The following is a 43971-nucleotide window of genomic DNA, read 5'->3' as shown; positions in this document are numbered from 1 at the left end:
ACCGCGCGCCGCTGCGGCCGCCCGGCGGCGCGCGGCGCCGCCCCGTACCCGACGAGGTTCGGGTTCGCGCGCTCCGGCTCCGCGGCATCCTCGGCAACGGTGCCGCTGGCCGCGGCGACCGCGTGTGCAGCAGTCCCGCCAGACGCCGCCGTGGGCTCGTCGCCGGGCACCGTGATCACGATGAGCGGGCTGCCGACCGCGACGACGTCTCCCGCCGCGGCGTGCAGGGTCTGCACGGTGCCGGCGAAGGGCGACGGCAGCTCGACGACGGCTTTGGCCGTCTCGACCTCGGCGATCGGTTGATTGAGGGTGACCTCGTCGCCCTCGGCGACGAGCCACTGCACGATCTCTGCCTCGGGCAGCCCCTCACCGAGGTCGGGCAGACGGAACTCCGCGTTCACAGCGCCACCTCCGAGAGGCTGTTCGGGCGATCGAGCACCCGATCGACCGCGTCGAGGATGCGGTCGAGGTCGGGCACGTGGTGTTTCTCGAGCTTCGCCGGCGGGTAGGGGATGTCGTGCCCGGTCACCCGCACGGGCGCAGCTTCGAGGTGGTGGAAGCACTGCTCGGTGATGCTCGCGATGAGCTCTGCGCCCACGCCCGCTTCGCCGCCCGCCTCGTGGGTCACGATCATGCGGCCGGTCTTGCGCACCGACGCCGACAGGGTGCGGTAGTCGACGGGCGAGAGCGAGCGCAGATCGATGACCTCGATCGAGATCCCGTCGTCTTCGGCCGCCATCGCGGCATCCAGCGCCGTCGTCACCTGCGCGCCGTACGCGACGAGCGTGACGTCGGTGCCTTCTCGCGCGACACGGGCGAGCCCCATCGGGGCGGCGTCGGCGATGTCGGCGGCGAGATCGACCTCGCCCTTGGTGTGATAGAGCCGCTTCGGCTCGAAGAACACCACCGGGTCGTCGCACGCGATCGCCTGCTGCAGCATGGTGTACGCGTCGTGCGGGTTCGCGACCGCGACCACGCGCAGGCCCGCCGTGTGCACGAAATACGCCTCGGGCGATTCGGAATGGTGCTCGGCCGCGCCGACCCCGCCGGCCCACGGGATGCGGATCGTGATCGGCATGCGCACCTGGCCGCGGGTGCGGTAATGCAGCTTCGCCACTTGGCAGACGATCTGGTCGAACGCGGGATACACGAACCCGTCGAACTGGATCTCGACGACGGGCCGGAATCCGCGGTAGGCGAGGCCGACGGCCGTGCCGACGATGCCCGATTCGGCCAGGGGCGTGTCGATCACGCGCCCCGCGCCGAACTCGTCCTGCAGCCCGTCGGTGATGCGGAAGACGCCGCCGAGCCGGCCGATGTCCTCCCCCATGATCAGCACGCGGTCATCGCGCGCCATGGCACTGCGCAGCCCCGCGGTGAGGGCCTTGCCCATCGTCAGTGGGGTGAGTGCGCTCTGCCCGGCCATCTCACGCCTCCCCGTCGGCGAAGCCGTCGAGGTAGGCGGCGAACCGCTCGCGCTGCCGGGTCATGCCCACGTGCGGCTCGGCGTACACGTCGTCGAGCACCTCGATCGCGGGACGCGTCTGCGCCGTGAGCGCCGCGTCGCGCATCCCTGCGGCGAGGGTGGCGCCGGCCGCTGCGACCTCGGCGGCGAAGGCGTCGTCCCACGCGCCGCTCCGCCGCAGATGAGCCTCGAGCCGGGTCAGCGGGTCACGCCCACGCCACCGCTCGACCTCGGCGGCGTCGCGGTAGCGCGTCGGGTCGTCGGAGGTCGTGTGCGGTCCCATGCGGTACGTGACGGCCTCGATGAAGGCGGGGCCTTCGCCCGAGCGGGCCCGATCGAGCGCCCAGCGCATCGCCGCCGCGCACGCGATCGCATCATTGCCGTCGACGCGCAGGCTCGGGATGCCGAAGGCCGGCGCCCGCCCCGCGATCGGAAAGCGCGACTGCACGCTCACGGGCTCGGAGATCGCCCACTGGTTGTTCGAGCAGACGAACACGACGGGCGCCTCGAACGACGAGGCGAACACCATCGCCTCGTTGACGTCTCCCTGGCTCGTGGCGCCGTCGCCGAAGTAGGCCACCGACACCTGGTCGCCGCCGTCGCGCTGGATGCCCATCGCGTAGCCGACGGCGTGGAGCGTCTGCGCCCCGATGATGATCTGCGGGGTCGCGACGTGCAGAGCGTACGGGTCGAAGGTGCCGTGCACCTCGCCGCGCCAGCCGAGTACGAGGTCGGCCGGGCTCGCCCCCCGCGTGACGAGCACTCCCAGTTCGCGGTAGCTCGGAAAAAGGAAGTCGTCCGGGCGGCACGCGTGCGAGCTCGCGACCTGGATCGCCTCTTGCCCCTGCGCGGGCGCCCAGAGGCCGAGGTGGCCCTGCCGCTGCAGCGCGACGCCCTCGCCGTCGAGGCGCCGTGTGATCGCCATGTCTCGATAGAGAGCGCGGAGGGCGGCGGCCTCGAGCTCGTCGGCCCAGCGGTCGAGGCGCGGGTCTGAGACGCGGTCGCCGGTGGGGGTGAGTAGCTGCGCGACGGTGTCGAGGTCGGCCGCGTGCGTCGGATCGGTGGTCAGGGTGTGCATCATCGTCACTCCTTCGGGGACGCGGAGGTCTCGTGGACCCGGCGCTTCCGGACGCCGGCATCGTCGCCGGCTGGTCCGAGGCTACGGCGGCCCTGCACCTCGCTCAAGCATTGCGGTCAGTCTTGAGCATGTTGCGCAGGTGCGCCCCGACGCTCCTGGTATCCTTGTGCACTATGGGATCTCTGGACCGCGTTGACCTCGAGCTGTTGAAGGCCCTCGCCGACGATCATCGGGCGACCGTCGTCGCGCTCGCCGATCGTCTCGGCCTGTCGCGCAACACCGTGCAGGCGCGCATGGCCCGCCTCGAGCGTTCCGGTGTGTTCCAATCGTTCGAGCGGGCGATGTCGCCCGCGGCGCTCGGGCTGCCCATCGAGGCGATGGTGAGCGTCATCGTGCGCCAGGCCGACATCCCCCGCATCACGGCCGAGATCGCCGAGATCCCCGAAGTGATCCAGGCCCACGGCCTGAGCGGTCAGATCGATCTGATGGTGCGGGTCGCCGCCCGCGACACCCAGCACCTGTTCGACGTCGACGCGCGCATCCTCTCGATCGAGGGCGTCGAGCGCACCGAAACCTCCCTCGTCATGGGCGAGGTGATCGGTTACCGGATCCGTCCGATCCTCGAATCGGCGCGTCGGGAGCAGTGACGGCGTCCGCTTCCGCGGCATCCACCCGCACGAGCACGACCCCGGCGAGCAGCACGGCGCCGCCGACGAATTGGATCGGGGCGGGGGTCTCGCCGAGCAGCAGCCACGCGAAGCCGAGCGCGAACAGCACTTCGCTGAGCCCGATGAACGAGGCGAGCCGCGAGCCGATGCGGGGCACCGCCATCACGCCGAGCGCGTAGCCGAGCGTCGTCGCAACCCCACCGACCCAGAGGATCGGCAGGATGCCCGGCACGTCCACTCCTCGGAATGTCACCGTCACGGCGGGCGCTGCGAACGGGATCGCGCCCACCGCGGCGACCGCCGCCATGACGAGCGCTCCGACGAGCAGCCCGCCCGAGGCGAGCGCGAGGGGCGGCAGGTCGTCGCCGGTGCGCTCGCTCATCGTGAAGTAGACGCACACCGTGACGGCGGCGCCGAGCGCGAGGAGCGTGCCGAGCAGGTCGAACCGGGCGCCTGAGACGTCGACGACCAGCACGAGCCCGACGACCGCGACGGCAGACCCGATCAGCACGAGTCGCGACGGCGCGCGGCGGGTCCGCAGCCACACGAACCCGACGAGCAGCACGGGCGCCAGGTACTGGATGAGCAGCGCCACCGCGACCGGCATGCGCTGCATCGCCGAGAAGAACATCAGCTGGCAGCCGGCCACCGGGATCACCCCGAACGCGAGCAGCGAGCGCCAGTACCGGCGCAGGAACGACCGCTCGCGCGCGATCGCCCGCACGAGCGCCGGTGACAGGATGAGGCCCGCGAGTCCCATGCGCACGAGGAGCGCCGCCGACAGCGACCAGCCCGCTTCGAGGAGCGGTTTGACCAGCGGCCCGCTCGACGAGAAGGCGAGCGCCGAGACGACGGCGATGACGATGCCGCCGGCGCGGTGACGCGCCCGGCCGCGCACCGGGGCGAGCCCCGCGGGAACGGGGAGCGCGGGCGCCGTCGTGGCGATGAGTTCGATGGGGGCGGTGTGCGTCACCGGCGGTCCTCTGGCTGGGCTGTCATGAGTGAACCATGCGTACACTGGTGACGATACTGCCGCGAACAGTCAGGAGTCAACGTGGTCTTCATCCATGACACCGAGATGTCGCTGCGCGCCGCCGCGGCCCTCGTGAACACGCTGCCCGACACCGACACCGAAGGCGTCGACCGCCTCGTCTCGCAGCAGGACTTCGACGCCTACCTCGACGAGTACGCCTACACCGGCACCTTCCATCGCGACGACGACGAGCTCGCCGCGGTGCGCGCCAACCGGCCCCGGCTGCTCGAACTGTGGAGCGTCGATCGCGACGGCGCCGTGCCGCTCGTCAACGCGATGCTGCGCGACGGCCGGGCGCTCCCCCAGCTCGTCATCCACGACGGGTTCGACTGGCACATCCACGCGACCGAGCCCGACGCCCCGCTCTCGGTGCGCATGCTCGTCGAGGCCGCCATGGCCTTCGTCGACGTGATCCGCTCCGATCAGTGGGACCGGGTCCGCATCTGCGAAGCCGACGACTGCGCCTCGGTCTACGTCGACTTCTCGAAGAACGGCTCGAAACGCTACTGCGACACCGGCAACTGCGGCAATCGCATGAACGTCATCGCGTATCGGCGTCGGAAGGCCGAAGAAAGCGCGTGATCGCGGATGCCGCCTGCTGCGGCGTCTCGTAGTGGATGAGGTGCCCGACGCCGGGTATCTCGACGAGCTCGGCGTCGGGGAAGAGCGTCTGCAGGTGCCGTTCCGCCTCGATCGGTGTGATGTCGTCTTTCTCGGCGGCGATCAAGAGCGTCGGTTGGGCGATCTGCGGGGCGAAGCGGCGCACGTCGTTCGACACCGAGGTGACGAATCCCTCGTGCAGCACGTCGCGGTCGCCGAAGAGCGAGAAGTAGCGGTCGTGCTGGTCGTGGATGAAGGCGCGGAGCGTCTTGTCGCGGGTCTTCGCCATCGACGCGCTCATGACGCGGACGATCACGCGGTTGCGCAGGAGCGCGTCGCCGAGGGCTTTGGGCAGCCGGGCGCCGGCCCAGTAGTAGAAGACGGCGAGGCGGGTGAGGATGCCACGGGGGCCCTCGAGCGCCGGGGCGCCGATCGGGTTCACGAGGATCACGCGCGGAGTCTCGAGCCCGCCGGCGACCGCGGCGGCAACGACGATCGACCCGAAGGAGTGCCCGAGGATCGGCGCCTCCGGGGCGACGGCGGCGGCGAACGCGGTGAGCCAGTCGGCGTAGGCATCGAGCGTGTGCTCGGCGGCGGCGCCTTCGGCACCCTTACCGGCGGCGCGCAGCGGCGGCGTCTCGCCGAAGCCCGGCAGATCGGGTGAGATCACGCGCACCCCGTCGAGGTGCGCGACGACCGGTTCGAGGCCGTGGTGGTCGCCGCGGTAGCCGTGCACCATGAGCAGCGTGAGCGGCGCGGCGGCGTCGCCGTAGACCCAGTACGCCGCGGGGCCGGTGGGCAGTTCCAGCGTCTTCCGCTCCACGGGGATCGCGGCGAGTCGCGCGGCGTAGGGAGAGGCGACGGGCATCCCTCGAGTCTACGAGGGGCGTGGCGCACCGCCGCGACGGCCGCGATCCGCGTGGCGAGGGGCCGATGTCGGAGCGTGCGCCTACGTTCGGAGGCATGGACCACCCGCAGCCGCTCCCCCTCTGGGACGACGAAGAGGACGGCCTACGAGCCGACGGCGCCTCGGCGCCTGTTCCGGCCGCGACTCCGGCGTCGTGGGCCGAGGCCGTGGGCGTGTTCGATCTCGAGACGACGGGCGTCGACGTGACGACCGACCGTATCGTCACAGCGCACGTCGGGCTGCTCGGGCCTGACGGCGTCGCCCTCCGTTCGCAGTCGTGGCTCGCCGACCCGGGCGTCGAGATCCCCGAGGGGGCGACCGCCGTACACGGCATCACGACCGCCTACGCCCGCGCCCACGGCCGCCCGGTCGCGCACGTCGTCGCGGAGGTGGTCGAAGCCCTGCGCGAGCTGTTCGCCGCGGGCGTGCCGGTGGTCGCCTACAACGCGCCGTACGACTTCTCGCTGCTCAAGCACGAGGCGCTGCGCCATGGCATCCGGCCCATCGTCGACCCCGCGCCGGTCATCGACCCGCTCGTGCTCGACAAAGCCCACGATCGCTACCGCAAGGGCAAGCGCACGCTCGAGGCGGTCGCCGCGCACTACGCGGTGCCGCTGGTCGGTGCGCACGACGCCGCAGCGGATGCCATTGCTGCGGGCCGCCTCGCCCAGGCGCTCGCCCGGCGTTACGACCTCACGGCGCCCGTGCACGAGCTGCACACTCAGCAGATCGGTTGGGCCCGCACGCAAGCAGAGAGCTTGACGGAGTACTTCATCCGCGTCGGACGGCTCGACCCCACCGACGCCCTCGACGGCAGCTGGCCGATCCGCTGACCCCGGCGGCGCGCACGCCAGCGGGAACGACGAAAGCCCCGCCGGAGCGGGGCTTTCGCGGGGCTGCTTACTTGCTGCCGAAGTTCTTGAAGCGCTGGTTGAACTTCTCGACGCGACCGGCCGAGTCCATGATGCGCTGCTTGCCCGTGTAGAACGGGTGCGAGGCCGAGGAGATTTCGACGTCGATGACGGGGTAGGTGACGCCGTCGAGCTCGATCGTCTTGTCGCTCGTGACCGTCGAACGGGTCAGGAACGTGTCGCCGGAACCGAGGTCGCGGAAGACGACCGCGTTGTACTCGGGGTGGATGTCAGTCTTCATGGGATTCCTTACGTGGTGCCCTGGATTTTGCCAGGGCGAGGGAAGTCTGCGGTGCGGATGCACCAAGGGTCAATCTTACCAGCCCTTCGGCGGCGTCACGAACCGTTCGTCGCGCGCGCGGCGAACCGGCCGCCGTCGGAGCTCAGCGCGATCGGCATGCCGAACGTGTCGGAGAGGTTCTGCGCCGTGAGGGTCTCGTCGATCGGACCCGCAGCGACGACACCGCCGTCGCGCAACAGCAGCACATGGGTGAAGCCGAGCGGGATCTCTTCGACGTGGTGGGTGACCATGACCATCGCGGGGGTCGTCGGTGCCTGGGCGTAGCCGCCGAGCAGCCCCAGCAGCTCTTCGCGGGCGCCGAGGTCGAGGCTCGCCGTCGGCTCGTCGAGCAGCAGCAGCTCGGGGTCGGTCATCACGGCACGCGCGATCTGCACACGCTTCTGCTCGCCGTCCGACAGCGTGCCGAAGGTGCGCTCGGCGAGCTGGTCGAGCTTCCACTCCCCCAGTACGCGACGGGCGCGCCTCTCGTCGATCGTCTCGTACTCCTCGTTCCAGCGGCCGAGCACCGAGAACGCCGCCGTCAGCACGACGTCGAGCACGGTCTCTTCGGGCGGGACGCGCTTGGCCATGGCCGACGACGCGAAACCGATCCGCGGGCGCAGTTCGAAGACATCCGTCCGCCCCAACTGCTCGTCGAGAACGGTCACCGTGCCCGACGTGGGGTGCAGCAGCGTGGCCGCCAACTGCAGCACGGTCGTCTTGCCGGCACCGTTCGGGCCGAGCACGACCCAGCGTTGATCGTCGGTGACCGTCCAATCGACGTGATCGACGATGTTACGGGCGTTCCGACGCACGACGACGTCGGCGAACTCGAGGACCTGGGGCATGCTCCCAGCCTACCGGGAGGGCTGCGCCACCTCGCGGTAGAGCGACTCCGTGGCGTCGGCGATCGCCTGCCAGCTGAAGGCCGTCGCAGCCCGCTCGCGGCCCGCCGCGCCGTAGGCGCGCGCGCGCTCGGGGTCGGCGACGACCTCGGCGAGGGTCGCGGCGAGGTCGGCGACGAATCGATCGGGGTCGGTCGGGGTGCCGGTGCCGTCCTGCACCTGGTCGATCGGCACGAGCCGGCCGGTGACGCCGTCGACGACGACCTCGGGAATGCCGCCCGTCGCGGTGCCGACGACGGCGGCGCCGCACGCCATGGCCTCGAGGTTCACGATGCCGAGCGGCTCGTAGATCGACGGGCACACGAACGTCGTCGCCGAGGTGAGGATCGCACAGAGGTCGTCGCGCTGCAGGAACTCGTCGATCCAGACGACCCCGTCACGCGTGCGCTGCAGGTCGCGCACGAGTCCTTCGACCTCGGCCATGATCTGCGGTGTGTCGGGGGCACCGGCGCACAGCACGATCTGCACCTCGGGCGGCAGCAGGGCGGCCGCGCGAAGGAAGTACGGCAACCCCTTCTGCCGGGTGATGCGGCCGACGAAGACGACCGAGGGGCGGTTCGGGTCGATCGCGAACCTCTCGAGCAGCGCGTGATCGGTGCGCGGATGCCAGGCATCCACATCGATCCCGTTGTAGATCACCCGCACCTTCTCGGGATCGAGCGTGGGGTAGCTGCGCAGGATGTCGCGGCGCATGCCCTCGCTCACCGCGACGACGGCGGCGGCGTGCTCGTAGGCGGTCTGCTCGATGTAGCTCGAGACGGCGTAGCCGCCGCCCAGCTGCTCCGCCTTCCACGGGCGCAGGGGCTCGAGGGAGTGCGCCGTGACGACGTGCGGGATGCCGTGCAGGAGCGACGCGAGGTGCCCCGCGAAGTTCGCGTACCAGGTGTGCGAGTGCACGACGTCGGCGCCGGCGACATCGCCGACGATCTCGAGGTCGACGCCGAGCGTCTGGATCGCGGGGTTCGCCGAGCCCAGCTCGACCGGCACCGTGTACGAGCTCGTGTCGGCCTCGTCGCGGCCCTGACCGAAGGCGCGCACCTGCACCTCGATGCTCTTGCGCAGCGCCTTGACGAGCTCCGTCACGTGCACACCCGCTCCCCCGTAGATCTCGGGCGGATACTCCTTTGTGACGATGTCGACGCGCATGTGTCGAACGCTAGTACAACGCCGCGCGGGGGGCATAGTGTGGGGCCATGCCAGCAGCGCCGAAGGTCTTCGGAATCATCCTCGCCGGGGGCGAGGGCAAGCGCCTCATGCCTCTCACAGGGGACCGCGCGAAGCCCGCCGTCCCGTTCGGCGGTCAGTACCGCCTGATCGACTTCGCGATCTCGAATCTCATCAATTCGGGTCTTCGCCAGATCGTCGTCCTGACCCAGTACAAGTCGCATTCGCTCGACCGGCACATCTCGCAGACCTGGCGCATGTCGGCGCTGCTGAACTCGTACGTGGCATCGGTGCCCGCGCAGCAGCGACTCGGCAAGCGCTGGTTCTCGGGGTCGGCCGACGCGATCCTGCAGTCGCTCAACCTCGTGCAAGACGAGAAGCCCGACATCGTCATGGTGATCGGTGCCGACCACGTGTACCGCATGGACTTCGAGCAGATGCTCGCCGCACACATCGAATCGGGGTCGAAGGCGACCGTCGCCGGCATCCGTCAGCCGATCTCGCTCGCCAACCAGTTCGGCGTCATCGACGTCGACCCGGCCGACAGCGTCACGATCCGCGAGTTCCTCGAGAAGCCGCAAGACCCGACGGGCCTTCCCGACACCCCGCACGAGGTGCTCGCCTCGATGGGCAACTACATCTTCGACGCCGACGCGCTGATCGCCGCCGTCGAGGCCGACGGCGAGCTGCCGACCTCCGACCACGACATGGGCGGCGACATCATCCCGTACTTCGTGAATCGGGGCGAGGCGGCGGTCTACGACTTCAAGCGCAACGACGTGCCCGGTTCGACCGATCGCGACCGCGACTACTGGCGCGACGTGGGCACGATCGACTCGTTCTTCGACGCCCACATGGACCTGATCTCGACGCTGCCGGTGTTCAACCTGTACAACATGGACTGGCCGATCCACTCGCAGGCCGTGAACTCGCCCCCGGCGAAGTTCGTGCGCGACGGGGTGGGCCGCATGGGCAATGCGATCGACTCGATCGTCTCGCTCGGGTCGGTGCTCTCGGGCACCCACCTGGAGCGCTCGGTCGTCGGGCCGTGGACGCTCGCGGCGGGCGGATCGACGATCACCGACTCGGTGCTGTTCGACCACGTCGACGTCGGTGCGGGGGCGCGCGTGCATCGCGCGATCCTCGACAAGAACGTCGTGCTCGAACCGGGCGCCACAGTCGGGGTCGACCGCGGGCTCGACCTCTCGCGCGGGTTCACGGTGACCGACAGCGGCATCACCGTCGTCGGCAAGAACGCGCGCGTCGCCCGCTGAGCGGGGGTGCGAGCGACGGCCCGCACGGGTGGTCGCGGCGGCGTGGCCGCCCGGGCCGCTAGGTTGGACGCGTGCCTGACGCCCGTTTTCTCGTCGTGTTCGACGCCGATTCCACTCTGCTGCGCAACGAGGTCATCGAGCTCATCGCCGTCGAAGCGGGCCGCGGCCCCGAGGTCGCCGCGGCGACCGAGGCGGCGATGCGCGGCGAGGTCGACTTCGCCAAGAGCCTGCGCTCGCGCGTGCAGGCGCTCCGCGGGGTGCCGCTCGACGCGTTCGAACGCGTGCGCGCCCGCGTCGAACCCACACCGGGGGCGAGCGAGCTGATCGCGGCGATCCACGCGCGCGGAGGTCGCGCGGCGGTCGTCTCGGGTGGGTTCCACGAGGTGCTCGATGCGGTGGCTCCGCCGCTCGGAGTCGACGTATGGCGGGCCAACCGGCTCGCGAGCGCCGACGGGGCGCTCACGGGGCTCGTCGACGGAGAGATCGTGGATGCCGCGGCGAAGGCCGCGTCGCTGCGCGAATGGGCCTCTTCGTATGGCGTGCCGACGCGCCGCACGATCGCGATCGGCGACGGCGCGAACGATCTGCAGATGATGGCCGCCGCGGGGCTAGGGCTCGCCTTCAACGCGAAACCGGCGGTGCGCACGCAGGCCGATCTCGTGATCGGCGCGGTCGACCTGCGTGAGGTCATTCCGCTCCTGCCCTGAGCTTGCCGCACCTCCTCTCCTCCCCCTGGCAGGTGTCGGAGCCCGAGCGTAGCGTCGGCGGCATGGACATCATCCTCATCCCGGGCCTGTGGCTGGATGCCTCGTCGTGGGACGACGTGCTCCCGACGTTGCGCGCTGCCGGGCTGAACCCCCGACCGCTCACCCTGCCGGGGCTCGGGGCGCCGGCATCCGACAGCGCCGACATCGGCATGTCCGACTGGGTGCAGGCCGTCGTCGACGAGATCGACGCGGCAGACGGCCCGGTCGTGGTCGTCGGGCACAGCGGTGGGGGCAATGTGGCGTGGGCCGCGGCCGACGCCCGGCCCGACCGGGTCGCGCGCGTGGTGCTCGTCGACACCGCGGTGCCGCACGACGGCGGCGTGATCTCGGAGTTCGCCGTCGTCGACGGCGTCATCCCGTTCCCGGGGTGGGACTTCTTCGACGACGACGATGTCGCCGACCTCGACGCCTCGACCCGCGCGCGCACCGCTGCGCAGACGCTCAGCGTGCCGGGCCGGGTGCCGACGGACCCCGTGGCGCTGCGCTCAGAGCGCCGTCACGACGTGCCGGTGACTGTGCTCTCGGGGGCGTTCGACGAGGCGCCGTTCCGCGAGTTCCTCGCCCAGTGGGGGCCGTACGCCGAGGAGTTCGACGCGATCACCGACACCGAGATCGTGCGCCTCGGCACCGGTCACTGGCCGCAGTTCTCGCAGCCCGAGGTTCTCGCCGACGCGATCGTGACGGCCATCACCCGAGCGTGATGCGCCTGGGTGGGCATGAGTGCGGATCAGTGCCCCATGCCGAGGCCGCCGTCGACGGGAATGACGGCACCCGATACGTACGCGGCGTCGTCCGAGGCGAGCCACGCGACGACGCCCGCGACCTCGTCGGGCGTCGCGAAACGCCCCGCGGGAATGCTGCGCTTGTACTCGGCCTGCGTCTCTTCGGGAAGTTCCGCCGTCATGTCGGTCTCGATGAATCCTGGGGCCACGACATTCGCAGTGATACCGCGGCCGCCGAGTTCGCGCGTGAGCGACCGGGCGAAGCCGACGAGTGCGGCCTTCGACGACGAGTAGTTGATCTGACCCGCGGAGCCGTACAGGCCCACGACGCTCGAGATGAGGATGACGCGGCCCCAGCGCGCGCGGAGCATGCCCTTCGAGGCGCGCTTGACGACCCGGAACGTGCCGCCGAGGTTGGTGGCGACCACCGAGTCGAAGTCGTCTTCGGTCATGCGCAGGAGCAGGGTGTCTTTCGTGATGCCGGCGTTCGCGACGACGATCTCGACCGATCCCCACTCGCGCTCGACCTCGGTGAACGCGGCGTCGAGCGAGGCGGCGTCGGTCACATCGGCACGCACGGTCAGCGTGCCCTCCGGGCCCTCGCCCGAGCGGGCGGTCACCGCGGTGCGGTAGCCCTCGGCGACGAAACGCTCGGCGATCGCGCGGCCGATGCCGCGGTTTCCGCCGGTGACGAGGACGACTCTGCCAGTGGACATGGTGCTCCTGTTGGTCGGGGGCGACGATCGAACCAGCCTACTGGCGCTCCCGGTGCGGCTAGGCTGACCGCAGGCGAGAGGAGCCCATCGTGACCGACCCCACCGGCCCCCAGTCGGAGCAGCCCCCGCAGCAGGACGATCCTTCGGCGCAGCCGACGGCGCCCGTGAGTCCGCCGCCCGCGTACGAGGGGGCACCCTACGTCGCCCCCGCCGCGCCGCAGTACGAGACGGCGCCCTACCCGCCGTATCCGCCCGTCGCACCCGCGTCCGAGGCTCCGACCGCCCCGCCCGCCGCGGCGCCGCCCACGTACGCGCCGCCCGTGTACGGTGCGCCCGCCGAGTACGCAGCACCGGCCCCCTACGGCGCCCCGGCCGCGCCCGCATACGGCGCCCCCTCTACCGCCGGCTACGGTGCCGCCTACGCCGCCGCGCCGACGCCCGGTGTTCCCCCGGTCGCGCCGTACGCCTACGGCGCCTACCCGGCGCGCAAGACCAACGGCCTCGCCGTGGCCTCGTTGATCCTGTCGATCGTCGGGTTCCTCTGGCTCCTCCCCCTCATCGGCTCCCTCGCCGGTGCGATCATGGGCCACATCGCACTCGGCCAGATCAAGCGCACGGGTGAGTCGGGCCGCGGCATGGCGCTGGCCGGCGTCATCATCGGCTGGGCCGGAGTGGCGCTCGTCGTGCTCGGGGTTGTGCTGCTGTTCGTCATCATCGCCGCCTCGGCGGCCAGCTCGTCGCAGTATTCCTGAGCGTCGCCCGTCCGGTCCTCGTCGCCCGCACGACCGCCGTGCGGGCGACGGCGGCGTAGGCTTGAGGCACCGTGAAGCACACCTCCGCTCAGTCTGCGACGTCGCTCCCGCGCGCGCCGCGCGACGACGCCCACACCCGCATGGGCAAGTACTTCTCGATGATGGCGATCCGCGTGGTGTGCTTCGTGCTGATGGTCGCGATCCAGCCGTACGGCTGGTATACGTGGCTCTTCGCGATCGGGGCGATCGTGCTGCCGTACTTCGCCGTCGTGATCGCGAATGTCGCCGCCGCGCCCGCCGGCCGGGCCGTGCCGCCCGAGCGGGCCATCGAGGCCGCTCCGCGTGCCCCGCACGCGGCTCCCGCACCCGACGAGACGACGGGCGTCATCCGCATCCACGAGGCACCGCGCCGCCCGGAGGGCGCCGCATGAGCGCCGAGACGACCGCGGCCCAGGCGCCCGGTGCGCCGGTGGTGTGCTCACGCGCAGGATGCCGGGCCGAGGCGCGCTGGCAGGTCGTGTGGCGCAACCCCCGCATCCACGAGGCATCCCGCCGAAAGATCTGGACGGCATGCGACGCGCACGTCGCGTACCTTCGCGACTACCTCGCCGCGCGCGACTTCCCCGTCGAGGTCGTGGCGCTATCGGATGCCGCGGCGGAGGCGCGCCCGTGAACCGCACCGCGCTCCGCTGGAGTGGCTACATCGCGATCGCGATCGCCTTCGCGATCGCGTGCGCCTACCTGTCGAACTGGCAGTTCACCCGCAACGAGTCGCGCGCGCAGCAGTTGGCGCTGATCGCGGCGAACTACGACGCGGAGCCGGCCGCGCTCGGCGAGCTGATCGGCACCGACGGGTCGTTCGACCCGGGTGACCAGTGGCGGCCGGTCGAGATCACCGGCGAATACCTCACCTCCGACACCCTCCTCGCCCGCAACCGGGCGCACGGCGGCACGGCGGCGTTCGAAGTGCTGGTGCCTTTCCGCGCGTCGACCGGCGAGCTGTTCGTCATCGATCGCGGCTGGGTGTCGCCGGCCGACTCGGGGTCGGGTCCCGAGGCCGTGCCCGATCCGCCGAGCGGCACGGTCACCGTGGTCGCGCGCCTCATGCCGGGCGAACCGCTCCGGAACGCCACCCAGTCGGCTCCCGCCGGCCAGGTGCCGACGATCAACCTGCCCCTCGTCGCCGAGACCACCGGTCACGACGATCTCATCACCGGCGCCTACGGGCTGATGGTGTCGGAAGACCCCGCGCCCGCCACGGCACCGACGGTGCTCGAACCGCCCTCGCAAGACCCCGGGCCGTACCTGTCGTACGCGATCCAGTGGATCCTCTTCGCCGTGATGGGCTTCGTCTTCATCTGGTACATGATCCGTACCGAGTTGCGCCACCGGCGGGAAGACGCCGCAGACGCCGCCGAGGCGGAGCGTGCGGCGGCGATCGCTGTCGGGGCGGGTGCGGAGGGCGACGCCGACGGGGCCGCCGCTCCCCCGGCATCCACAACGCCGACGTCTACGCCGAGGCGTCGCCGTCGCGGCGAACCGCGGCGCCGCGACCGCGACATGGAAGACGAAGACGCCCTGCTCGACGCGTGAGTGGGCGCCGTCTGGCCTCAGCGCGTCAGACGGGGTCGACCCACCGAGCGCGTCAGGCCGACTCGCCTGACCGCGTCACGCCAGTTCGCCTGACCGCGTCACGCCAACTCAATGAGGTCGACGTAGTCGCGGCCCCAGATGTCTTCGACGCCGTCGGGCAAGATGAGCACGCGCTCGGGGTTCAGCGCCTGCACGGCGCCCGAGTCGTGCGAGACGAGCACGACAGCGCCCTCGTAGTGCGCGAGCGCGCCGAGGATCTCTTCGCGCGACGCGGGGTCGAGGTTGTTCGTGGGCTCGTCGAGCAGCAGCATGTTGGCGCTCGAAACCACGAGGGTCGCGAGTGAGAGTCTGGTCTTCTCGCCGCCCGAGAGCACGCCGGCCGGCTTCAGCACATCGTCGCCCGTGAACAGGAACGAGCCGAGCACCTTGCGCGCCTCGGTCGCGGTGATGTCGGGCGCGGCTGACATCATGTTCTCGAGCACCGAGCGGTTCACGTCGAGGTTCTCGTGCTCCTGCGCGTAGTAGCCGATCTTGAGGCCGTGCCCGGGTTCGAGCACGCCCGTGTCGGGCTTGTCGACGCCGGCGAGAATGCGCAGCAGCGTCGTCTTCCCGGCGCCGTTCAGCCCCAGCACGACGACCTTCGAGCCGCGGTCGATCGCGAGGTCGACGTCGGTGAAGATCTCGAGCGACCCGTACGACTTCGACAGGTTCTTCGCCATGAGCGGCGTCTTGCCGCACGGCGCGGGTTTGGGGAAGCGCAGCTTGGCGACGCGGTCTTCCTGCCGCACGTCTTCGAGGCCCGACAGCATCTTCTCGGCGCGCGCGACCATCTGGTGCGCGGCGGCGGCCTTGGATGCCTTGGCGCCGAACCGCGCGGCCTGCAGCTGTAGGGCGGTGGCCTTCTTCTCGATATTGGCGCGCTCCTTCTTGCGGCGCTCCTCATCGGCCACGCGCTGGCGCAGGTAGTTCTTCCAGTTCATGTTGTAGATGTCGATGACCTGGCGCATCGCGTCGAGGTAGAAGACGCGGTTGACCGTCTCGCCGACGAGTTCGACGTCGTGGCTGATGACGATGAGCCCGCCCTTGTAGTTCTTCAAGAACTCGCGCAGCCACACGACACTGTCGGCGTCGAGGTGGTTGGTGGGCTCGTCGAGGATCATCGTCTGCGCGTCGGAGAACAGGATGCGTGCGAGCTCGATGCGGCGGCGCTGACCGCCCGAGAGCGTCTTCAGCGGCTGGTCGAGAATGCGGTCGGGCAACGAGAGGTTGTGGGCGATCGATGCCGCCTCCGCCTCGGCGGCGTAGCCACCGAGAGCCTCGAATCGCTCGGTCAGGTTGCCGTAGCGGCGCATCGCCTTCGCGGCGACCTTCTCGTCGGCATCGCCCATCTGCAGCGACGCCTCGTGCATCTGCAGGGCGAGGGTGCCCAGCCCGCGGGCGTCAAGGATGCGCGTGCGCGCGAGCATCTCGGGGTCGCCCGAACGCGGGTCCTGCGGCAGGTAGCCGAGCTCGCCCGAACTGTCGACCCGGCCGTCGGCGGGCATGAGGTCGCCCGCGAGCACCTTGGTGAGCGTGGTCTTACCGGCGCCGTTACGGCCGACGAGGCCGATCTTGTCGCCGTCCGAGACGCGGAACGACACCTCCGACATGAGCGTGCGGGCGCCCACGCGGATCTCGAGGTCGTGCACGGCGAGCACAGCAGACGTCCGTTCTTCGGTGGGTGAGGGTGTCGGCCGCACCTCCCCCGGGGCGACTGCGACATGTCGCAGGCATCCGGCGGGCGCGGGCCAGCCTCCCAGTCTACCCGGGCGCAGGCGTCGTCAGCGCGCGGCCGGCGCCACGGCACGGCGGATCACTGCCCGGCCACTGCCCGCTCACTGTCCGGTGCGCGCCATGCGCAGTTCGCGCACTCCCGACTCGACACGGCCGGCGCCGTCGAAGTCGAAGCGGTGCTTGCGATAGAACGCCTGGGCACGCGGGTTCGGGTCGGCGACCCAGAGCGAAGCGGTGCCGTCGGGGCGCACGACCGCATCGAGCAGCGCTGCGCCGAGGCCCGTGCCGTGGTGGGCCTGCAGCACGTACAGCACGGTGAGGTTGACCTCGACCGAGGCATCCTCTTCATAGGGGTCGGCGGCGCGGCTCATCGCGATCCCGACGATCTCGCCGTCGACCTCGGCGACCGCCGCCTGCACGTCGGCATAGCGGGGGTCGCCGCCGAGCGCCGAGGCCCAGAACCGCTCGCGACGGGGCAAGAGGGACGCATCGTCGAGGATGTCGTCGTCGACGAGCCCGCGATAAGTCTCGCGCCAGCCTTCGACGTGCACGCGTGCCGCTGCGGCGGCATCGTCGGATCGGGCTGCGCGGACGGTCACTTCGGCCATGCACCGAGGGTAGCTCGTGGCTCCCGACTGCTGAAGAGGTCAGGCCGCACTATCCCGCCGCGCCAAACGATCGCCTAAACCTTGGTGGACACGGTCCAAGAACTCGCGCGGATCTCCCCCTATGCTGAACCCCACGGGCCGATCTCTCGTAGGCCGACCACCCACGACACCAGGAGTCTCATGTCTCTCGCAGCCCCCGTTCGCCGCCCGGTGCTCGCCGACCTCATCGCACGGCCGACGGGCCGCGCACGTGCCTTCGCGCTCGACGCCGCCCTCGTCGTCACGGGCGCCGCGTTCGTCGCCGCGCTCGCCCAGCTCGAGGTGCCCCTGTGGCCCGTGCCGGTCACCGGGCAGACACTCGGCGTGGTGGTCGTCGGTGCCGCCCTCGGCGCACGGCGCGGCGCCGCGGCGCTCACCACGTATCTTCTCGCCGGGCTCGCGGGCCTTCCCGTGTTCGCGGGCTTCACCGGCTCGATCGCCGCGGTGGCGAAGCCGTCGTTCGGCTTCATCATCGGGTTCATCGTCGCGGCGTTCGTGGCGGGCTGGTTCGCCGAGCGCGCGTGGGACCGCCGCCCCGTACTCGCCTTCGCCGGCTTCGTGCTCGCGAGCGCGATCCCGTTCGTCTTCGGCATCCCCTACATGGCCTTCATCCTCAACGTCGTCGGCGGCGGCACGTTCGGAGTGAGCGAGATCCTCGCCTTCGGCCTGTGGCCCTTCGTCGTGGGCGGCCTGGTGAAGGCCGCGATCGCGGCGCTGCTCATCCCCGCCGCCTGGGCTGCCGTTCGCGCCGTCGACCGTACGAAGAAGAGATGATCGAAGGGACTATTCCACGCGAGAGCCCCGCACCGCCCCGGCGCCTGCGGGGCTCTTTCGTGTCGGAATGGTGACCTTCAGGTGGCCTGTCGCGGATTGGCATCCGGCAGCGATGCCGAACTAAAGTAAGGCTGTCCTTACTTCAATAACGGACGCCACCCCCACAGCAACGGAGGAATCCCCGTGCCCCGCATCCGCACCACCGCCGCCCTCGCGGCCGCCGCCGCGCTCCTGTTCACCGGCTGCGCCTCGTCCAGCTCTCCCGCCTCGACCGGTTCGGCGGCAGCCGACGACACGTTCCCGATCACGATCACGCACGCTCTGGGCGAGACGACGATCCCGAGCAAGCCCGAACGCGTCGCCGCCGTGGGGTGGAGCAACCAAGACGTCGCGCTCGCTCTCGGCGTCGTGCCAGTCGGCATGGATACCCAGCTCTGGAACTACACGGGCGATGCTCCCCTCGGCGTCTACGAGTGGACGCAGGATGCCATCGACAAGCTCGGCGGCGAGGCGCCCGCGATCTTCTCGACGGCCGACGGTACCGACTTCGAAGCGATCGCCGACACCAACCCCGACCTCATTCTGGCCGCGCAGTCGGGGCTCGATGCCGAGAGCTACGCGACGCTGAGCGAGATCGCGCCCGTCGTGGCGTATCCCAAGGTCGCGTGGTTCACCCCTTGGCGCGACACGATCACGCTCAACGCGAAGGCGCTCGGCCTGTCTGCCGAGGGCGACAAGCTCGTCTCCGACCTCGAGGCCGACATCGCGGATTCCACGGCGGGCGCCGACTTCTCGGGCAAGACCGCCGCGTTCTTCTCGATCAGCGCCGCAGACCTGTCGACGGTCAACATGTACACGGGCGGCGACGCGCGCACCGCGCTCCTCGGCGACCTCGGCTTCGATCTGCCCCAGGTCGCGATCGACGGCGCCGCCGGCGGATCGTTCTACGAAGAGTTCAGCGCCGAGAACGCCGACAAGCTGGCCGACGTCGACGTCATCGTGACCTACGGCGACGGCGACGTGCTGCCCGCCCTGCAGGCCGACCCGCTGTGGAGCACCCTTCCCGCCGTCAAGGCCGGCGCCGTGGTCGAGATCGGCAAGGGCGACGCGCTGAGCGCCGCCGTCAGCCCCACCGCGCTGTCGATCCCGTGGGTTCTGCCGCAGTACGTGCCGCTGCTCGAAAAGGCCGCAGCCAAGGTCCAGTGACCGCCACCCTGCCCGCCTCGCGCCGCGCGCCCGCCCCTTCGGTGGGCGCGCGTCGCCGCGTCGCCGTGGTGCTCGCCCTGATCGGCGCGGTCGTCGTCTCGGTCGTCGTCTCGGTGTCGTTCGGATCGCGGCCGGTGTCGCTCTCCGAGATCGTCGAGGGGATGACCCTGTGGGTGCGGGGCGAGACCCCCACCGACATCGGCGCGATCGCGGTGCAGAGCCGCGTGCCGCGCACGATCATGGCGCTCCTCGCGGGCGCGGCCCTCGCCCTGTCGGGAACGCTCATGCAGGCGATCACCCGCAATCCGCTCGCCGATCCCGGCATCCTCGGCGTGAACACCGGCGCTGCCCTCGCCGTCGTGATCGGCATGGCCTTCCTCGGCGTCTCGAGCGCGCTCGGCTCGCTCGCGCTGGCGCTCATCGGAGCGTTCCTCACCGCGTTCTTCGTCTACTTCGTCGGCTCGGTCGGGCCCGGGGGCACCACCCCCATCAAGCTCGCCCTCGCCGGCGCCGCCACGACCGCCGCGCTGAGCTCGCTCGTGTCGGCGATCCTCCTGCCGCGCCAGGGCGTGCTCGACGAGTTCCGGTTCTGGCAGGTCGGCAACGTCGGCCGCGCGAACGCCGAGACGATGTCCATCGTCATCCCGGTGCTCGTCATCGGAACCCTGATCGCGCTCCTGTGCGCGTCGGCGCTCAACGCCCTCGCGCTCGGCGACGACGTCGCCGTCGGGCTGGGTGTGCGCGTCGGGCGCATCCGCATCATCTCGGCCATCGCCGGGGTGTCGCTCTGCGCCGCCGTCACGGCCGCGGTCGGTCCGATCGGATTCGTCGGCCTGATGGTGCCGCACGTCATCCGCGCGCTCACGGGCTCCGACCAGCGCTGGCTGCTGCCGCTCTCGGCGCTCGGCGGTGCCGTCCTACTGACACTCGCCGACACGCTCGGCCGCGTGGTCGGCTACCCAGGCGAAGTCGAGGCCGGCATCATCACCGCCTTCATCGGCGCACCCGTGCTCATCGTCATCGCCCGCCGCACGAAGTTGAAGGCCCTCTGATGGTGATGCTGTCGATTCCGACGACCACGACGACCACCGCGCAGCAGGAGGCCGTCCGCGCGGGTCGCGCGGCGCGCCGCCGTCGCCGCCGCATCGCGCTCGTCGTCATGACGGCGGTCGTGCTCGCCCTGGTCTGCGCCATGCTCATGCTCGGCAACACGATCTACCCCGTGTCGGACGTGGTCGCCGTCCTCTTCGGGCAACACGTGCAGGGGGCATCCTTCACGGTCGGCACGTTGCGGTTGCCGCGCGCGCTCACCGGTGTTCTCGCCGGCATCGCCTTCGGCGTCGCGGGGTCGACCTTCCAGACAATGCTGCGGAACCCCCTCGCGAGTCCCGATGTGATCGGCATCACCTCGGGCGCGAGCGCCGCCGCCATCCTCTCGCTCGTGGTGCTGCATTGGAGCGGACCGACCACGATGGCGCTCGCGATCGTCGCGGGAATCGTGACCGCGGTCGTCATCTACCTCGCGGCGCGCGGCGGCGAATCGACCGGCGGCCGACTGATCCTGATCGGTATCGGCGTGGGGGCGATGCTCGATGCCGTCGTCGCGTATCTGCTCGTCCGCGCGAACGTCTACGACGTCTCCGTCGCCGCTCGCTGGATGACCGGAAGCCTCAACGGCTCGCGCATGGAGGACGTGCCCGCGCTCGCTCTCGCCGTGATCGTGCTCGTGCCGCTCGTGCTGGTGCTGAGCCGCGACCTCTCGGCGCTCGAGCTCGGCGACGCGTCGGCGACGGCGCTCGGTGTGCGCGTCGACCGCACGCGGGTGCTGCTCGTGATCGCGGCGGTCGCCCTCGCGTGCGTCGCGACGGCGACGACCGGACCGATCGCGTTCGTCGCGTTCCTCGCCGGGCCGATCGCCTCCCGCATCGTGGGGCCTGCCACCTCGCTCGTGCTGCCGGCGGCGCTGACCGGCGCGTGCCTCGTGCTCGCCGCGGACCTGCTCGGGCAGTTCGCGTTCGACACCAAGTTCCCCGTGGGCGTCATCACCGGCATCCTCGGGGCGCCCTATCTGCTGTATCTCCTCATCCGAACCAGTCGTCGCGGAGGATCGTCATGACCGCCCCCCACGTGCTCCGCACCGAAAGCCTCGTCGCGGGCTACGGCCGCACCCCGATCGTCGACGGTGTCTCCATCGACGTGCCGATGCATCGCGTGAGCGTGATCGTCGGCGCGAACGCGTGCGGCAAGTCGACGCTGCTGAAGGCGATGTCGCGCCTGATCCCCGCGATGAGCGGCGCCGTCATCCTCGACGGAAAGAGCCTCGACCAGCTGCCGACGAAAGACCTCGCCCGCACGCTCGGCCTTCTGCCGCAGCAGCCCGTTGCGCCCGAGGGCATCGCCGTCGCCGACCTCGTCGGGCGCGGGCGCCACCCGCACCAGCGGCTGTTCCGGTCGCGGACAAGCGACGACGACAGAGCCGTCACCGAGGCGCTCGCGGCGACCGGCGTGCTCGACCTCGCCGATCGCGCCGTCGATGAGCTGTCGGGCGGGCAGCGACAGCGCGTGTGGATCGCGATGGCCCTCGCGCAAGAGACCGACATCCTGCTGCTCGACGAGCCGACCACGTTCCTCGACGTGTCGCATCAGATCGAAGTGCTCGACCTGCTGACCGACCTCAACCTGCGCCGCGGCACCACGATCGTCATGGTGCTGCACGACATCAATCTCGCCGCCCGCTACGCCGACCACCTGTTCGCCCTGCGTGCCGGCCGGCTCGTCGCGTCGGGCGCGCCGCGCGACGTCGTCACGAGCGACCTCGTTCGCGAGGTGTTCGATCTGGATGCCACGGTGATCGACGATCCCGTCTCGGGCACCCCGCTCATCCTCCCCCGCGGACGCCACCGCGTACTCACGGCCGCCGAGCCGTCCGCCGCGGTGGCCGCGCACACTGTTCCCGCCTCGACCACAGGAGAGATCAGATGACCGACGAGATGACCGACGACCGGCCGCAGAGCCGCTTCTTCCGCGCCCGGGTGAGCGCCATCACCGACCTCACCCCCACGTTCCGGCGCTTCACCTTCGGCGGCGATGACCTCGCCGACTACGGTGACACAGGCTTCGACCAGCGGATCAAGATCGTCTTCCCCACCGCTCACGCCTCGATCGACGACATGCCGCTCGGCGAGGATTGGTGGGACGAGTGGCGGGCCCTGGATGATACGCAGCGCCCCACCTTCCGCACCTACACGACGCGCGCGGTGCGCCCCGGCGCGTGCGAGGTCGACATCGACATGGTCGCGCACGAGGTACAGGGGCCCGCGTCGGCGTGGATCGCCGACGCCCACATCGGCGACGAGCTGCTGATCTTCGCGCCGACCACGGCGCAGCGGGGCGTCAGCTACGGCATCGACTTCGTGCCGCCCGCGCAGACGGGCGACATCCTGCTCGCGGGTGACGAGACGGCGGCCCCCGCGATCGCCGCGATCCTCGAGCAGCTGCCGGCCACGGCGCGCGGCGTCGTCGTGCTCGAAACGCCGCACCCGGCCGACGTCGACTACTTGCCGGTGCATCCCGGGTTCCGCTACCGCGTCGCGGCACGGAGCGGCGAGGCGGATCGACACGAGCACCTCGTCGCCGCGGTCGCCGAGGCCGCGGCCGAACTGGCGCCGGAAGGACGCGGCGCCGAGGTCGAAGAGATCGACATCGACCACGACATGCTGTGGGAGGTGCCGCGCACCGCGAAGGGCGGCGCCGCGCTGAAGAGTGCGGCGCTCTACGCGTGGCTCGCCGGCGAGGCGGGCGCCATCAAGACGCTCCGCCGGCATCTCGTCACCGACCTCGGTGTCGACCGCCGTGCGGTCGCGTTCATGGGCTACTGGCGGCTCGGGCGCGCCGAGGTCTGAACGGGAGCGGTCCTCGGTCCGCGGCACGCGCGCCGGCTAGGCCGCGGCGCGTGCGCCTCGGCTGCTGACGGTCATCCGCAGGCCCGGTACGACGGCGAGCACGGCGAGGGCGGCGGCGATCGCGAAGACGGCGGGGAACGAGGCATCCGTCGCACGCAACGCCACGAACGTCAGCCCCATGACGGCGATCGCGGCCGACGCGCCGATCGAGTCCGAGATCGACAGCGCCGACGAGTTGAAGCCCTGGTTCTGCGGCGTCGAGTACGCGAGGGTCAGCACGGTCAGCCGCGGGTACATGAGGCCCATGCCGGCGCCCGCGAGCGACCACCCGGCGATGATCGTCCAGGCCGGCAGGTGCCACGCGGCGGTCGCCGCCGCGATGAGCGTCGCCGCGAGCAGCAGCGTGACACCGAACAGGGTGATGCGCGCGTTGCCGAGACGATCGCCGAAACGGCCCTGCACCTCGGCACCCGCCGCCCACAGCAGCGCCGCCGAAGTGAGCCCGAGGCCCGCGGCGGTCGCCGAGAACCCGTAGTCGTCGATGAGCAGGTACGGCACGTAGATCTCGGCGCCGAAGAGGGCTCCTGCGATCAGCGCGCGCATGAGCACGACGCTCGGCAGTCCGCGCCGCACGCGCAGCGTTCCGGCGGGCAGGAGCGGCCGGATCGCGAGGGCGATCGCGACGAGGGCGACCGCGACGACGACCCCCGTCCACGGGCCCGCCTCACCCGCGAGGCTGAGCGCGAGGGCGCCCGCGGCGACGACGGTCGCAAGCGCCAGACGGCGTGCGACGGGCGCGCGCGACGGGTCTTCGACCCGCAACGGCAGGTCGTGCAGGCTCAGGTACACGACGGTGAACGCCACCAGCGTCAGCACGGCGACCCCCAGGAACACCCAGCGCCAGTGCAGCTGCTCCGCGACGAACCCGGCGAGGAACGGTCCCACGATCGAGGGGATGACCCACGCCGCCGAGAACGCGGCGAACACGCGGCCGTGCAGGTGCGCCGGATACACGCGCGCGACGACGACGTAGAGCGCCACCGTCTGCCCACCGGTGCCGAGCCCCTGCAGCAACCGCCCGAGCACGAGCACCTCCATCGACGGCGCGAGACCCGCGATCACGAGGCCCGCCACGAACAGCGCCACAGAGGTCGCGAGCGGCAGCACCGGGTCACGCCGATCGCACCAGGCACCCACCGCGACCATGCCGATGACGCTCGTGGCGAGCGTGCCCGAGAACGCGACGGCGTAGAGCGCATCTCCGCCGAGATCGGCGCTCACGAGCGGCATGACGGTCGTCACCGCGAGCGCCTGCGTCGCGGCGAGGAAGATCATCGCGACGGCGCCGACGGTCACCCAGAAGTAGCGCGGATGCCAGATGCCGCCCCGGTCGTCCCCGGCGCCCGGCATCCGTTCGGGGTCGTGATCGTCCGCGCGCGGTGCGGTCTCGCTCACGGCTGGGGCGACGTCGCCGCCGCGGCCACCGCCCCGATCCGGGTGATCGCCTCGGTGAGCACGTCGGGACCGCAGCCGAAGTTCAGCCGCACGTGGCCCGCGCCCTGCGGACCGAACTCCGGCCCGTGGTGGAGAGCCACCTTCGCCGCGCGGCGCAGATACGGTGCCGGGTCGTCTCCCCAGCCGTAGGCCGAGACATCGATCCACGCGAGGTAGCCGGCGTCGGGCTCGCGGTACCGCGCGAGCGGCAGATGCGCGGCCAGCAGCTCGGTGAGCAGCGTGCGGTTGCGCGCGAGGGCGGCCCGTTCGGCGTCGAGCCAGTCGTCCGAGACGGCGTCGAACGCGGCGACGGCGGCCATCGCGCCGAACAGACCCGTGCGCCACTCGACCTCGGGGCTCAAACCCCGCACAACCGCGGTCGTGCGGTCATCGGCGGTCACGATCAGCGCGCACTTCAGGCCCGCCAGGTTGTACGCCTTCGAGGCGCTCGTGACGGCGAAGCCGATCCCTCTCGCCGTCGCAGAAGCGGCGAGGAACGGGGTGTAGGTGACGCCGTCGCGCACGAGCGGACCGTGGATCTCGTCGCTGATCACGACGGCCCCGTGCCGCGCGGCGATCTCGGCGAGCTCGGCGAGATCGGCGGCGGAGTGCACCGTGCCGGTCGGGTTGTGCGGGTTGCACAGCAGCACCGCGCGCGCTCCCTGCGCCAGCGCCCGCTCGATGCCGGGCAGATCGAGCCGCCAGCCGTCGTGATCGGCCGAGGGCTCACGCAGCGGAACCGGCTCGACGAGGCATCCGGCTTCTTCGATGCAGATCGCGAACGGCGGGTACACCGGAGGGGTCGAGACCACGCGGTCGCCGGGGCTCGTCGTCGCGCGAAGCAGTTCGACGACGCCCATCATGACGTCGGCCGTCCAGCGGATGCGCGCGGGGTCGACGCTCCAGCCGAACCGGCGCTCGGCGAAGCCCGCGAACGCGCGGCCGATGCCGGGGTCGGGCGGCGTGTAGCCGGTGTCGCCGATGGCCACCGCCTCGGCGAGCACGGCGGTGATCGCCGGCGCGAGCGGAAAGTCGGTCTCGGCCACGAACATCGGCAGCACGTCGTCGGGGTAGGTACGCCACTTGGTGCTCGACCGGCGGCGCAAGATCTCCAGAGGCAGGGCTTCCAGCGGGGTGTGGCTCACGCGTCGAGCCTATCGACACGCGCCCCCAGAGCCCTCTCTGCCACGCGCGGCCGGCATGGGGCGATCGACAGGCCGGCATGCGGCGATCGATAGAATCGAAGGACCCCCGAAGGACAGGACCCCCGTGAGCGCAGATCGACTGCTCGTCCGCGGCGGCGTCGTCGACGGTGCGGGCGCCGAGCCCCACCGGGCCGACGTGCTGATCGTCGACGGGGTGATCGCCGAGATCGGCGACGCCCTCGACAGCGCGGCGGGCGATCGGGTGCTCGACGCCGACGACCGGCTGTCGTTCCGGGCTTCATCGACGCGCACGCGCACGCCGACGGGGCGGTGTTCCGACCCGACGCGCAGCGGGCGCTGCTGCGGCAGGGGGTGACGACCGTCATCGGCGGGCAGGACGGCGTCTCGTACGCCCCCGGCGACGGCGCCTGGGCCTCGCGCTACTTCGCCGCGATCAACGGACCCCACCCGACCTTCACAGGCGGGTCGGTCGCCGACCTGCTCGCCACCTACGACGGAACCACCCCGCTCGGTGCCGGCTATCTCGTTCCGGCAGGAACCGTGAGACATGCCGTGATGGGCATGGATGCCTCGCCGCCGACCGTCTGCCAGCTGGCCGACATGACGCGGCTGGTCGAAACCGGCCTCGCCGACGGGGCGCTCGGGCTGTCGACGGGGCTCGACTACGTGCCGGGTATCTTCGCCGAGGCGCGTGAGCTCGCCGCGCTGTGCACACCCGTCACCGCGGCAAGCGGTCTCTACGTCACCCACATGCGCGGCGGGTACGAGACCGCCGCGGCGGCGGGCCTCGCCGAGGTGGCGGAGATCGTCCGGATGAGCGGCGTGCGCGCGCACATCTCGCACTATCACGTGGATGCCGCTGACGGCATCCGTCTCATCGACGACCTCGCGGCCCGCGGCGTCGACGTGAGTTTCGACATGTACCCGTACACGCGCGGCTGCACGCTCGTCGCGATGGCGCTGCTGCCGCCCGAGTACAGCGCCCGGAGCGTCGCCGAGGCGGTCGCGCTGCTCGGCGATCCGGCGGAGCGAGCACGCCTACGTGCCGACTGGTTCCCGCTGATCGCCGACAAGCCGAGCCTCGGGCCGGGGTGGCCCGACATGGTCGTGATCGCCCACGCGCCCAGAGCCCCGCACGCGGCAGGGCTCTCGCTTCGAGCCGAAGCGGCGCGGCGCGGTGTCGACGTGGTCGACGCGGCACTCGATCTGCTGACCGAGAACGCCCTCGAGGTGAGCGCGGTGATGGCGGTTCGTGACGAACGGCTCACCTCGAACCTCGCGCGCCTCTTCTCGCACTCCGCCTACACGGGCGGATCCGACGGCATCTACATCGGCGACGCCCCGCACCCGCGTGGCTGGGGCACTTTCGCGCGCCTGCTCGGCACGTACACGCGCGAGGTCGGGGCGTTCGGCTGGGCCCAGGCGGTCCGCCGCCTCGCCGGACTGCCCGCCGAGCGCTACGGCCTGCACGACCCCGACACGGTCGCCTACCGCGCCACCTATGCGCAGCCCACCGCGCTCGCCATCGGCATCGACGACGTCGTGGTCGCGGGCGTGCCCGTGCTCGCCGGCGGCGAACTCACCGGCGCGACTCCGGGCTCCGCGGCGCGCCGCACCGGTTCCGCACGCCCCTGATCGTTCCCCTCCCACCCCGACCCTCACGAAGGAGACCCCCATGACCCGCACCGCCGTCACCATCCCGAACGCCCCCGTTCCCGCCGGTCCCTACAGTCACGGCGTCGTGGCGGGCGGTTTCCTGTTCACGGCGGGCTTCGGTCCGCAAGACCCGGCCACCGGCGAGGTCGTCGCGGGCGGCGTCTACGAGCAGACGCAGCAGGTGCTCCGCAACATCCAGAAGGTGCTCGCCACGAGCGGCGCGACGATGGACGACGTCGTCAAGGTGACCGCCCACCTCGAACACCTCGACCGCGACTTCGCCGAGTACAACCGCGCCTACGCCGAGTTCTTCACCGCGCCCTACCCGGTGCGGACCACGGTCGGCTCGCGCCTCGCCGACATCCTCGTCGAGATCGACGTCGTCGCGCAGCTCCCCGCCGCTCCGGGCTCCCACGCCCAGGGCTGAGCATGACCTGGCGGCAGGTGCCCGCAGACCGCATGCTCCGCGCCGACGACAAGGCGCTCCCCGCCTGGGCGGCGGGCGTGGATGCCACGGCGTTCGCCGGCGTCGCCGGGTACGAGGGAGCGGTCGCGCACGGCCGGTCGGGCGACGCGCTGCACGATGCGGGGGCGTTCGTCGCCGATCTCGTCGCCCTGCACGAGACGCTGCTTCCCCGGTACGACGATCCGGCCGCAGCGATCGTCACCGCCGGCGGCAGCGCCTTCCCCGATGTCGTCGCCGACGTGCTGGCCGAGGCGGCGGCGCGCCTCCCCGGCCGCTTCGTGATCCGCTCCGGCGCGTCGCTCATCCACGACGAGGGTTACTACCGGTCGGAGTCGCCCTTCGACGGCGCGGGCCTCCGGCCCGCGGCCCGCGCGATCGCACGAGTGGTCTCGACGCCTGAGCCGGGCCTCGCCCCGCTCGACGCCGGTAAGCGCGACGTGCCGTACGACCTCGACCAGCCGGTGCCGCTCGCCCGCCTCGACGCCGACGGCACGAGGCATCCGCTCGGCACGTCGACCACCGACGCGCGGATCGACGCGGTCAACGACCAGCACGCCTTCCTGCGCACCGACCCGGCCGTCCCCGTCGCCCTCGGTGACCGGGTGCTGCTCGGTCGGTCGCACCCGTGCACGATGTTCGACAAGGGGCGGCTCCTCCCCGTGGTCGCGGATCTCGACGACGCCGACCCGCTGATCGTCGGGCTCATCGAGACCCGGTTTTGAGCGCGCAGTGCTGACCCCGGGCCCGCCCGGTGCCGGCAGGGTCAACCGCGCCGGGCGTACGGGGCGAGCGCCGTCACCGCGACGACGATGACGAGAGCGACGAGCGCGAGCCCGCCGTAGCCGATCCACGCGAGCACGAGCCCAGCCAGCACCGCTCCGACCGCCGCGCTGAAGGTCATGACGGTGTCGCTGATGCCCTGGCGCCGCGGGCGGAGCGCCGTGATCGTGCTCTCGGTGAGCAATGCCGCGCCCGCGACGGTCGCGGCGCTCCATCCCGCCCCGAGCAGGAACAGCGCGACGACGACCGCGACCTGCTCGTCCGGTGCGACGGCCGCGAGCACGAGCGACGCGGCGAGCAGCGCCTGGCCGAGCATGATCGTCGCGATCCGTCCGACGCGGTCGGCGAGCACGCCGAAGACCGGCGAGAGCCCGTACATCCCGAAGACGTGCAGCGCGATCGTCGTGCCGACCACGAGCGTCACGTGATCGGGCGCGAGGTGCGCGAGGTGGATCGGCGTCATCGCCATGACGGAGGCCATGACCACGTGCGACCCTGCGACGGCGAAGATCGCGTAGCGCGCCGCGACGGGCCGGTCGGTCTCGACGATGTGCTCGCGGCGTGCCTCACCGCTCTGCGCGAGCCGCTGCGCCGTGAGGAGCGGATCGGGCCGGAGCGCAGTGAGGTACAGCACGAACGCGGCGATCTGCGCGACGATCGAGAATGCGTACGAACCGGTCAGCGGCGGCATGCCGAGGAGCTCTCCGACGGCCTCACCGGGGGTGAGCAGGAGCGGCCCGGCGACGGCGCCGACCGTCGTCGCCCAGACCACCGTGCCGAGGTCGCGCCCGCGACGACCGGTGTCGGCGAGGTCGGTCGCGGCGAACCGCGACTGCAGATTGCCGGCGTTGCCCGCACCGATCAGGAGGACCCCGACGATCAGCAGGGGGAACAGCCGCAGCGACGCGGCCGTGATGACCACCGCGATGCCGACGAGGGCGAACAGGTTGCCGAGCGTGAGCGCGACGCGCCGGCCGCGCCGGGCGGCGAGACGGGCGAGCGGGATCGCGCACAGTGACGCGCCGAGCGTGACGGAGGCCGTGGCGAGGCCCGACAGCGCCTCCTGACCCGACAGGTCCGCCGCCAGCAGCGCGCCGAGAGACACCGTCGCACCGAACGCGATGCCGCCGAGCACCTGACCGGCGGCCAGCACGCGCACCGTGCGCCGCTGGACGCGGGCGATCTCGGCGGCTTCGCCGGTGACCGGCGAGGCCGCGGGCATCATCCGGCGTCGCGGACCGGGTTACGGAGGACCCCGAGCCCCGTGATCTCCACCTCGACGATGTCTCCCGCGACGAACGGCCCGACGCCGGCCGGCGTGCCGGCGAGGATGACGTCTCCCGGCAGCAGCGTGAACGCGTGCGAGGCGTACGAGATGAACTCGGCGACCGAGTGCACCATCTCACCGAGGGTGCCGTCTTGGCGCACCTCGCCGTTCACGCGCGTGACGATCCGCACGTCGCCGGACGGTGTGAACTCGGTCTCGATGGCGGGACCGAGGGGGCAGAACGTGTCGAAGCCCTTCGCACGCGCCCACTGCCCGTCGGTCTTCTGCAGGTCGCGCGCGGTCACGTCGTTGCCGATCGTGTAGCCGAAGACGTAGTCCAAGGCATCCTCGACCGACACATTCTTCGCGACGCGACCGATCACGGCGGCGAGCTCGCCCTCGTAGTCGGTGCGCTCCGATTGGGTCGGGCGCACGATCGCGTCGCCTGGGCCGATCACCGACGTGTTCGGCTTCAGGAACATCATCGGCTCGGCGGGCACCTCGTTGCCGAGCTCGGCGGCGTGGTCGCGGTAGTTGCGCGCGATGCCGATCACCTTCGAGCGCGGAATGACGGGGGCGAGCAGGGCCACTTCGCCGAGCGGCACCCGCTCCCCCGTCGTCTCGAACCCGGCGAACAGCGGGTCGCCGGCGAGCACGACGAGGTCGGTGCCGTCGACGATGCCGAACCGGATGGCGTCGTCGTGGCTGAACCGCGCGATCCGCATGTCAGCCGTCCAGGCGCACGAGCCAGCCGTGCGTGTCTTCGCGGCGGCCGTACTGGATGTCGGTGAGCTCTTCGCGCAGCGACAGCGCGAGTTCGCCGAGGGGCTGCTCGTCGATGAAGTCGGTGCCCTTGAGCACGCCGATCGGTGCGACGACCGCGGCGGTGCCGCACGCGAACACCTCGACGATGTCGCCGGATGCCACGCCCTCGCGCCACTCGTCGATCGAGACCGACCGGCCTTCGACCTTGTGCCCGCGGTCGACGGCGAGCTGCAGGATCGAGTCGCGCGTGATGCCCTCGAGGATCGACGGCGACTGCGGCGTGACGAGCGTGCCGTCTTTGTAGACGAAGACGATGTTCATGCCGCCGAGTTCTTCGACGTTACGGTCCTGATCGAGGAACACGACCTGGTCGCAGCCCTGCTCGTACGCCTCGGCCTGCGGCAGCAGGCTCGCGGCGTAGTTTCCGCCCGTCTTGGCCGCTCCCGTGCCGCCCTTGCCGGCGCGCGCGTACTGCTCGCTGAGCCAGATCGAGACGGGCTTCGCGCCGCCCTTGAAGTACGCGCCGACCGGCGAGGCGATGACGTAGTAGCCGACCTTGTTGGCGGGACGCACGCCCAGGAACGCCTCTTTGGCGAACATGAACGGGCGGAAGTACAGGCTCTGGTCGGCGCCGCTCGGCACCCACGCACCGTCGACGGCGATCAGTTCGCGCAGCGACTGGATGAAGTACTCCACCGGCAGCTCGGGCAGGGCCAGGCGCCGGGCGCTGCGCTGGAGGCGCCGGCCGTTCGCGTCGGGGCGGAAGGTCCAGATCGAGCCGTCGGCGTGCCGGTAGGCCTTGATGCCCTCGAAGATCTCCTGGCCGTAGTGCAGCACCGCGGCGGCCGGGTCGAGGGCGAGCGGGCCGTAGGGCTGCACGCGGGGACGGTGCCAGCCGCCGCCCACCGACCAGCAGACGTCGATCATGTGGTCGGTGAACGTCGTGCCGAACTGCGGGTCGACGAGGAGTTCCGCGCGCTCGGCGTCGCTCTTGGTGTGGAGGTTTCTCGAGACGGCGAACTCGAGCGGGGCGAGTCCGGATTCGGGTGCGGAGGTGAGGCTCATGGTGTTCCCTGGTGTTCGGTGAGTTCTCGGGTGTCGGATGCCTGTGTCGAGGCTACGCCTCGAGGGCTCGGGCGATGGCGTCGCCGACCTCGGCGGTCGTGCGGGGGGCGGTGCCCCGGGTCGCGATGTCGTTCTCGACGGCACGGGTCACGCGCTCGGCCTCGGCCCGCAGCCCGAGGTGATCGAGCAGGAGGGCGACCGAGAGGATCGCAGCCGTGGGGTCGGCCAGCTGCTGGCCCGCGATGTCGGGCGCCGAGCCGTGCACGGGCTCGAACATCGAGGGGAACGCGCCGTCGGGGTTGATGTTCCCCGATGCGGCGAGGCCGATGCCTCCGGTGACGGCGCCGGCCAGGTCGGTGAGAATGTCGCCGAAGAGGTTGTCGGTGACGATCACGTCGAATCGGCCCGGGTTCGTGACCAGATAGATGGTGGCCGCATCGACGTGCGCATAGTCTACGACCACGTTCGGGTGTTCGAGCGCCACGGCATCCACGATCCGTTTCCACATGCCGCCGGCGTGCACGAGCACGTTCGTCTTGTGCACGAGGGTCAGCTTGCCGCGACGGCGTTCGGCGAGGTCGAACGCATAGCGCACCACCCGCTCGATGCCGTAGGCCGTGTTGACCGACGTCTCGTTGGCGACCTCGTGCGGGGTGCCGGTGCGGATCGACCCGCCGTTGCCGACGTAGGGGCCCTCGGTGCCTTCGCGCACGACCACGAAGTCGATCTCACCGGGGTCGGCGAGGGGGCCCGCGGCGCCCGGGTAGAGCTTCGACGGGCGGAGGTTGACGTAGTGGTCCAGCGCGAAGCGCAGCTTCAGCAGCAGGCCGCGCTCGATGTTCGCGTCTTTCAACCGCGGGTCACCGGGAACGCCGCCCACGGCGCCGAGCAGGATCGCGTCGGTCGCCGCAATGGCGGCGAGATCGTCGTCCGTGAGGGTGTCGCCGGTCTCGAGGTAGCGCGCGGCGCCGAGCGAGAAGCGCACCTTCTCGATCTCGACGTCGGAGCCCCGGGTCGCGGCGTCGAGGACCTTCTCGGCTTCGGCGACGACCTCGGGGCCGATGCCGTCGCCGGGGATGACGGCCAGAGTGATGACGCGCGACATGGGGCTCCTGCGGGTAGAGACGAGACCGCGCGCGCGGCGCTGACGCTCAGTGCTCGACGGGCGCGGTGCGGGACCCTTTCAGCGTAGTGGCCGCGATGATCGCCGCGATCGACACGAGGGCCGCGCCGATCAGCGCCGTGATCGTGACGCCCGCGTCGAACGCGTGCGCCGCCGCGAGCCGCAGGGCGTCGCCGGTAGCGGCGTCGAGCGTGTCGGCGACGCGCATGGCGCCCGCGAGAGTCTCGCGGGCCGCATCGGCGGCCGCTCCCGTGATGCCGCTCGGCAGCACGATGCCCGTGCGGTAGACGGCGGTGAGGATGCCACCGAGCACCGCCGTGCCGAGCACGGCGCCCACCTCGTACGCGGTCTCCGACACGGCGCTGGCCGCGCCCGCCTTCTCGGGCGGGGCGCTCGAGAGGATGAGGTCGTTCGAGACCGTCTCGGCCGCGCCGATGCCGATGCCGAGCAGCGTGAACGCCGCGATGAGCAGCACGAGCGCGCCGTCGCCGACCGCACCGGGCACGAGCAGGTAGGCGACGATCGAGAACATCAGCGCAGCGGGCACGACGATGCGCGGCGAGACCCGGCGGGCGATCGGCACGACCACGAGGCCGGCGACGATCATCGCGATCATGCCGGGAACGAGCGCGAAACCGGCATCCATCGGCGACAGGCCCACGATCAGCTGCAGGTGCTGCGCGACGAAGTAGAGGAATCCGACGAGCGACAGCACGCTCAGGAGGTTCACGAGCAGCGCGCCGCTGAAGGTGCCGCGCGAGAACAGGCGCATGTCGAGCATGGGGGTGCGCGAGGCGAGCTGGCGCCGCACGAACGCGACGCCGAACCCGATGCCGGCGACGAAGAGCACGACCGGGAGGGGGCCGAACCCGTGCACGGCGACCTCTTTGATCGCGTAGACGATCGGCACCATCGTCAGCATCGACAGCGCGATGCTGACCGGGTCGATGCGGCCCGGGTGCGGGTCGCGGCTCTCGGGCACGACGAGCGGCGCGAGGATGAGCAGCGGCAGCAGCACGGGCACCGACATGAGGAACACCGCGCCCCACGAAAAGTGCTCGAGCAGCAGTCCGCCGACGATCGGGCCGAGGGCGGCGCCCGCCGAGAACATCGTCGCCCAGACGGCGATCGCGAGGCGGCGCTGGTCGCGGTCGGTGAAGACCGACCGCAGCAGCGACAGGGTCGAGGGCATGAGCATCGCGCCGAACACGCCCATGCCGGCGCGGGCGGCGATGAGCCAGCCCGCCGACGGGGCGAAGGCGGCGAGCACCGAGATCGCGGCGAAGCCGGTCGCGCCGATCAGCAGCATGCGCCGCCGGCCGAAGCGGTCACCGAGCGTGCCCATCGTGACGAGCAGGCCCGCGAGGACGAGCGGGTAGGCGTCGATGATCCAGAGCTGCTGGGCGCTCGAGGGGCCCAAAGCGAGCGAGATGTCGGGCAGGGCGAAGCTCAGCACGGTGTTGTCGACCGAGACGAGCAGCACGGGCAGCATGAGCACCGCGAGCGCCGCCCAGCCGCGCCAGCCCACGCGCTTTCCGCGTGCGTCTGCCAAGGTGATCTCTTCTGTCAACGTCACTTTCCGTGCTCCATCGTCTCTGCGGGCGGTTCGTTTCTATACCGTCCAGCCGGTATAGTATCAGAATCGGCCGAACGCGAGAGAGGATCGCTGCATGTCTCGACCACCCCGTGCACGCGAGAGCGTGCTCGACGCGTTCGAGCAGTTGCTCGTCGACGACGGTGAGCGCGCCGCGACGATGGATGCCACGGCGCGCGCCGCGGGGGTCTCGAAGGGAGGTCTGCTCTATCACTTCGCCTCGAAAGACGCGCTCGAGCACGCCCTGCTCGAGAGGCTGGTCACCCTGGTCGACGCCGATCTCGCCGAGATGGCGAGTTCACCCGAGGGACCGGTCGCATTCTTTCTGCGCACCTCGGTGATGGACGACGACGCGCTCGACCGCGCCCTGATCGCGACGTCGCGACTGGCGCAGCGCGGCAGCGCCGAGGCGACCGAGACCCTCCGCGTCGTGCGGGCCAGATGGGCCGAGGCGTTGCGCCCGCACGTGCGCGACGCGGCGGCGCTCGACCTGGTGCTGCTCGTGAGCGACGGCCTGTACTACAACAACGCCCTCACGGCTGCGGCCGCCGCAGGCCCCGTCCCCCGCGGCGCCGGCCTCGACGCGCTCGTCGCCCTCGTCGAGCGCGCCACCCGCTGACCCCGCCCCTCGCTTCTCCCCCTCCCTCTTTCGCGAGCCGCTACGTTTCGGCCGAGCCGCTACGATCCGGCGGGCCGAAACGTAGCGGCTCGACCAGTTCGTAGCGGCTCGCGGAAGAAGGTGAGAGGGAGGGAGGGCGCGGGGGTCAGGACTCGGTGATCTCGATCTGGCGGAAGAGGTCGGCGCCCACGGCCTCGCGCATGTCTTCGAGGATCTGCTCGGGCACCGGCGAAGAGACCGTGAGCACCGAGAGCGCGCGGCCCGAGGCATCCGGCTGCGCGACGAAGAGCCCCGCGATGTTGATGCCGGCCTCGCCGAGCTTCTGACCGTAGATCGCGACGATGCCGGGGCGGTCGGCGTAACGCATCACGATGTGGTGCTGCTCGATCGGCACCTCGATCTCGTACCCGTTGATCGCGACGATCTTCGGCACCATGCGGGTGCCCGCGAGGGTACCGGCGACCGTCAGCACCGAGCCGTCCGAGAGGGTGCCACGCAGGATCGTGATATTGCGGTACAGCGGGCTCTCGGCCTCGACGATAAGGCGGGTCTCGATGCCGCGCTGCTCGGCGAACAGCGGCGCGTTGACGTACGAGACGTTCTCGCTGACGATCTTCGACAGGATGCCTTTGAGTGCGGCCAACCGGTAGACGCTGACGTCGTAGGCGGCGAGCTCTCCGCGCACCTCGATGTCGAGGCTCGTCAGCGCGCTCGCGGCGAGCCCCGAGAACACCTGGCCGAGCTGCTCGACGAGCGCGATGCCGGGGCGCACGAACGGGTCGATCACGCCGCCGGCGACGTTGACCGCGTCGGGCACGAGGTCGCCTTCGAGCGCGAGCTTGACCGAGCGGGCGACCGAGATGCCGGCCTTCTCCTGCGCCTCGTCGGTCGACGCCCCGAGGTGCGGCGTGACGACGACGTTCGGCAGCGACAGCAGCGGGAACGCGGTGCCGTCCGCCTTCGGCGGCTCCGACGTGAACACGTCGAGGCCCGCGCCGGCGATCTCGCCGGTCGTGAGGGCGGTGTAGAGCGCCTCCTCGTCGATCAGGCCGCCGCGCGCGACGTTCACGACGTACGCGGTCGGCTTCATGATGCGGAACTGCTCGGCGCCGATCATGCCGGTCGTCTCGGGCGTCTTGGGCATGTGGATCGTGACGAAATCGCTCTGCGCGAGCAGGTCATCGAGCGGCAGCAGCGTGACGCCGAGCTGCTGCGCGCGGGCGGGCGTGACGTAGGGGTCGTAGGCGACGACCGTGACGCCGAAGCCCTGCAGCCGCGCCGCGATGAGCGCTCCGATGCGGCCGAGGCCGACAATGCCGATCGTCTTCTCGAACAGCTCGGTGCCCGTGAACGAGCTGCGCTTCCAGGCCCCGGCGGCCAGTGACGCGTGCGCGGCGGGGATGTGCCGTGCGAGCGAGAGGATGTGGCCGACCGTGAGTTCGGCGGCCGAGATGATGTTCGAGGTGGGGGCGTTGACAACCATGACGCCCGCGGCGGTCGCGGCCTTGATGTCGACGTTGTCGAGGCCGACGCCGGCGCGCGCGACGACTTTGAGGTTGGATGCCGCGGCGATGGCTTCGGCATCCACCTTCGTCGCCGAGCGGATGAGGATCGCGTCGGCATCGCCGATCGCGGCGAGGAGCGCCGAGCGGTCGGCGCCGTCGACGGTGCGGATGTCGAAATCCGGCCCGAGGGCGTCGATCGTGGCGGGAGAGAGTTCTTCGGCGATGAGGACGACGGGCTGAGACACGGCGGCTGACCTTCGGTGCTTTCGCGCGGATGCGCACGGGTGGGACCGCTCGCCGCACGCCATCGGGGGCGAGACACGCCCAGCCTAGCGGCCCGCGAGAGGGCCCGATGACCGTGTGACGCGGGTGCTCAGCCGAGCATCGAGGCGCCGTTGGTCGCGCTGTAGGCCAGCACGTCGAGCCAGAACACCGCGACCACGCCGAGACCGCTCAGGAGCACGAGGCTGAATTCCCACCACACCCGTCGCCAGCCGATCGCGAACGCGATGCCGAACGCGATGAGGGGGAACACGACGGCGAACAGCAGCACGAACCAGCCGTAGCCGTTGAGCGAGAGCGTTCCGGTGGCCTGCGTGATGAGGAAGTCGATCGCGTTCCAGACGAAGTAGGCGTAGAACAGGCCGAAGATCACCGAGATCGTGACGATCGCCCACGTCGGCATGATGCGGGGCTTCCGGGTGCTCGCCGCCCCGTCTGCCGTCTTCTGCTGCGTCTTCTCGGCGCCCCGCGCCGCACGCGCGTTCATCGCGCCACCGTCCCGACCGCGCCCACCATGATGAACGGCCACGGGACGAGCACGACGAGCCCGGCCAGCAGCCACACGATCCGCACCCAGCTCTTCGACGCGCGGGTGAGCGCGTAGGCCGTCACGAACCACAGGGCGGGAGCGGCCACCGCGAGCCACAGCGCGACCTGGTAGCCGACGGGGCTCACGAGGAACTGCGCGGTGCCCTGCAGTCGCAGCCCGCCGACGATCCAGCCGATCGTGAAGAGCAGGTAGACGCCGGCGAGGATGCCGAGGGTGATGAGCATCGGGCTCGACAGCGGCGCTTTGTCGCCCGGCATGACGACGGTGCCGTCGGCCTCGATGTGGCCGACCGTGTCGCTGTCCTTTCCGACCGCCGTGAAGCCGTCGGGCAGGGCGAGCGGCGGAGCGTCCTCCGCCGACGCGCCGTCGTGCCCGGTCGCGTCGGGCGTCGGGTCGGCGCCCGAGGTGCGCGTTCCGACATCGAGCGTCGGATCGTCGTCACCGTCCCAGCGCAGGGCGTCTTCGTCGCGTCCGGTGTTCACGAGGTTCAGCGTAGCGGCGGATCAGCCGCGCGTCTCGGCCAGCGCCGCGACGACGAGCGCCGCGTCGGTGACGTCGTGCCCGGCCGTGCCGCCGCCCGGGCCCGACGGTGCGTCGAGGCCTGCCTGCCCGCGCGCCGACAGGTGCACCGCCTGCACGCCCGTCCCGACGATCGCGGGGATGTCTTCCGTGCGGATGCCGCCTCCCGCCATGATCTCGACGGCGCCGCGCTCGGCGACCATCGCGGCGAGCGTGTCGAGCCCGTCGATGGAGCGCACGGCCCCGCCCGAGGTGAGCACGCGGTCGACGCCGGCGCCGCGGAGCTGTGCCAGTACGGCGAGGGGGTCGGGCGTGGCGTCGATCGCACGGTGGAAGACGAGGGTCGCCGTCCCGGCGGCGTCGCGCCACCGGGCGACCGCGGCGAGGTCGGCCTGCCCAGTCGGGGTCAGCGCCCCGACGACCACTCCCCCGGCGCCGGCAGCGACCGCCGCCGCGATGTCGGCTGCGACGAGGTCGATCTCGTCGCCGTCGTAGACGAAGCCGCCGCCGCGCGGGCGCACCAGCACGTTTACCCGGTCACCGCCCACCGCGGCGACCGCGGCCTCGATGAGCGCGATCGACGGGGTGAGACCGCCGACGCCGAGCGCTTGGCACAGCTCGAGCCGATCGGCGCCAACGGCGACGGCGGCGCGTGCTCCGGCGGGGTCTTGGACGGCGATCTCGAGCGCAACGGTCATGCGCTCCACGTTAGCGAAGACGGCCGAACGCAGACCGGCACACGGCCTGACGCCCCGGTCCGTGAACGCCGACGGCCCGGCCCCCTTGTGGGAGGGCCGGGCCGCGTGGCGGTCTCGGTCGGCGCGCACGGCGCCGGTCGATGAGCGACAGACTCGGCGGGTGTGCCGAGGGTCTGGGGGTGAGGGTCAGCGCGCGGCGGAGCCTTCGGTGTAGCCCTCGTCCTGCTGCTCCCAGGCAAAGAGGGCGCGCAGCTCCTTGCCGACCTGCTCGATCGGGTGGGCGGCGGCCTTCTCGCGCAGGGCGAGGAACTCGGGCGCACCGGCATCCTGATCGGCGATGAACCGCTCGGCGAACGCTCCCGACTGGATGTCGGCGAGCACGCCCTGCATGTTCTCCTTGACGTGCTCGTCGATCACGCGCGGGCCCGACACGTAGTCGCCGTACTCGGCGGTGTCGGAGACCGACCAGCGTTGCTTGGCGATGCCGCCCTCCCACATGAGGTCGACGATGAGCTTCAGCTCGTGCAGCACCTCGAAGTAGGCGATCTGTGGCTGGTAGCCCGCCTCGGTCAGGGTCTCGAAGCCGTACTGCACGAGCTGCGACACGCCGCCGCAGAGCACCGCCTGCTCGCCGAACAGGTCGGTCTCGGTCTCCTCGGTGAAGGTCGTCTTGATAACGCCGGCACGGGTGCCGCCGATCGCCTTCGCGTAGGCGAGCGCGGTCTCCCAGGCGTGGCCCGAGGCATCCTTCTCCACCGCGATGATGTCGGGGATGCCACGGCCGGCGACGAACTCGCGACGCACCGTGTGGCCCGGGGCCTTCGGCGCAACGAGGATGACGTCGACGCCCTCGGGCGCGTCGATGTAGCCGAAGCGGATGTTGAAGCCGTGCGCGAAGGCGAGCGTCTTGCCGGGCGTGAGGTTCGGCTTGATCTCGTCGTTGTAGATGCCGCGCTGATGCTGGTCGGGCGCGAGGATCATGATGAGGTCGGCCCAGCGGGTGGCGTCGGCGACCGACAGCACCTCGAACCCGTCCTCCTGGGCCTTCGGAGCCGACTTCGAGCCCTCCTTCAGGGCGATGACGACCTCGACGCCCGAGTCGCGAAGGTTCTGCGCGTGGGCGTGGCCCTGCGAGCCGTAGCCGACGATCGCGACCTTCTTCTGCTGGATGACGGAAAGGTCGGCGTCGGAGTCGTAGAAGATCTCAGCCATGGGTGTGTTTCTCCTTGTATCGGGGTGGGTCAGCCGCGCAGCACGCGTTCGGTGATGGACTTGCCGCCACGGCCGATGGCGACCATGCCGGACTGGGCGAGCTCTTTGATGCCGAAGGGCTCGAGGGCGCGCAGGATGGCGTCGACTTTGCCGCGGTCGCCGGTCACTTCGATGACGAGCGCGTCGGTGGCGTAGTCGACGACCGACGCGCGGAAGAGGTTCACGACCTCGATCACGTTCGACCGCGTCTGGTTGTCGGCGCGCACCTTGATGAGCATGTGCTCGCGCTGCACGGATGCCGCGTAGTCGAGCTCCACGATCTTGATGACGTTGACCAGCTTGTTCAGCTGCTTGGTCACCTGCTCGAGAGGGAGTCCCTCGACGTCGACGACGACCGTGATGCGGGAGAGACCCGGCACCTCGGTGACGCCCACCGCGAGCGACTCGATGTTGAAGCCGCGGCGTGCGAACAGCCCCGCGACGCGCGTGAGCAGGCCCGGCTTGTCTTCGACGAGCAGGCTCAGAACATGTTTGGTCATCGCTCACGCCTCCTGATCGAACGTCGGCGCGTGATCGCGCGCGTATTGCACGTAGCTGTTGCTGACGCCCTGCGGCACCATCGGCCACACCATCGCATCGGCCGACACGACGAAGTCGATCACGACGGGGCGGTCGTTCGTCTCGAGGGCGGTGCGGATCGCGGCGTCGACGTCTTCCTCTTTCTCGACGCGCAGCGCGAGGCATCCGTACGCCTCGGCGAGCTTGACGAAATCGGGGATGCGGATCGTGCCGTGACCGGTGTTCAGGTCGGTGTTCGAGTGGCGGCCGTTGTAGAACAGCGTCTGCCACTGACGCACCATGCCGAGCGACGAGTTGTTGATGATCGCGACCTTGATCGGGATGTTGTTGATGACGCAGGTCGCGAGTTCCTGGTTGGTCATCTGGAAGCAGCCGTCGCCGTCGATCGCCCACACGGTGCGGTCGGGTTCGGCGACCTTCGCGCCCATCGCGGCGGGCACCGAGTAGCCCATCGTGCCGGCGCCGCCGGAGTTCAGCCACGCGTTCGGACGCTCGTACTTGATGAACTGCGCCGCCCACATCTGGTGCTGACCGACGCCCGCGGCGTAGACGCCCTCGGGCCCGGTGAGCTCGCCGATGCGCGAGATGACGTACTGCGGCGACATGAGTCCGTCGCTCGGCTGCGTGTACCCGAGCGGGAACTCGTCGCGCAGGCCGTCGAGGTACGACCACCACTCGGCGGTGTCGGGCTCGGCGCCCTCCGCCGCGCCGCGGTAGGCGGCCTCGAGGTCGACGAGCACCTCCTTCAGGTCGCCGACGATCGGGACGTCGGCTGTGCGGATCTTGGAGATCTCCGCCGGGTCGATGTCGACGTGCACGACCTGCGCGTTCGGGGCGAACAGCGCCGCCTTGCCGGTCACGCGGTCGTCGAAGCGCGCGCCGAGGGCCACGAGCAGATCGGCCTCCTGCAGCGCGAGCACCGCCGGCACCGTGCCGTGCATGCCGGGCATACCGAGGTGCTGCGGGTGCGAGTCGGGGAACGCGCCGCGGGCCATCAGCGTCGTGACGACGGGAGCGCCGGTCGTCTCGGCGAGGGTGAGCAGCTCGTCCGCGGCGCCCGCGCGCACGACGCCGCCGCCGACGTACAGCACCGGTTTCTTGGCGCCAGCCAGCAGCTGCGCGGCGGCCTGGATCTGCTTGCCGTGCGCCTTCGTGACGGGACGGTAGCCGGGCAGGTCGTAGCGCGGAGGCCAGATGAAGGGCACCTCGGCCTGCTGCGCGTCTTTCGTGATGTCGACGAGCACGGGGCCCGGGCGGCCGGTCGAGGCGATCTCGTAGGCCGCGGCGATCGCGCCGGGGATCTCGGTGGCGTCCTTCACGAGGAACGAATGCTTGGTCACCGGCATGGTGATGCCGACGATGTCGGCCTCTTGGAAGGCATCCGTGCCCATCAGGGTCGAGAAGACCTGGCCGGTGATCGCCAGCAGCGGCACCGAGTCCATGTAGGCGTCGGCGATCGCCGTGACGAGGTTCGTCGCGCCCGGCCCCGACGTCGCGATCGCGACGCCGACCTTGCCGGATGCCGAGGCGTAGCCCTCGGCGGCGTGACCGGCGCCCTGCTCGTGGCGCACGAGGATGTGGCGCAGGGCCGTCGAGTCCATGAGCGGGTCGTAGACGGGGAGGATCGCGCCGCCGGGCAGACCGAACACGTCGGTCACCCCCAGCAGCTCGAGCGAGCGGACGACGGCTTCGGCCCCCGTGAGCACGGGAGCGGAGGCAGCGCGGGCGGGCGGCCGAGGAACGGCCGCAGCGGTGTCGAGTGACATGAGTGAGACCTCGGGTGATCGAGTCGTGATCGGACGTGAGAAGCGGGCCTAACCCGTGACCGCGCCCTCCGCAGCGGAGCGCACGAGCTTCGAGTATTTGGCCAGAACGCCACGGGTATAGCGCGGGGGAAGGGGCTCCCAGCCGTTACGGCGGGAGCTCAGCTCTGCCTCGTCGACGAGTAGGTCGAGTGTGCGAGCCGCGATATCGACCCGTATCAGATCACCATCGCGCACGAAGGCGATGGGACCAGCGTCCACCGCTTCGGGTGCTATGTGGCCGATGCACAGGCCGGTTGTGCCGCCTGAGAATCGTCCGTCCGTCAACAGTAGTACATCTTTTCCGAGCCCCGCGCCCTTGATGGCGGCGGTGATCGCGAGCATCTCGCGCATGCCGGGGCCGCCCTTGGGACCTTCGTAGCGGATCACGATGACGTCGCCCGCGTCGATGGCGCCCGCCTCGAGCGCGTCCATCGCGGCGCGCTCGCGCTCGAACACGCGGGCGGGGCCCTCGAACACCGATGCGTCGAACCCGGCGGTCTTCACGACCGCTCCCTCGGGGGCGAGCGACCCGTGCAGGATCGTGAGGCCGCCGGTCTTGTGGATCGGGTTGTCGAACGTGTGGATGACGGTGCCGTCGATCGGGTCGGGGTTCAGCTCTTCGAGGTTCTCGGCGAGCGTCTTCCCGGTGACGGTGAGCGCGTCGCCGTGCAGCAGCCCTTCGTCGAGCATCGCCTTCATGATGACCGGGATGCCGCCGTGCCGGTCGACGTCGTTCATGACGTACTTGCCGAACGGCTTCATGTCGGCGACGTGCGGCACCTTGTCGCCGATGCGGTTGAAGTCCTTGAGCGACAGCTCGACCTCGGCTTCGCGGGCGATGGCGAGCAGGTGCAGCACCACGTTGGTCGAGCCGCCCAGGGCCATCGCGAGCGCGATCGCGTTCTCGAAGGCATCCGGCGTCAGGATGTCACGGGTCGTGATGCCCTGGCGCAACAGGTTCACCACGGCCTCGCCGGAGCGGTGCGCGAAGTAGTCGCGGCGGCGGTCGGCCGACGGCGGCGCGGCAGAACCCGGCAGCGACAGACCGAGCGCTTCGGCGACCGACGCCATCGTGTTGGCGGTGTACATGCCGCCGCACGCGCCCTCACCGGGCGCGATCGCGCACTCGATGCGCTTGAGGTCTTCCTGGCTCATCTTGCCCGCGAGGCACGCGCCGACGGCCTCGAACGAGTCGATGATCGTGACGTCTTTCTCGGTGCCGTCGGAGAGCTTCACCCATCCCGGCGCGATGGATCCGGCGTAGAGGAACACGCTCGACAGGTCGAGACGCGCAGAGGCCATGAGCATGCCCGGGATCGACTTGTCGCAGCCTGCGAGCAGCACGGTGCCGTCGAGGCGCTCGGCCATGACGACCGTCTCGACCGAGTCGGCGATGACCTCGCGGCTCACGAGCGAGAAGTGCATGCCCTCGTGGCCCATCGAGATCCCGTCCGACACCGAGATCGTGCCGAACTGCAGCGGGTAGCCGCCGCCCGCGTGCACGCCCTCTTTCGCGCCCTGTGCCAGGCGGTCGAGGCTGAGGTTGCAGGGGGTGATCTCGTTCCAGCTGGACGCGATGCCGATCTGGGGTTTGTCCCAGTCTTCGTCGCCCATGCCGACGGCACGGAGCATGCCGCGGCTCGTCGTCGCTTCGATGCCGTCGGTGACGGCACGGCTGCGGGGCTTGAT

47 protein-coding genes (1 of these 47 cut by a window edge) are annotated in these 43971 nt (G+C 70.9%); 21 read left to right on the top strand and 26 right to left on the bottom strand.

All coding sequences use genetic code 11. The features are described from left to right. From G3N18_RS01785 to pdhA, 3 genes are all read right to left on the bottom strand, one after another. A partial coding sequence (locus G3N18_RS01785) for a biotin/lipoyl-containing protein (RefSeq protein ID WP_338038157.1) occupies positions 1-401 on the bottom strand: 401 nt, incomplete at its 3' end. Beyond that, a complete protein-coding gene (locus G3N18_RS01780; RefSeq protein WP_196382593.1) occupies positions 398-1426 on the bottom strand; it encodes an alpha-ketoacid dehydrogenase subunit beta in 1029 nt (342 codons plus the stop codon). The genes G3N18_RS01785 and G3N18_RS01780, both read right to left, overlap by 4 nt. A gap of 1 nt (position 1427) precedes the next feature. Continuing rightward, positions 1428-2546: a pyruvate dehydrogenase (acetyl-transferring) E1 component subunit alpha gene (pdhA, locus tag G3N18_RS01775; protein ID WP_420827075.1), complete on the bottom strand. Its 1119-nt coding sequence runs from the start codon at positions 2544-2546 to the stop codon at positions 1428-1430. A 170-nt stretch (positions 2547-2716) separates the two neighbouring features. On the opposite strand from pdhA, the gene G3N18_RS01770 reads away from it, so the two are divergent. Further along, complete coding sequence (locus G3N18_RS01770; protein ID WP_196382592.1) at positions 2717-3190, top strand: Lrp/AsnC family transcriptional regulator; 474 nt, start codon at positions 2717-2719, stop codon at positions 3188-3190. On the opposite strand, the gene G3N18_RS01765 is transcribed toward G3N18_RS01770, so the two are convergent. Then, on the bottom strand, positions 3126-4184 hold the full coding sequence (locus G3N18_RS01765) for a DMT family transporter (RefSeq protein ID WP_338038154.1): 1059 nt from the start codon (positions 4182-4184) through the stop codon (positions 3126-3128). The genes G3N18_RS01770 and G3N18_RS01765 overlap by 65 nt on opposite strands. A gap of 81 nt (positions 4185-4265) precedes the next feature. On the opposite strand from G3N18_RS01765, the gene G3N18_RS01760 reads away from it, so the two are divergent. Continuing rightward, the gene (locus tag G3N18_RS01760) at positions 4266-4826 is read left to right on the top strand and encodes a CGNR zinc finger domain-containing protein (protein ID WP_196382591.1); all 561 of its coding nucleotides are present in this window, start codon (positions 4266-4268) and stop codon (positions 4824-4826) included. On the opposite strand, the gene G3N18_RS01755 is transcribed toward G3N18_RS01760, so the two are convergent. After that, positions 4786-5712, bottom strand: a complete 927-nt coding sequence (locus G3N18_RS01755; RefSeq protein WP_196382590.1) for an alpha/beta fold hydrolase — start codon at positions 5710-5712, stop codon at positions 4786-4788. The genes G3N18_RS01760 and G3N18_RS01755 overlap by 41 nt on opposite strands. Before the next feature lie 95 nt (positions 5713-5807). Here G3N18_RS01755 and G3N18_RS01750 point away from each other — a divergent pair, with 95 nt between their 5' ends. Continuing rightward, positions 5808-6584, top strand: a complete 777-nt coding sequence (locus G3N18_RS01750; protein WP_420827074.1) for an exonuclease domain-containing protein — start codon at positions 5808-5810, stop codon at positions 6582-6584. A gap of 67 nt (positions 6585-6651) precedes the next feature. Here the strand turns inward: G3N18_RS01750 and G3N18_RS01745 are convergent, their stop codons facing one another. The 3 genes from G3N18_RS01745 to glgA form a co-directional block, all read right to left on the bottom strand. Continuing rightward, on the bottom strand, positions 6652-6903 hold the full coding sequence (locus G3N18_RS01745) for a type B 50S ribosomal protein L31 (protein ID WP_196382589.1): 252 nt from the start codon (positions 6901-6903) through the stop codon (positions 6652-6654). A 95-nt stretch (positions 6904-6998) separates the two neighbouring features. Next, positions 6999-7790, bottom strand: a complete 792-nt coding sequence (locus G3N18_RS01740) for an ABC transporter ATP-binding protein (protein WP_196382588.1) — start codon at positions 7788-7790, stop codon at positions 6999-7001. Between the two features lie 9 nt (positions 7791-7799). Then, the gene (gene glgA, locus G3N18_RS01735) at positions 7800-8993 is read right to left on the bottom strand and encodes a glycogen synthase (protein ID WP_196382587.1); all 1194 of its coding nucleotides are present in this window, start codon (positions 8991-8993) and stop codon (positions 7800-7802) included. 47 nt (positions 8994-9040) lie between these two features. Here glgA and glgC point away from each other — a divergent pair, with 47 nt between their 5' ends. The 3 genes from glgC (at position 9041) to G3N18_RS01720 (ending at position 11753) form a co-directional block, all read left to right on the top strand. After that, positions 9041-10285, top strand: coding sequence for a glucose-1-phosphate adenylyltransferase (gene glgC, locus G3N18_RS01730; protein WP_196382586.1), 1245 nt, complete (start codon positions 9041-9043; stop codon positions 10283-10285). A gap of 71 nt (positions 10286-10356) precedes the next feature. Then, on the top strand, positions 10357-10992 hold the full coding sequence (gene serB, locus G3N18_RS01725; protein WP_196382585.1) for a phosphoserine phosphatase SerB: 636 nt from the start codon (positions 10357-10359) through the stop codon (positions 10990-10992). A gap of 62 nt (positions 10993-11054) precedes the next feature. Beyond that, on the top strand, positions 11055-11753 hold the full coding sequence (locus G3N18_RS01720; RefSeq protein ID WP_196382584.1) for an alpha/beta fold hydrolase: 699 nt from the start codon (positions 11055-11057) through the stop codon (positions 11751-11753). Between the two features lie 26 nt (positions 11754-11779). Here G3N18_RS01720 and G3N18_RS01715 read toward each other — a convergent pair whose 3' ends face one another. After that, the gene (locus G3N18_RS01715; protein ID WP_196382583.1) at positions 11780-12490 is read right to left on the bottom strand and encodes a beta-ketoacyl-ACP reductase; all 711 of its coding nucleotides are present in this window, start codon (positions 12488-12490) and stop codon (positions 11780-11782) included. A gap of 89 nt (positions 12491-12579) precedes the next feature. Between G3N18_RS01715 and G3N18_RS16415 the strand changes: the two genes are divergently transcribed. The 4 genes from G3N18_RS16415 (at position 12580) to G3N18_RS01695 (ending at position 14835) form a co-directional block, all read left to right on the top strand. Next, complete coding sequence (locus tag G3N18_RS16415; RefSeq protein ID WP_196382582.1) at positions 12580-13242, top strand: DUF4190 domain-containing protein; 663 nt, start codon at positions 12580-12582, stop codon at positions 13240-13242. A 71-nt stretch (positions 13243-13313) separates the two neighbouring features. Next, a complete protein-coding gene (locus G3N18_RS01705; protein ID WP_196382581.1) occupies positions 13314-13673 on the top strand; it encodes a DUF3099 domain-containing protein in 360 nt (119 codons plus the stop codon). Next, positions 13670-13915, top strand: coding sequence for a hypothetical protein (locus G3N18_RS01700; protein WP_196382580.1), 246 nt, complete (start codon positions 13670-13672; stop codon positions 13913-13915). The genes G3N18_RS01705 and G3N18_RS01700 overlap by 4 nt, the downstream gene beginning before the upstream one ends. After that, complete coding sequence (locus G3N18_RS01695; protein WP_314854635.1) at positions 13912-14835, top strand: SURF1 family cytochrome oxidase biogenesis protein; 924 nt, start codon at positions 13912-13914, stop codon at positions 14833-14835. Before G3N18_RS01700 ends, G3N18_RS01695 begins: the two co-directional genes overlap by 4 nt. A gap of 98 nt (positions 14836-14933) precedes the next feature. Here G3N18_RS01695 and G3N18_RS01690 read toward each other — a convergent pair whose 3' ends face one another. Beyond that, positions 14934-16532, bottom strand: a complete 1599-nt coding sequence (locus G3N18_RS01690; RefSeq protein WP_196382578.1) for an ATP-binding cassette domain-containing protein — start codon at positions 16530-16532, stop codon at positions 14934-14936. 177 nt (positions 16533-16709) lie between these two features. After that, entirely contained in the window at positions 16710-17216 is a 507-nt protein-coding gene (locus G3N18_RS01685; RefSeq protein WP_196382577.1) for a GNAT family N-acetyltransferase, read from the bottom strand. Between the two features lie 180 nt (positions 17217-17396). Between G3N18_RS01685 and G3N18_RS01680 the strand changes: the two genes are divergently transcribed. The 6 genes from G3N18_RS01680 (at position 17397) to G3N18_RS01655 (ending at position 23137) form a co-directional block, all read left to right on the top strand. Next, the gene (locus G3N18_RS01680) at positions 17397-18029 is read left to right on the top strand and encodes a biotin transporter BioY (protein ID WP_196382576.1); all 633 of its coding nucleotides are present in this window, start codon (positions 17397-17399) and stop codon (positions 18027-18029) included. Between the two features lie 183 nt (positions 18030-18212). Further along, positions 18213-19235, top strand: coding sequence for an ABC transporter substrate-binding protein (locus G3N18_RS01675; protein ID WP_196382575.1), 1023 nt, complete (start codon positions 18213-18215; stop codon positions 19233-19235). After that, positions 19232-20287, top strand: coding sequence for a FecCD family ABC transporter permease (locus G3N18_RS01670; protein WP_338038148.1), 1056 nt, complete (start codon positions 19232-19234; stop codon positions 20285-20287). Before G3N18_RS01675 ends, G3N18_RS01670 begins: the two co-directional genes overlap by 4 nt. Beyond that, on the top strand, positions 20287-21351 hold the full coding sequence (locus G3N18_RS01665) for a FecCD family ABC transporter permease (protein ID WP_206692863.1): 1065 nt from the start codon (positions 20287-20289) through the stop codon (positions 21349-21351). The genes G3N18_RS01670 and G3N18_RS01665 overlap by 1 nt, the downstream gene beginning before the upstream one ends. Further along, on the top strand, positions 21348-22217 hold the full coding sequence (locus G3N18_RS01660) for an ABC transporter ATP-binding protein (protein WP_196382574.1): 870 nt from the start codon (positions 21348-21350) through the stop codon (positions 22215-22217). Before G3N18_RS01665 ends, G3N18_RS01660 begins: the two co-directional genes overlap by 4 nt. Next, positions 22214-23137, top strand: a complete 924-nt coding sequence (locus tag G3N18_RS01655; RefSeq protein ID WP_230403731.1) for a siderophore-interacting protein — start codon at positions 22214-22216, stop codon at positions 23135-23137. The genes G3N18_RS01660 and G3N18_RS01655 overlap by 4 nt, the downstream gene beginning before the upstream one ends. A 36-nt stretch (positions 23138-23173) precedes the next feature. Here the strand turns inward: G3N18_RS01655 and G3N18_RS01650 are convergent, their stop codons facing one another. Both G3N18_RS01650 and G3N18_RS01645 read right to left on the bottom strand, forming a co-directional pair. After that, a complete protein-coding gene (locus tag G3N18_RS01650) occupies positions 23174-24592 on the bottom strand; it encodes an MFS transporter (RefSeq protein ID WP_338038147.1) in 1419 nt (472 codons plus the stop codon). Continuing rightward, complete coding sequence (locus G3N18_RS01645; RefSeq protein WP_196382573.1) at positions 24589-25776, bottom strand: aminotransferase class I/II-fold pyridoxal phosphate-dependent enzyme; 1188 nt, start codon at positions 25774-25776, stop codon at positions 24589-24591. Before G3N18_RS01645 ends, G3N18_RS01650 begins: the two co-directional genes overlap by 4 nt. 124 nt (positions 25777-25900) lie before the next feature. Between G3N18_RS01645 and G3N18_RS15965 the strand changes: the two genes are divergently transcribed. The 4 genes from G3N18_RS15965 to G3N18_RS01630 are packed head-to-tail and all read left to right on the top strand — an operon-like array spanning position 25901 to position 28641. Further along, a complete protein-coding gene (locus G3N18_RS15965; protein ID WP_230403730.1) occupies positions 25901-26152 on the top strand; it encodes a hypothetical protein in 252 nt (83 codons plus the stop codon). After that, complete coding sequence (locus G3N18_RS01640) at positions 26107-27432, top strand: N-acyl-D-amino-acid deacylase family protein (protein ID WP_338038146.1); 1326 nt, start codon at positions 26107-26109, stop codon at positions 27430-27432. Before G3N18_RS15965 ends, G3N18_RS01640 begins: the two co-directional genes overlap by 46 nt. 40 nt (positions 27433-27472) lie before the next feature. Beyond that, positions 27473-27880, top strand: a complete 408-nt coding sequence (locus G3N18_RS01635; protein ID WP_196382572.1) for a RidA family protein — start codon at positions 27473-27475, stop codon at positions 27878-27880. 2 nt (positions 27881-27882) lie between these two features. Continuing rightward, positions 27883-28641, top strand: coding sequence for a type III PLP-dependent enzyme domain-containing protein (locus tag G3N18_RS01630; protein ID WP_196382571.1), 759 nt, complete (start codon positions 27883-27885; stop codon positions 28639-28641). A 41-nt stretch (positions 28642-28682) separates the two neighbouring features. Here G3N18_RS01630 and G3N18_RS01625 read toward each other — a convergent pair whose 3' ends face one another. From G3N18_RS01625 to G3N18_RS01605, 5 genes are read right to left on the bottom strand one after another with little or no spacing between them, the layout of a single operon-like run. Beyond that, a complete protein-coding gene (locus tag G3N18_RS01625; RefSeq protein ID WP_420827073.1) occupies positions 28683-29924 on the bottom strand; it encodes an MFS transporter in 1242 nt (413 codons plus the stop codon). Further along, positions 29921-30691 (bottom strand): fumarylacetoacetate hydrolase family protein, encoded by a 771-nt coding sequence (locus G3N18_RS01620; RefSeq protein ID WP_196382569.1) that lies wholly within the window; start codon positions 30689-30691, stop codon positions 29921-29923. Before G3N18_RS01620 ends, G3N18_RS01625 begins: the two co-directional genes overlap by 4 nt. Position 30692: 1 nt before the next feature. Beyond that, on the bottom strand, positions 30693-31796 hold the full coding sequence (locus G3N18_RS01615; RefSeq protein WP_196382568.1) for a branched-chain amino acid aminotransferase: 1104 nt from the start codon (positions 31794-31796) through the stop codon (positions 30693-30695). Positions 31797-31848: 52 nt separating this feature from the next. Continuing rightward, positions 31849-32901: a 3-isopropylmalate dehydrogenase gene (locus G3N18_RS01610; protein ID WP_196382567.1), complete on the bottom strand. Its 1053-nt coding sequence runs from the start codon at positions 32899-32901 to the stop codon at positions 31849-31851. Between the two features lie 46 nt (positions 32902-32947). Next, positions 32948-34495: an MFS transporter gene (locus tag G3N18_RS01605; RefSeq protein ID WP_196382566.1), complete on the bottom strand. Its 1548-nt coding sequence runs from the start codon at positions 34493-34495 to the stop codon at positions 32948-32950. 94 nt (positions 34496-34589) lie between these two features. Here G3N18_RS01605 and G3N18_RS01600 point away from each other — a divergent pair, with 94 nt between their 5' ends. Continuing rightward, a complete protein-coding gene (locus G3N18_RS01600; protein ID WP_196382565.1) occupies positions 34590-35132 on the top strand; it encodes a TetR/AcrR family transcriptional regulator in 543 nt (180 codons plus the stop codon). A gap of 145 nt (positions 35133-35277) precedes the next feature. Here G3N18_RS01600 and serA read toward each other — a convergent pair whose 3' ends face one another. The 8 genes from serA to ilvD all read right to left on the bottom strand — a co-directional run. After that, entirely contained in the window at positions 35278-36882 is a 1605-nt protein-coding gene (gene serA / locus G3N18_RS01595; protein WP_196382564.1) for a phosphoglycerate dehydrogenase, read from the bottom strand. Between the two features lie 128 nt (positions 36883-37010). Next, positions 37011-37406, bottom strand: a complete 396-nt coding sequence (locus tag G3N18_RS01590) for a bacitracin resistance protein (protein ID WP_230403728.1) — start codon at positions 37404-37406, stop codon at positions 37011-37013. After that, complete coding sequence (locus G3N18_RS01585; protein ID WP_196382563.1) at positions 37403-37951, bottom strand: DNA polymerase III subunit gamma/tau; 549 nt, start codon at positions 37949-37951, stop codon at positions 37403-37405. Before G3N18_RS01585 ends, G3N18_RS01590 begins: the two co-directional genes overlap by 4 nt. A gap of 21 nt (positions 37952-37972) precedes the next feature. Next, complete coding sequence (locus G3N18_RS01580; RefSeq protein ID WP_196382562.1) at positions 37973-38686, bottom strand: copper homeostasis protein CutC; 714 nt, start codon at positions 38684-38686, stop codon at positions 37973-37975. Positions 38687-38872: 186 nt separating this feature from the next. Next, complete coding sequence (gene ilvC, locus G3N18_RS01575; RefSeq protein ID WP_196382561.1) at positions 38873-39898, bottom strand: ketol-acid reductoisomerase; 1026 nt, start codon at positions 39896-39898, stop codon at positions 38873-38875. A gap of 29 nt (positions 39899-39927) precedes the next feature. Beyond that, positions 39928-40437, bottom strand: a complete 510-nt coding sequence (ilvN, locus tag G3N18_RS01570) for an acetolactate synthase small subunit (RefSeq protein WP_196382560.1) — start codon at positions 40435-40437, stop codon at positions 39928-39930. Positions 40438-40440: 3 nt separating this feature from the next. Beyond that, complete coding sequence (locus G3N18_RS01565; protein ID WP_196382559.1) at positions 40441-42243, bottom strand: acetolactate synthase large subunit; 1803 nt, start codon at positions 42241-42243, stop codon at positions 40441-40443. Between the two features lie 48 nt (positions 42244-42291). Further along, a protein-coding gene (gene ilvD / locus G3N18_RS01560; RefSeq protein WP_196382558.1) for a dihydroxy-acid dehydratase crosses the window boundary here: on the bottom strand, positions 42292-43971 show its 3' portion. The gene runs 27 nt beyond the window's last position; 1680 of the gene's 1707 nt are visible here — the last part of the coding sequence; its start codon lies off the right edge, out of view; its stop codon occupies positions 42292-42294.

The organism is Microbacterium paulum (assembly GCF_015707995.1).
GTDB lineage: Bacteria > Actinomycetota > Actinomycetes > Actinomycetales > Microbacteriaceae > Microbacterium > Microbacterium paulum.
This window is presented reverse-complemented; position numbering and strand designations above follow the sequence as displayed.

What these genes read in the sequence shown, in the direction of transcription:
- G3N18_RS01665 (WP_206692863.1), top strand. Translation starts at nt 20,287, where the DNA reads ATGGTGATGCTGTCGATTCCGACGACCACGACGACCACCGCGCAGCAG.
- G3N18_RS01780 (WP_196382593.1), bottom strand. Translation starts at nt 1,426, where the DNA reads ATGGCCGGGCAGAGCGCACTCACCCCACTGACGATGGGCAAGGCCCTC.
- G3N18_RS01630 (WP_196382571.1), top strand. Translation starts at nt 27,883, where the DNA reads ATGACCTGGCGGCAGGTGCCCGCAGACCGCATGCTCCGCGCCGACGAC.
- G3N18_RS01715 (WP_196382583.1), bottom strand. Translation starts at nt 12,490, where the DNA reads ATGTCCACTGGCAGAGTCGTCCTCGTCACCGGCGGAAACCGCGGCATC.
- pdhA (WP_420827075.1), bottom strand. Translation starts at nt 2,546, where the DNA reads ATGATGCACACCCTGACCACCGATCCGACGCACGCGGCCGACCTCGAC.
- G3N18_RS01740 (WP_196382588.1), bottom strand. Translation starts at nt 7,790, where the DNA reads ATGCCCCAGGTCCTCGAGTTCGCCGACGTCGTCGTGCGTCGGAACGCC.
- G3N18_RS01625 (WP_420827073.1), bottom strand. Translation starts at nt 29,924, where the DNA reads ATGATGCCCGCGGCCTCGCCGGTCACCGGCGAAGCCGCCGAGATCGCC.
- G3N18_RS01610 (WP_196382567.1), bottom strand. Translation starts at nt 32,901, where the DNA reads ATGTCGCGCGTCATCACTCTGGCCGTCATCCCCGGCGACGGCATCGGC.
- glgC (WP_196382586.1), top strand. Translation starts at nt 9,041, where the DNA reads ATGCCAGCAGCGCCGAAGGTCTTCGGAATCATCCTCGCCGGGGGCGAG.
- G3N18_RS01745 (WP_196382589.1), bottom strand. Translation starts at nt 6,903, where the DNA reads ATGAAGACTGACATCCACCCCGAGTACAACGCGGTCGTCTTCCGCGAC.
- G3N18_RS01700 (WP_196382580.1), top strand. Translation starts at nt 13,670, where the DNA reads ATGAGCGCCGAGACGACCGCGGCCCAGGCGCCCGGTGCGCCGGTGGTG.
- G3N18_RS01660 (WP_196382574.1), top strand. Translation starts at nt 21,348, where the DNA reads ATGACCGCCCCCCACGTGCTCCGCACCGAAAGCCTCGTCGCGGGCTAC.
- G3N18_RS01580 (WP_196382562.1), bottom strand. Translation starts at nt 38,686, where the DNA reads ATGACCGTTGCGCTCGAGATCGCCGTCCAAGACCCCGCCGGAGCACGC.
- G3N18_RS01620 (WP_196382569.1), bottom strand. Translation starts at nt 30,691, where the DNA reads ATGCGGATCGCGCGGTTCAGCCACGACGACGCCATCCGGTTCGGCATC.
- G3N18_RS01720 (WP_196382584.1), top strand. Translation starts at nt 11,055, where the DNA reads ATGGACATCATCCTCATCCCGGGCCTGTGGCTGGATGCCTCGTCGTGG.
- G3N18_RS01750 (WP_420827074.1), top strand. Translation starts at nt 5,808, where the DNA reads ATGGACCACCCGCAGCCGCTCCCCCTCTGGGACGACGAAGAGGACGGC.
- G3N18_RS01655 (WP_230403731.1), top strand. Translation starts at nt 22,214, where the DNA reads ATGACCGACGAGATGACCGACGACCGGCCGCAGAGCCGCTTCTTCCGC.
- G3N18_RS01615 (WP_196382568.1), bottom strand. Translation starts at nt 31,796, where the DNA reads ATGAGCCTCACCTCCGCACCCGAATCCGGACTCGCCCCGCTCGAGTTC.
- G3N18_RS01565 (WP_196382559.1), bottom strand. Translation starts at nt 42,243, where the DNA reads ATGTCACTCGACACCGCTGCGGCCGTTCCTCGGCCGCCCGCCCGCGCT.
- G3N18_RS01770 (WP_196382592.1), top strand. Translation starts at nt 2,717, where the DNA reads ATGGGATCTCTGGACCGCGTTGACCTCGAGCTGTTGAAGGCCCTCGCC.
- G3N18_RS01600 (WP_196382565.1), top strand. Translation starts at nt 34,590, where the DNA reads ATGTCTCGACCACCCCGTGCACGCGAGAGCGTGCTCGACGCGTTCGAG.
- ilvC (WP_196382561.1), bottom strand. Translation starts at nt 39,898, where the DNA reads ATGGCTGAGATCTTCTACGACTCCGACGCCGACCTTTCCGTCATCCAG.
- glgA (WP_196382587.1), bottom strand. Translation starts at nt 8,993, where the DNA reads ATGCGCGTCGACATCGTCACAAAGGAGTATCCGCCCGAGATCTACGGG.
- G3N18_RS01685 (WP_196382577.1), bottom strand. Translation starts at nt 17,216, where the DNA reads ATGGCCGAAGTGACCGTCCGCGCAGCCCGATCCGACGATGCCGCCGCA.
- ilvN (WP_196382560.1), bottom strand. Translation starts at nt 40,437, where the DNA reads ATGACCAAACATGTTCTGAGCCTGCTCGTCGAAGACAAGCCGGGCCTG.
- G3N18_RS01590 (WP_230403728.1), bottom strand. Translation starts at nt 37,406, where the DNA reads ATGAACGCGCGTGCGGCGCGGGGCGCCGAGAAGACGCAGCAGAAGACG.
- G3N18_RS01635 (WP_196382572.1), top strand. Translation starts at nt 27,473, where the DNA reads ATGACCCGCACCGCCGTCACCATCCCGAACGCCCCCGTTCCCGCCGGT.
- G3N18_RS01755 (WP_196382590.1), bottom strand. Translation starts at nt 5,712, where the DNA reads ATGCCCGTCGCCTCTCCCTACGCCGCGCGACTCGCCGCGATCCCCGTG.
- G3N18_RS01680 (WP_196382576.1), top strand. Translation starts at nt 17,397, where the DNA reads ATGTCTCTCGCAGCCCCCGTTCGCCGCCCGGTGCTCGCCGACCTCATC.